Below are 57,671 nucleotides of genomic sequence, written 5' to 3' on the forward strand. Positions count from 1 at the left end.
TACAGTCGTTTCCCATCTTTTTTAATAGCGGAGAAAATAGGCGGTTTTTGCTGTATTTCTCCTGTGAACTGTGCTGTTGTTTCTTTTATCAATTCCTCTGTGAGCTGGTCTAATGAAAAAGTTTGATCTATTTCAGTTTCTAAATCATAACTAGGCGTGGTGCCACCCAAAGTAATTGTGCCTGTGTATTCTTTTTCTTGAGCTTGATAGGTGCTTATATTTTTGGTCTCTTTACCGGTACATATAATTAACAAACCACTTGCAAGTGGGTCTAATGTCCCTGCATGCCCTACTTTAATTTTTTTAATTTTATATTCTTTTCTGATCAGCCAGCGTAACTTATTGACTACTTGAAAAGAAGACCATTCTAAGGGTTTATCTATAAGTAGTACTTGACCTTTTAGGTAGGGGTTTTCTTGATCTTGCATAGTTGTAAAGAAAGAGAATTAATAATTTGTAGAAAAATGAAAAGGGACTATTAACTTATTCCACGTTCTTTGCGCACTGTTTCATAGGCATCTTGAACCTTTTTGAATTTCTCTTCAGCACCTTTTTTATAGGCTTCATCCATATCCATTAATTTATCGGGATGGTATTTCTTTGCCATGGTGCGGTAGGCTTTTTTTACCTCATGATCAGGAACGGACTTATCGATTTCTAGAATCTTGTAGGCGTTATCTTGATCTTTTACAAACATAGCTTTGATCGAGATAAAATCGCGCTCTGTGAGTCTTAGGTAGCCGGCTATTTGATAGATCACGTGAATTTCAGCTTCACTTGTATGACCATCTACCTGAGCAATGCCAAATAGAAAATGAAGGATTTGTAATCTGGATTCATACCTGGTTCTGGCGTTGAGGTAATTGCAAATTTTTACCGCATCGACCTCGCGCTTTTTAACCACTTCATTAAAGACTTTGAATATAGCGTTAGCTCTTTCTTTACCATAAGAACCAACAAAATACTGTCTTACGTAGTCCAGTTCGTTTTGGGTGATTTTACCATCTGCTTTAATAACTAAAGAGGTAAGAGATAGTAAATTCAATTCAAAATCCTGCGGGCTTACCGTAGTACTTCTCTGAAAAGGGCTTCCTGATTGGGTTCTTCTTTGCTGGGAACTCCCATCACTTAGAAAAGCGGTGTAAATCCATCTGAGAACAAAAAATATAGCTATATAGCCGAAAAATGACATATGTTGTTGTGCTGGTTATGAGTACACCTAGTAAATCTTTAAATGGCAATCATTTTAAAATTTATTTGGCAGGCCGAGATAGGTCTCGATTACAAATCTTTGTTTTCAAGTAATGTGCCATAGCGTATTTATAAGGTTGAGGTGACAAAATGGCCACGGCAGCTATTTTTTACGTTTAAAAACCGGTACAGAGGAGCAAGCTTCTCCGTACATAATAGATCGAGCTACCTCTTGTAACTTCTCGGTCATCATGGCGTACGCGGCAACGGGAACAGGTTTGTTAGAGCAGCCTTTTACAATTACTGGAGCGTCTTGAAACTCACTCACATCAATACTTGCGATCACTTCTCTATAAATTTCAGTTTCTAATTGTTCCAGAGAGCCATAAACTACTTTTTTAGCAATTCCATAAAGGTGGCTTTGCACCAGCATCCACGCCCATTGTGGTACAATGGCATCTTCACTGCAATGGATAGCTACGTAATGATTGTTATATACGGAGAAGTCTGTTGTTTTTAAGCTTTCGCGAAAGCGGGATTCCACAAGCACTATTCCCTCTAACAACCATTGAGAAATATCAATAATTGTTCTAGGTCCAGGCGGATAAAAATCTTCTAAGTCAAAGGTTTTTAACTTAGAACTTGTAACGCGATTGATGATTTCTTTTGTCATATCTAGAGCATTCCTAATTCTAACTTTGCCTCTTCACTTATCAAATCTTTATTCCATGGCGGGTCAAAAGTGATTTCCACTTCTGCATCATTTACCTCTTTAAGGGTTTTTACTTTTTCTTCTACTTCTACTGGCAGCGTTTCGGCCACTGGGCAATTAGGCGACGTTAACGTCATGAGTATTTTTACGTCACCATCACTGCTTACCATAACATCGTAGATCAATCCTAGTTCGTAAATATCTACTGGTATTTCTGGATCGTAAATGGTCTTGAGTACTTTTACTACTTTTTCTCCTATTTCTTGTCCGTTAATTTCTTCCATCTTAGTTGACTTGTGTTTGGTATGCGATCGCATACATTTTTAATTGTTTGATCATGGAAACAAGTCCATTTGCTCTTGTAGGGGAAAGGTGTTCTTTGAGCCCTATTTCATCTATAAAATTGGTGTTGGCCGCGATAATATCTGCTGGTTTTTGACCAGACCATGCTCTTATGAGAATGGCAATGATACCTTTGGTAATAATTGCATCACTGTCTGCTGTAAAGGCAATTTTATCAGATTCTAGCGCTGCATTTACCCATACTTTAGACTGGCAACCTTTTATAATACGGTCTTCTGTTTTTAAACTTTCATCAATTAAAGGAAGACTTTTCCCCAAATCGATCATGTATTCATAACGCTGCATCCAGTCGTCAAACATGGAAAACTCTTCAACTATCTCTTCTTGTATTTCTTGAATACTCGCCATTATTTATCTTCTTTTTTTACTGCAACTATAATTATTTTTCCTTTTTCATCAAGAAGGTTGATGCCTGTCTTGGTAACTTCTACAGAGGCTGCTTTTGACAACTGATTCTTATACTCTTTTTCTATTTCATCAAGGTCGCTACAGTACATTTTTGTTCCCGCGAGTAATCCCACTTCAATTTGATTTTTTTCAGGGTTTTTAAAGCTTCCAAAATATTGATTACAAGCAGATTTTCCTGAAATCTTGTTTTCTTCACCCATTTCTATAGACAAAGTGATATCGTACTTAGAGTAGTCGTTGCTTCTTACCGTGGTAACCTTATAATCTCCGTCTGCATCCTTCATGTCTTTGCAGCTTGTGATGATTATAGATATAAAAGCTAATAGTATTGTTGCTAGTTTCATAATACTTGATTTTTTTATATCAGAGTCAAGATAACATATTTACAGCACGCTGCAAAGCTTGTACCATAACATCTATTTCTTCTTTAGTATTGTAAAAAGCAAAACTGGCTCTAATGGTCCCAGGAATTTCAAAACGTTCCATAACAGGCTGTGCACAGTGGTGCCCGGTTCTTACGGCCACTCCTAATTTATCTATAATCGTTCCTATGTCGTAAGGATGCAGGCTAGCCACATTAAAACTAATGACCGCAGCTTTGTCAGTTACATCACCATAAATTTTAGCGCCTGGAATACTTTTGATTTGCTCTGTTCCATAAACTAGCAGCTTGTGCTCATAAGCAGCGATGCTTTCCATACCTATTTCATTTAGGTAATCAATAGCAGCACCTAAAGCAATTCCACCAGCGATATTAGGTGTTCCCGCTTCAAATTTATGAGGCAATCCAGCGTAGGTTGTTTTTTCAAATGTTACTTGATCAATCATCTCGCCACCACCTTGATAAGGAGGTAAGCTGGTTAAGGCTTCTTCTTTTCCATAAAGGATTCCTATTCCTGTAGGACCGCACATTTTATGCCCAGACATGGTATAGAAGTCAGCACCGAGCGCTTGCATATCTAATTTCATATGGCCACATGATTGTGCTCCATCAATAAGGGTCATCGCACCGTATTGATGCGCTGCGTCTATGATTTCTTTAACGGGGTTGGTAACGCCTAGTGCATTAGAAATATGATTTACAACTACAAATGCAGTTTTAGAATTGAGGAGTTTGTGATAAACATCCATATCTAACTGTCCGTCATCTAATACCGGAATCACTTTTAAAGCAGCTCCTACCCGTTCACAAAGCATTTGCCAGGGTACAATATTTGAATGATGCTCTACTGCACTAACAATGATTTCATCTCCTTTTTTTACAAAGACATGAGCGCCACTTGCTACGGCATTAATAGAATGGGTATTTCCAGAAGTAAAGATGACCTGTTTAGTAAGAGGAATATTGAAAAAAGCTCTTACTTTCTCACGAGCACTTTCAAAATGGTCAGTTGCTTCCTGACTCAAGGCATGCACACCACGGTGTATGTTTGCGTTGTATAGGGTATAATACTCTACGATTTTATCAATCACCTGTATAGGTTTTTGAGAAGTCGCGGCATTGTCAAAATAGATCAATGGCTGTCCGTTTACCTTTCGGTTTAAAATAGGAAAATCGGCTCTTATTTTCTTGATATCTAGCATAGGTGCAAAGGTAAGCTCTACGCGTGAAGGCTTTGTTAAATAGAAGTTAGAAAATAGATCAATCCAAGATTCATTTTATCTTTAAGTTTATGATAATCCCTAGGTATTTTAGGGGCATATTGCCTCTCGTTTTTATAGGGGTTTAACATGCTTCTAAATGAATTTGCCCATAGTACTCAGAGTCATCTTTTATACGCGTTGTCCAGTTCCTTTAGATATTCACATAAATTGTCTCTAACGCTCTCCCAGTCATCAGTATTTCTTAACTGTTCCAATGCTGTGTGGTACTTAATAGGCTTTGTGTGATCTACAAATAACTGTTGTAGTTCTAACATGACATCAGTATTCCTCTTTTGAAGAAATGCCGTCTCAAAGTACATGGTGTTTAGATCATTATGCATTCCTAATGTAAAGTCTAAAATACACTCTACTTCTTTAAGGCTTTTTTTATCTGCACTGGAATTATTAACCTCATTAAAAGTAATCACCTGTGCATAGTGATGATTCAGTGTCAAGGTCTTTTCATACAAGATTTTGATAGTTTGGAAACCTTTTGAACAACCTATTTTACTAATATCAGTAGTTTCAGAATATTTATTAAATCGCAACAGCTCTTGTAACTGACCTTTGTGTATAAGTAGGGCCACTTGCTGCGCTGTGATGTTAGTTCATGGATAGGCTGATGCAAACTGTGGTTTTGCTCCTCAAATAAGGCTTGTACTTCCCGCAGTTCTGTACCTAACCCTTTTAGGAGTAGATGGATCTCTTCATTTGGATGAGGAGGCACAGGCCATAGGCTGGTTACCATAAATAACAGAACTGTTACAAGGGTTATAATTTGCCAGCAATAGGATAATTAGAGGAGCCTAAGGGTCACTGTAAAGGAATCTTCTGTGATTATGACAGGATAGGTTCCTGTTGTTATGGTAGTGAAGTTCTGAGGAAAATTTAAGGCTTTTCTTGTCTCTTCGTCGAGCACAAGAGCTTCTTCCATTAGAAAAGCAAAGTTCTCTGTCGGTGTATTTATATTGATTTCTTTACCTAATATTTTAATCTCATCTTCCTTGGTAAGTTGGTCTCTTTCAAAAACTAAAGTCAAGGTGTTATCTTCATTTATTATGGTTTGAGTGTTGGACTTACTGATCTCTAGACTTTCTTTAATAGCACAAAGACCTCGTCGAGTACAATTGCTATAGGATCCTAAAGTAGAGGTGGCAAAGACAGAGCTAATAAAGGTTTCTGCTTGAGAAAATGCAGTTAAGGATAAAAAGAGCAGTGCTATGGTTATAATATTTTTCATAATTTATTGATTTGCTAAGTTCAATGATTTTTAATAATCAATTTAAAGATAGTAGTATTCTTACATACTTCCCTCTTAATCAGAGAGATATTTTTTATATTTACTCATTTATGAATACCTGTAAACTTCTCTTAAAGATTTAAAAGAGGGAGTTTACACTCTTGAAGAATTAAGGATGCATTTACTTTTGGAGGAACAACTAAATAACAATATACCTCAGAACAACTGCAGCGGAACGTCGTAATTAAATTAATTATAGCTTTTATTGATCTTTATTACAATGGAATCAATCCTTTTTAAGGTAGCGCTTAATGCTGTAAAGTTGGACGTACTTTTATGAAGGTTTTCTAATTGAAAAGTCATCAGATTTCGCAATTCTTGGTCCTTCAAGAGCTTGTCAAAGTCTGTTTTTGTCCCACTGGGTTGAATATAATCTTGATTAAGAGCAATTTCTGAATAATTAATGTGTTTCCCGATATAGGGTTTTATTAATTTAATTTGGTACTCTCTAGATAGTTCATTAGAAATTATACATTGACTTCTAAAATAATTTAAATTTTCAAATTGACGATTAAGTGCATCATCATCTATCTTATACAAGTAACCTTGATTTATAAATTCGTCAATTATGGGAAGGTAGAAAGTAAGAGATTCCCCTTCGGTTAACTCCCCAAGAGCTGTTTTAAACTCATTTAAGGAATCTTTTTGATGGGTTGACATGACATTTAACCCACGCCTTATTTGAGGAATCATAGACTCGTTCGTGTATTTTGAACTGTAGTCAATAACCTGAGTGGTAGAGTTAATTTCTTCATGCATTTTACTGAAGTAGGATTTCATAACTTCATCTTCTTTTCTCCTGTCATTCCAATTGTTAATTTGAAGGGCAAAAAACACTCCGATAACTACAATTAAAATCTCTCCTACACCATATTTTATGTAACCCTTTAAAGATATTGATAAAATAGCATTCCTTCTTATTTTATTGAAAACCCCCATTTTATAACTTTTACTTTTCTCAAAAATAGTTTAAACTATTTAAATAGCTCATTTTATGCAATCTATAGAAGCCCCCTTAGAGCAAATAATACGAGGATGACCAATAAATATATAGTTCTTTAATTGTTGCTGGAAGAATAGGACGCCAAAATCTTCTTAGAGGTACTCCTTTTTGTTGAGTTTTCTGTAGTGCTATTAGCTCGTTTTATCTTCTATATAGTATTGGAATATGTTACAGTGTAAGCCTTTATACAGGGATTAGTCTGGGCATGCTTTCCTTCATAAATTGGGACATAAAAAAACGCCAGACCTTTGGGGTCTAGCGTTAGTAATTAATTTTAAAAAATACTTTTACAGATCAAATCCTATTTCCACACCTAACTTCATCGCGATAAGTTTCGTAATACGAGATTTAATCTCTGGGATTTTTACGGTTTCTAATACGCTGTTAGCAAAAGCAAACATCAATAAAGCACGAGCTTCTTTTTTAGGAATCCCTCGGGCTTGCATGTAAAACAATGCTTCTTCATCGAGCTGGCCTATAGTACATCCGTGGGAACATTTCACATCGTCAGCAAAAATCTCCAATTGAGGTTTTGCATTGATGGTAGAAGTATCACTTACTAAAATGTTGTTGTTTTGTTGGTAGGCATTGATCTTTTGAGCAATTTTATCTACCAGAACTTTACCGTGAAAGACTCCTACGGCACGCTCGTCAAAAATCTGTTTATATTCTTGGAAGCTTTCACAATTAGGAGCTGTATGATGAACAAGCGTGGAATGATCTACGTGTTGTTTTCCTTCTATAATGGTTACGCCATTAAGAACAGAATTACAATGCTCTCCTCGCTGGTAAAAACTCAAGTTATTACGAGTCAATTTCCCTCCAAAAGAGAAGGTGTGAATACGCACTTCGGAATTGTCCTTTTGCTCAGCAAAGGTGTGATCTATTAACGAGGCACTCAAACGATTATTTTGGATTTTATACCAATCTATTAAGGAACGCTTTGCAGCATAAATTTCTGTAACGCTATTGGTCAGCACCTCGTTATCATTCAGACTTTGGTGTCTTTCAATAACTTGTACTTGAGAATTCTCTCCTACCACAACAAGGTTGCGGGGTTGTGTCATCAACTGAGCTTCATTTCCTGTAGAGAAATAAACGATCTCAATAGGTTTCTCTACTGCGATGTTGTTACCTATATGTATGTAAGCTCCTTCCTTAGCAAATGCCGTGTTTAAGGATGTAAGCCCATCTTTAGTAGCAAGCTTGTTGTAATGTTTTTCTATTACTGTCGCGTACTTAGGATTATTCAATGCACTAGACATCAAACAAACGTCAAATTTTTCATGGGTCGTTTGAGAAAGTTGCGAACTATAAATACCATCAATAAATATCACTCGATATGCATCAATTTGGTGCATGAGGTATTTTTTGATATCTCCATAAGAAATACTTGTTTCTTTTTTAGGGAAAAGCACGTATTCTTTGTTGAATAGAGACTTTAAGGAAGTGTATTTGTAGGCTTCTTCTCGACGTTGTGGTATTCCTAGTTGTTCAAAATCGTTCAATGCTTCGTTGCGTAAATGATGCACGTAGCTATTGGTATCTACCTCATTTTCTAGGGCAATAAAAGAAGAAAGGATATGGTCTTTAAAACTCATAGTTAATATTTTTTTCGCTTTCTCGAAAGCGAACTTAAAAGTTCATTATTGAAAAGTAAAAGCAATTTAGATAGCTTCAACACTTAAGTTGCTGTTTCTAAGCCTCTACCTCTTCTTTGATCCAGTCGTAACCGCGTTTTTCTAATTCTTGCGCCAATTCTTTGCCGCCAGTTTTAACGATGCGACCGTCATATAAAACATGTACAAAATCAGGTACGATATAATCTAAAAGGCGCTGATAGTGGGTAATAACAATCGTGGCGTTGTCTTTATTTTTTAATTTATTCACTCCATTTGCAACAATGCGTAATGCATCGATGTCTAGTCCAGAGTCGGTTTCATCAAGAATTGCCAGTTTAGGCTCTAACATGGCCATCTGGAATATTTCGTTACGTTTTTTCTCTCCTCCAGAAAATCCTTCATTCAAAGAACGGGAAAGGAATTTGCGATCAATCGCTAACATTTCAGATTTCTCACGGATCATTTTTAACATGTCCTTAGCGGTCATATCATCTTTTCCTTGGGCTTTGCGGGTTTCATTGATAGCGGTTTTCATAAAATTAGTAACCGATACTCCTGGAATTTCCACTGGATATTGAAAAGAAAGGAAAACACCTCTGTGCGCTCTTTCTGCTGGATCCAACTCTGTAATGTCTTCTCCTTCTAGAGAAATATCGCCTCCAGTTATTTCATATTCATCACGTCCTGCAATAATATTTGCAAGGGTGGATTTACCAGCACCATTAGGTCCCATTATCGCGTGTACTTCTCCTGCATTTACTTCAAGATTGATTCCACTCAGGATTTCTTTTCCTTCGATTGTTGCTTTAAGGTCTTTAATCTTTAACATAGCTGTTATTTAACTTCTTTAATATCTAATGTTTTTCCAGTCTTAATTACATCGGCACTAGTTGCTGGAGTTACTTCTATAATTTTTGTAATCGTAACCATTTTATCCCATCCTTCACCGATCTCTGCTTTTATAGGGTTGGGCTTTACAGTACCGTGAATCACCACGTTTACCATATCGAATTTGGTTTTTTTCAAGGCTTTTGCTACTTGATCTAGCTCCCTCATTTTATCGTCGATTGCTATGGCATAAATTTCGTTTCTTGTAGTGAGTACAGCAGCATCTTTGATAAAGATAAATTCACCTCTGTATACTAGCTGTCCTTCGGGAAGAACTTCTGCAGTGATTTTTTTGACTACAGTTGTTTCTTCTGTAGAATCCTTATCATTTTTGCAAGAGACTACACTTAAAAGCAAGAAACTTAAAATAATCAATCGATTCATAATCAATGTATTAGTTATTTTTTAGCCTACAGATCCTTCTAGACTTATTTCTAAAAGTTTCTGTGCTTCCACGGCAAATTCCATAGGTAATTTGTTCAACACTTGTTTTGAAAAACCATTGACGATAAGCGCAATGGCTTTTTCTGTATCGATACCACGCTGGTTGCAATAGAAAATTTGGTCTTCACCTATTTTACTAGTGGTAGCTTCATGCTCTACTTTGGAAGTACTGTTACTGGTCTCAATGTATGGAAACGTGTGCGCTCCACATTCATTACCCATTAACAAACTATCACATTGTGAAAAGTTACGAGCATTTGTTGCTCTAGCACCTATCTTCACTAGACCTCGATAGGAATTTTGAGACTTTCCAGCACTGATACCTTTAGAGATAATGGTAGACTTGGTGTTTTTTCCCAAGTGAATCATTTTAGTTCCAGTATCTGCTTGTTGGTAATTATTTGTTACTGCTATGGAATAAAATTCACCAATTGAGTTATCTCCTTTAAGGATACAACTAGGGTACTTCCAGGTTACGGCACTACCAGTTTCAACTTGAGTCCAAGATATTTTTGCGTTTTTCTCACAAATACCTCGTTTGGTTACAAAATTAAATACACCACCTTTTCCTTCAGCATTACCTGGATACCAGTTTTGAACAGTGGAGTATTTGATCTCTGCATCATCTAGTGCAATTAACTCTACACAAGCTGCGTGCAGCTGGTTCTCATCACGTGATGGGGCTGTACAACCTTCTAAATAAGAAACGTAACTGCCTTCGTCTGCTATAACAAGTGTTCTCTCAAACTGTCCTGTTCCACCTTCATTGATTCGGAAGTAAGTTGAAAGTTCCATAGGGCATTTCACTCCTTTGGGAATATAACAAAACGATCCATCAGAAAATACGGCGCTATTTAAAGCGGCGTAATAATTGTCATTTTGTGGAATTACTGTTCCTAAATACTTTCTTACTAATTCTGGATGTTCTTGAATAGCTTCAGAAATAGGGCAGAAAATAATTCCTTTCTCGCCTAGTGATTTCTTAAAACTTGTAGCTACAGATACAGAGTCTATCACCACGTCCATGGCAACTCCACTAAGTTTCTTTTGTTCGTCTATGGAGATTCCTAGCTTTTTAAAAGTCTCTAACAATTCTGGATCTACCTCATCTAGGCTGTCGTATTTAGGCTTAGAATTAGGGGCTGAGTAATAAGATATGGATTGAAGATCTGGTTTTTTATAGTTTACATTAGCCCATTCCGGCTCTTCCATTTCTATAAAAACTCGGTAGGCTTCAAGTCTCCATTCTAACATCCATTCTGGTTCATTTTTCTTTGAAGAAATAATACGTATCACCTCTTCACTGAGACCTACAGGAATAGTGTCGGACTTCATATCTGTATAGAAGCCGTACTCGTACTCTTTAACCTTTAGTTCTTCCTCTAATTGTTCTTCTGTATATTTTGACATTTTTTTTTCTTATAACCGCTTTCGCGAAAGCGTCATTTAAATCATCTTACTACAGAGAGAAAGACTCTCCACAGCCACAAGTTCTTTGTGCATTAGGATTGTTGAAAACAAATCCCTTACCGTTTAAACCACCGCTAAACTCTAACACAGTTCCCATTAGATACAAAAAGCTTTTTTTATCCACAGCGATTTTTACATCGTTTGCTTCAAATACTTTATCTGTTTCTATAGCTTGCTTATCAAAGTTTAGATCATAAGATAGACCGCTGCAGCCACCACTTTTCACTCCAACTCTTACAAAGTCTTTATCGATTGCAAATCCTTCTTCACTCATTAACTGAGCGAGTTTAGCTTTTGCGGTTTCTGATACACTTATCATATTAAATAGCTTATTTATAACGATTACAAATATACAACACACTAAGCTGTAAAATCGGTCGAGCTATGATATTCTCATATAGCGTTATTTAATCTATTGATGAGTAGAGTTTTCTTAAATATTAAGTTATTTTTATGTGGCCATTCTTGCCTAAATCGTAGTTTTGCAGGATGATAGAAGACAAGTCCCCACAACGTACACCAGTAGAAAACTTAGGCGAGTTCGGCCTGATTGATTTTATAACAAAGAATTTTGAGATAGAACAAGACTCTACCATTACTGGAATAGGTGATGATGCAGCGGTTTTAAATCACACAAAGTCTACTGTAGTAACGACAGATATGCTCGTGGAAGGTGTTCACTTTGATTTGAGCTATGTACCATTAAAACATTTAGGTTATAAAGCGATTATGGTAAATTTATCTGATGTGTATGCTATGAACGCTAAAGCCACACAGGTAACAGTATCTATTGCTATTTCAAACAGATTTCCTGTAGAAGCAGTTAACGAGTTGTATGAAGGTATTCACATGGCTTGTAAAACCTATGGAGTTGACCTTATAGGTGGTGATACCACAGCATCGCGTAGCGGTTTAGTTATTTCTGTAACGGCAATTGGCGAGCAAGATGCAGATAAAATTGTGCGTAGAAAAGGAGCAAATGAAGGAGATTTATTAGTTGTTTCTGGTGATATAGGAGCTGCTTATATGGGGTTGCAAATTCTAGAAAGAGAGAAAGCTGTTTTTAAAGCTAATCCGCAAAATCAGCCAGATATTGAGGCATATAGTTATTTATTAGAAAGACAATTAAAGCCAGAGGCTAGAAAAGATATTTGTAAATTATTAGAAGAACTGGAGGTACACCCTACCAGTATGATCGATCTATCTGACGGATTGAGTTCTGAAATTATTCATTTATGTAAGCACAGTGAAGTAGGAATGACCTTATATGAAGATAAGATACCATTAGACCCTACAGTGATTACGGCCTGTGAAGAGTTTAATTTGGACAGTACTACAATAGCATTAAGTGGTGGAGAAGACTATGAATTGTTGTTTACTGTAAAACAGGAAGATTTTCCTAAAATAAAAGCAAATCCTAGTTTATCGGTAATAGGACATGTAGTAGATGCTTCTTACGGGATTAATTTAGTGACTCGTGGGGGAGAACAAATACCAATTAAAGCAATGGGATGGAATAGTTTTCAGGAATAAATTTGCGTTCTTGCCTGTTTTCTTCTGCGATCCACATCATTTAAGGTGCGATTAATTTGTGATTGGCGCTCGTTAAGAGGCACAATATTTCCATAAATAGTTCTTGTCATTTGTTTATGACACTTGGAACAACATATTTCTTGAATATGATCATTCACTTTGTAGGACACTCGGTAGTGGTGACCTATAATGTAACAGCCTAAGGCTTTTAAAGGAGAATATATTTTGTCCATATATTAGGTTTTTATGAGATAAAAATCCTTTATCAGTGGTTAACTGACTGTAATATAGGAACTTTGTTAATAAAATTTGTTGAAAGGCATAATTAATCGATGAAATACATGTTTTTTAGGATATCTAAAGGGTTTATCAACAAAGACATGTGTCCGTTGTCGATTATTCTAGTATTTGCTCTTAGGTGAACCCGCTCTCTTTCAACTAGTTCCACCGGCACAATTTCATCTTGTTGACCACATAAATAAGTAATGGGGAAATCAACTTCTTTTAAAAGAGGTAAATAATCACTTCTATCTCGCATGCATTTAAGAGCTTGAATAATGCTTCTAATAGAAATTTTATCTGCTTGTTGCTTCATTAATGATATGCGAGTTTCATATAATTTTCTTTCTTCAACAGTAAATAGGTTTCCTATTGCCATACTTACATAAGCAGCTTGATGTTTTTCAATCAACTGTATCGATCGATCGCGTATTTGTTTCCGCTGCTCGGTATCGTTAGAGGCGATGCTGTTGATTAAAGTAAGAGAACGCGTTTTTTCGGGTCTCGCTTTTGCAAAAGCGCAACCTAAATAACCGCCCATACTATGACCGACCACATGAATTTTTTCTATCTTCTCAATCATTAAAATTTGATCGATCTTTAAACTGAGCTTTTCTAAGGTGTAGTCTTCCTTAAATTCTAAAGTCTTGCCATGACCAGGAAGGTCTATTTTTAACAAGGAATGAGTAGTCAGTAAATCTTGCTCTATATATTTCCATTGTTCCATGCTTCCTAAAAAGCCGTGTATCAATAGCACTACGGGTTGATTATTGTTTATAAAGCTATAGTGTAAATCGTTCATGAAGCAAAGGTAATAGCTAGTTCACGGATAGGTGATCATAAATGGGTCAGGGTTGTGAAATATTTGTTAATTTAGCCATTCACAATGGGAAAGAACTATCTATACTTATTGAGCATCTTATTTATATTTTTGGTTTCTTGTACAGACACCGAAGATTATGAATTGGCGAGAACAGCTTTAGATATTCGTCTGGAAGAATTGCTAGAGCAAAATGCGAATGGGCAGGGCAAAAGTTTTTTCTTATTGCCAGATAGTGATGATTTTAATGCGATACCTCAAGATCCGTTAAATCCATTAAACACTTATAAAGTTGCTTTAGGACAATTGTTGCTGCATGAAACGGCTGCCGCTGGCGCGCCTAAAATGAGTCAAATGGAAGGCACTTATTCTTGCGCTTCCTGCCATCCTGTAGCTTCCAGCTTTTATTCTGGTCTAAGGCAAGGAATCGGGGAAGGAGGGACTGGTTTTGGTTTTGCTGGAGAAGGCAGACAAATTGATTTGAACATGCCATTGGACTCGGTAGACTTACAGCCGGTACGGGTACCTACTTTATTAAACGTTGCTTATCAAGAAACAGCTTTGTGGAACGGTATGTTGGGAGGAACGGGTCCTAATGTAGGAACTGAATCCAGATGGGCAGCAACAGGAGTTCCTGAAAATAATTTGGGTTTTCAAGGCATAGAAACACAAGCTTTAGTAGGACAGTCCACGCACAGACTTCAAATCGATGAAAATTTTATAGATAATAATGGTTACCGATGGCTTTTTGACCAAGCCTTCCCACATGTAGCCCTCAGTTCTAGGTATACCTCACAAACTGCTGCCCTAGCACTTGCTGCCTTTAATAGGACACTTTTGGCAAACCGTTCTCCATGGCAAGATTATTTAAAAGGAGATTACAATGCTATTTCTGATCGAGAGAAAAGAGGCGCTATTGTTTTTGCAGACAAAGGAGAGTGTATAACTTGTCATACCGGTCCAGCACTGAAAGATCAGGAATTTCACGCTTTTGGCTTTGGACACTTTGACGACTCTAATGCTGCAATAGTTTTAGATGATGCAGGCTTTGATAATGTAAAAAAAGGACGCGGAGGCTTTACAGGAGACCCATCTGATAATTATAAGTTTAAGACACCAACTCTATACAATTTACGCGATGCAGCTTTCTACGGTCATGGTGCTACCTTTAGTAGTATAGAAGAAGTGGTGCGGTATAAAAATAATACTTCCCTACAGGATCAAAACGCTTCTTCAAATCTGGCTTCAGAAATGGGTGCTATTCACCTTACTGAAGAAGAAATATCAGATCTTGTTTATTTTTTAGAAAACACTTTGTACGATGCAGAATTAACTCGCTATGTGCCAGATGCCGTGCAGTCTGGGAACTGTTTTCCTAATGCAGACCCCCAAAGTAGAATTGATTTAGGCTGTAATTAAAACAGTCAATTATCTATATATCAATGGAACTTGTGCCATTACCTAGAGTCGGTTTCCAATCTATTGGACACTAATATCAACACCTTAATACTTCTAATTTTAAAGAGCTCAAATTTTTATTTGCCTTTAATATTACTTGTATATATTTATTTAATAAGGCTGAGTTATACCTTACATTTGAGGGCTAAAATATTCTTGCCTTGTCCATTCCTTCACAATCTTTTGAGCAGTACACTGTTGCTTTTTATAATGTTGAAAATCTTTTTGACGCTATTAATGACCCACAGGTAGTAGATGAAGATTTTACTGATTTTGGCCGTAAGAATTGGACAGAAAATAGGTATCAAAAGAAACTCACTAAAATAAGCGATGCGATAAGTAAGATAGGTTTTGAACTTACCGGTAAATTACCAGCATTAGTAGGTCTTGCAGAAGTCGAGAACAAAAAAGTGCTTCACGATCTCATTACCCAACCTAAACTCGCTCAGAGCACTTATGATTTTATTCATTACAACAGTCCAGATGAGAGAGGAATAGACGTAGCTTTATTGTACGATACTCGGGTTTTTATACCTAGTCATTCAGAGCCTCTTGTTATACATTTAGAAAACGAAGAAGGGGTGCGTGATGCTACTAGGGATATACTTTATGTTGAAGGAGTTCTAGCGGGTACTCCAGTTCATATTTACGTAAATCACTGGCCGTCACGTCGCGATGGCACAGAGACTACCGATGCCAAGAGGGTTGAGGTAGCTAGTCAATTAGTACAACACCTAGAAAAAAAGGACCCAAACAGTAAACGCACCGATCAACATTTAGAATTAAAAGAGGCACACCATGTGATTATCATGGGGGATTTTAACGACGATCCAGAGAATAAGAGTATCAAAGAAGGAATTTTACCTATGGGTTTTGATAATATAACAGCTCCTTTAAAGAAGTTTCATCGAGGTTCATTGAATCATCAATTTAAATGGAATCTTTTTGATCAGATCATGATTAGTGAGAGTTTACATAATGATGTTCCTAATTCTTTATATTTTCATAAAGCAGATATTTTTGACGACATTATGTTGAGACAATGGAAGGGAAAATATCGCGGTCAACCAGCTCGAACATTTGCAGGAAACAATTATAAAGGTGGTTATAGTGATCATTTTCCGGTTTTTGCGCTGTTCAGGAGAAACTAAGACGTTATTGAACCCCAAAACGAACCTCTTAATCTATTATAGATTTGTTAAACAGAAGTAGGGATAGTTTTTTTATATATTCACCAAACTAGATATAAGCATACTATTTATAGATTTCTAATTTTTATCATTTCGCTTTCGCGAAAGCGGAATTAGAAGCAAGAAATCCAAGATCATAAGTAGAATCGTTCTATATTTAGCCATCTGAAACTGAAACCGCAACCTTAAAACTAACTTTGTGAGAATGAAAAAATTACTTGCAATGGGGCTCTTTATCTCTGTCGCTGCTACTAGTATAGTAAACGCACAACAAGACCCTCAGTACACACAGTACATGTACAATCAAAACATTATCAATCCAGCCTATGCAGGAACTCAAGATGGTGTAAATATCACAGCTCTTTACAGGCAGCAGTGGTCAGGTATCACTGGAGCTCCAGAAACCATCACCCTTTCTGGTAGTACACCACTAGGGGAAAGACTAGGTTTAGGTCTCTCCATTATCTCTGACAACATAGGTCCGGTAAGTGAAACCAATGCCTATGGAGATTTCTCTTATAAACTACAAGTTGGGGAGAAAACTACACTAGCCTTAGGTCTAAAAGCAGGACTTACCTTTTTTGATGTGAATCTGAATACCGTTCAGACCACACAACCAGGCGACCCACTTTTTTCTGAAGAACTGAACGAGACCTATTTAAATCTAGGTGCCGGCGCCTTCCTTTACGGAGATAACTGGTATGCTGGTTTTTCTGTTCCTAATATGTTGAGAAGTACACACCTTGACGAGAACGGCCTAACCTTCGGTAGTGAGACACAACATTACTTCCTAACAGGTGGATACGTTTTTGACGTTGCCGAAAATATTAAATTGAAGCCACACGTGCTAGTAAAAGGAGCTTTTGACTCTCCGGTAAGTTTTGACTTAAATACTAACGTTTTGTTCAACAACAAATTTGAATTAGGAGTTTCTTACCGCTATGAAGATTCTTTCAGTGGATTGATAGCAATGAATATCACAGATACTATTAAAGTAGGTTATGCTTATGACCGAATAGTCTCTGATATTTCTGTAGTTTCTGATAGCTCTCACGAGGTATTTTTAACATTTGGCCTAGCCTTCCCACGTAAAGTGATGCAATCACCGCGTTTCTTCTAATTCTAATCATGCAAAGAGTACAACCATGAAAAAACTATACATACTTTTAATTTTATTCGTTGGTGTTGCGATGAGCGCGCAAGCACAAACCGATAAAACTGCAAAAGCAGATAAATTATACGAGCAACTGCGTTATGTAGATGCAGCAGAGGCTTATGAAAAGCTGATCAAAAACGGAGTAAGAACCCAACACGTTTATACACAACTAGGAGATTCTTATTTTTATAACAGCGATTTTAAAAATGCCGAAAAGAATTATGCGAGAGCAATAAAAAATGATCCTCAAGTTGAGACTCTTTATAGATATGCTCAATCTTTAAAGGCTTCTCAAAAATATGATCTTTCTAATACGATCATGAATCAATTTGCATCTCTAAAGCCCGGAGACGATCGTGCTAAGGAATACAAATCAAACCCAAATTATATCAATGACATTCTTGGTATGAAAGTAGGTTTTACTACTAAATCTCATAAATTCAACACAGAGGCAAGCGACTTTTCTGCATTACAAGTAGGAAGTAAACTGTACTTCTCAAGTGCTCGTAATGAGAATAGAGGTAAGTATGGATGGAATAAAGAGCCTTACTTGGATATTTATGAAGCAATTATTGATGATGCTGGAGTAGTAGGAAAGCCAGAACTCGTGAATGGAGAAGTAAATACAAAATATCATGAAGGTACGTTAGACATTACACCAGATGGGAAATACATGTTTTTTACGCGTGTGGATTACTATAAAGGAGATTATGAAAAAGCTGTTGATGGAGAAAGTAAACTTAACATTTACAGAGCATTAAATGCTGGTGGAGAATGGAGAGATGTTGCCACGACTTCTTTAGAATCTAAAGAATATGGAGTAGGTCACCCATCAATAACTAAAGATGGAAAATCTATCTATTTTGCTAGTCAAGCGCCAGATGGACTAGGTGGAACTGATATTTATAAAGCTGACCTTAAAGACGGCGTTATTTCTAACCCTGTTAATTTAGGACCTTCAGTGAATACTGCTGGGGATGACTCTTTTCCTTACATCGCAGACGATAATACACTTTATTTTTCAAGTAATGGTCATTTAGGATTAGGAGGTCTTGATGTATTTAAGTATACAGATGGTCAAGTAACTAATATGGGTAGTCCCGTTAATAGTTCCTTAGATGACTTTGGTTTTTCTTATTCAGAAGCTACAGGTAAAGGTTATGTTTCTTCTAACCGTGATGGAGGTCAAGGTGGCGATGACGTTTATGGAATAGAAAGAATTGAAATCTGTGAAGTAGCCGTTAGTGTAACAGCAGTGGATGCAAAAACAGGAATGCCTATTCCAGGTGCCATTGTTTCTTTACAAGACGGGAATAATAATACTATGCCAGGGCAGACTACAGACGCAAATGGTAAAGCTGTATTTACTACTGATTGCAACTTAGAACTTACTGCTCGTGGAGCAAAAGATAAATACGAAAGTGGAGAAGCTACTTTATCAGTTGCTGAAGAAGAAACTGCTATGGTAGAAGTACTGATGGTTCCAGAGCCTGAAATTGTTGAAAATAAAATCATCCTTAACAAGATTTACTTCGACTTAGACAATTCTGATATCAGACCAGATGCTGCGCTTGAGCTGGATAGATTAGTAGGATTAATGAAAAAATACCCTACGCTTGAAATTCTCGCAGAAACCTATGCGGACATAAGAGGATCTGATGATTACAACCTAGCTCTTACAGAAAGACGCTCAGAAAGTATCATTAAATATGTAGCCTCTCAAGGAGTGGATGCTTCTAGATTAACCGCTGCCGGTCGTGGAGAAGCAAACCCAATTGTAGACTGTGCCTCTAAAAAATGTACGTCTGCAGAGTATGAGTTGTCTCGTAGATCAGAATTTACGATTACAAAAAGATAATACGCATTACTAATCAACCCAATGCTTATAAGTCCATTTGCTCTGCAAATGGACTTTTTTATTTCTAAAACTGAGCTAAAATATGCTCCTAAAATGGGCATATTAATTATCTTAACCAGATGAATTCATTTTTAGAAAAAGTCCTTGTAGATCTTGAGAAGAATCAAATAGAGACCACTACTGCCATCTATGTTGTGCCGTCTAGACGTGTTGGTGTTTTTCTAAGCAGGTACATCGCACAACGTCTGGAGCAACCTATATTTTTACCTAAAATTTATAGCGTAGAAGAGTATATAGAAGAACTAGCTGAGGTAGAAATAGTCAATGATTTGGACCTGTTACCGCTGTTTTATAAAGCCTACAAAAGTATTGAGAAGGAAGATAATTTGGATAGCTTTGACGAGTTTATAGGCTGGGCAACCACTATTCTCAAGGACTTTAATGAAATGGATCGTTACCTTGTGGATCCAGAGCAATTCTTTAATTATTGGGGTAGTGTCAAAGAAATGGACCATTGGGCTTTGAATAAAAACCCCACTTTGATGGTTTCTAAATATTTGAGATTTTGGAAAAAATTACATTTGTATTACGACGCCTTCCAAAAACTATGTATTGAAAATGAAACTGCTTATCAAGGTATGGCCTATCGACTAGCATTTGCGCGCTGTACAAAGCACTACGATACAACCAATACCAAACTTGTCGAAGGCAATGAAGAGCAAGCATCTTTTATCTCAATGCATAAAGGGCAAACTATCTTTTTAGGACTCAATGCACTCAATACTGCCGAATCTAAGATCATACAAAAACTCCTCGAAGAAGAAAAGGGTTTTATCTATTGGGATATCGATTCCTACCTGATGGATTTACCTTATCATGAATCTGGTAAGTTTATACGTAAGTTTAAGAAGGAGTGGAAGTATTATGATTCAAAAGAACTAAAGCTTTATGGTAACGATTACAACACCAATAAACAAATAGATATTCATGGTGCTGCAGGTAATTTAAGCATGATCCAAGTGGCTGCTCAGTTAATGGAGCAAATTCCACAGGAAGAACTAGAAGAAACTGCTATTATCCTTGCAGATGAGCGTTTGTTACTTCCCTTGCTAGACGCCATACCTAAGAATATTGAGCACTTTAATGTGACTATGGGACTTGCACTAGATCAGTTGCCGTTATCTGCTTTTATCTATGATATTATCAAGATGCATACGGAGGCTATTGAGGACGGATTCTATTATAAGGGCATGCTAAATATCTTAGAATCTTCCTTTGCTCATATTTTAATTAAAAATGACTCTCGGAAACTAGTCCAATATATAAGAGAGAAAAATTTGATCTATGTTACTCCATCGAGCTTTGATGAAGTCTCCACAAACCTTATTCTCCAGAAAACACTTCAACCTGTGCAGAATGTAGGTGCGCTTATTGAGTTGATTCAGTTTTTGCTGCACGAGCTTAAAATAAAATTACTAAAAGAAGAGAACCGAAGGCTAGAAATAGAACAATTATTAGGTATTACAGAAGTGGTTCAAAACCTGGCGACCATCATTGACAATAATCAAGAAATAAAAGACCTTAAAACAGTTGCTTATCTATACAAGCAATTGGTCCCCCTTAAAAACCTCGATTTTATTGGAGAACCAGTGCGCGGACTTCAAGTTATGGGGCTTTTAGAAACCAGAGCGCTGGATTTTAAAAACACCATTATGCTTTCTGTAAATGAAGGGGTTTTACCAGCAGGAAAATCAACCGCTTCCTATATTTCAAATGATATGAAGTATCAGTTTGTGTTGCCTACCTATTCAGAGAAAGACAGCGTATACGCCTACCACTTTTACAGATTGCTTCATCGAGTGGAAAAGGCTGCTTTTATTTACAATACAGAAGGAGATACCTTAGGTGGTGGCGAGAAAAGCAGATTTCTAACTCAGTTAGAAACAGATCAAAACTCCAATCATATCATCTCCCACCAACAGTATATTTTTAAAAATACTGCGGTAAAAGAAGAGTTGATGGTGATTAAAAAAGAAGCCTCTTACTTTGAACGATTACAGCAAATTGCAACTAGTGGTTTCAGTCCATCTGCACTGACCAGTTATGTACGCAATCCAATTGATTTTTATGCCAGCAAGATTTTGCGGATTTCAGATTTGGAAGATGTGGAAGAGAATATTGCTGCAAACACCATGGGTTCTATTATTCACGAAGCTCTTGACAAACTATACCAGCCTTATGTCGGTAAACTATTGATCAAAGAAGATTTTGATCAAATCAAAAAGCAAATCCTGCCCGAATTAGAAAGAGCTTATCAAGAGTGTTACACGTCAGAATCGACACCCTTAGGCAAGAATAAGATCATTTATGAAGTTTCCCTTCATTACATCAAGAAAATGGTACAAAGCGACCTAGATCTTGTTAAAGGTGGCCAAGAACTCGTTATTAAAAGCGTAGAGCGCAAACTAGAGGCTCAGATAGAAGTTCCACAAATTGGTAAAGTGAAAATTCATGGAATGGTGGATCGCATTGATCAGCTGGATGGGAAACTGCGCATTATTGATTATAAGTCTGGAGCCACCCTAAAAGGAAACGTAGGTATTGACCCAGAAGATTTTAATGTACTAAGTGATGATTATAAAAAGGCAAAAGCCTTTCAGGTCCTAATGTACACCTATCTATACAGCCTTAACGAAGCCTTTACAGAAGCTAGTGCGGGGATTATTAGCTTTAAGAACTTCGATGAGGGTTATATTCCTTTTGCTTTTAAAGAAAGAGGATCGTATAAAGAAAAAATGATCGATGCAGAAGTGCTGAAAGATTTTGAAAAAGTACTTTGGAATTTGATTCAAGAATTGTTCAATAAAGAAATTCACCTTACTGAAAAGCCTGTATGATAATTAGGAATAATATTATTTTAAAAGGAGAAAATGATCGTGCTATACTACTGGATTATGAGTATCAAGAAACCCGTACGCCCTTACCAGCAGTTGTTTTTTGTCATGGTTATAAAGGATTTAAAGATTGGGGTGCATGGAGTTTGATGGGTGCCGCTTTCGCGAAATCGGGATTCCTATTTATAAAATTCAACTATTCACACAATGGTGGTACGGTGGAACAGCCTATTGATTTTCCAGATCTCGATGCTTTTGGAAACAATAATTACAGTATAGAGGTAAGAGATACCATCAGGGTTTTGGATTGGATAGAAAACTCAGAGTTGCCCGTAGATCGTCATCAAATCAACCTATTAGGGCATTCCCGAGCCGGAGGTATTACCACCATAGTAACAGCAAAAGAGCCTAGAGTTTCAAAACTCATTACACTTGCTGGGGTAGCTCATTATGCCGAGCGTTTCCCAGATGCTAAAGGCATAGAAGAATGGAAAGAAAAAGGAGTGACTTACGTGAAAAATGCCCGTACGAAGCAAGAAATGCCGCTTTTATACCAATTTTATGAAGATTTCCTCCAAAATGAGGAAGAATTAACCATTCTCAAGCAAGCTGAAAAAATCAAACAACCCCACTTGATCCTTCACGGGGAACAAGATGAAGCAGTTTTGGTAAGTGATGCTCATGATCTTCATAAAGCAAGTCCTCATTCCCAATTAAAACTCATCAGAGAAGCAAATCATACCTTAGGCGCAACGCATCCATGGAATTCCAATCTATTACCAGAAGATTTAAGACAGGCGGTGCAGTGTATGGTTAATTTTTTGAAGGGATCTTAAAAGCTTGGGTTGAAATAGTTGCTTATTAATTGATCAGAAAACAAAAAAGCCGAGGATGGAGCTCCTCAGCTTTTTCTAGTAGTCCAATATAACAATATGTAGGACTCTTTTTTATAAGGTTCTTCTTTATTTAGAATAAAGAAATGCAACAAGTAAAAGGTCTGTTCAACTCATTTATTGTTGCGGGCTGCAAATATAGTTTGTTAGAATAGGAGTTAAAGCTTATTTGAATAGATATTTACAACTATTTTGTATGTGCTACTTTTTAAAACAAAAAAGTCATTGCTCATCGCAATGACTTTTAAGGATTTATTCTTGTGGAGAATACCGGGATCGAACCGGTCACCTCTACACTGCCAGCGTAGCGCTCTAGCCAGATGAGCTAATTCCCCATAAAGGGTTTTCAAAGATACACGGAAGTTATCATATTTTAGAGATTATCTTTGCGCGCTTTATGGCAGTACAAATCAATACATCACAAATTCTCAAACTCGCGATACCAGCTATAATTGCTGGTATTGCAGAGCCATTGATCAGTATAACTGATCTTGCTATCATAGGAAAAATGGAAGGTGAAACGACCAATGCCCTTGCTGCAATAGGCTTAGTTGGTACGTTTTTAAGTGCGATTATTTGGACGCTAGCACAAACTAAAACCTCCATTTCCTCTATAGTTTCCAATACTTTAGGAGCAAATCAGCTGGAAAAAATCAATGATTTGATACCACAAGTGGTGTGGTTGAATATTGTTTTAGGAATTCTTATTTATCTGGTTACGGCCCCTATTGCTACTTTTATATTTAGCTCGTATAAAGCTCAAGGAGAGGTCCTTTCTATCGCCTCTAGCTACTATCAAGTGCGTGCTTTGGGATTCCCTATGACGCTGTGTGCGTTTGCTATTTTCGGCATTTTTAGAGGTTTGCAAAACACTTCTTGGGCGATGATTGCGAGTCTTTCTGGCGCGGTTGTAAATATTCTATTAACACTCACTTTAGTTTATGGTATTGACGGTGTGATTCCGTCTTACGGTGTTATGGGGGCAGCCTATGGCAGCTTGGTAGCACAGTTGGTCATGTTGTTGATTGCTGTTTATTTTCTGTATAAAAACACGATATTTAGTATAAAGTTGACCCTGTGGCAACCTCATGAAAAACTCCGAAAGCACATTGGGTTAACAGCAAATTTCTTTTTGCGTACCGTAGCTATTAATGTGGCGATTTACTTTTCCTATAGATTTGCAAACGATTACGGAGTTGCTGAGGTCGCTGCCCATGCGGTACTTATGAATATATGGTTGTTGTTTTCATTTTTAGTAGATGGTTTTGCTAATGCAGGAAATGCCATAGGCGGTAAGTTGTTGGGCTCCAAGGATGCAGAATCACTTAAGTACCTAGCTAATAAAACCTCGCTTTACGGTGTTGTGATTGCGGTGCTTTTAGCGATCATTTGTGCGCTTCTATATACAGCACTAGGAAATAGATTCACAGATGACCCTGAGGTATTAGAAATCATTGCTAACACCTTATGGATCGTATTGCTTATGCAGCCCATTAATGCGGTGGCCTTTGTTTATGATGGGATTTTTAAAGGCTGGGGAGAGGCTTCTTATTTGCGCAATTTGCTGTGGTTGTTAACCGTGCTGGTGTTTTTGCCAGTTTTGTTTTTACTCGATTATTTGGGATGGGACTTCTACGCTGTTTGGTTTGCCTTTTTTGCCTGGATGATAGGTCGTGCAGCTATTTTATTCTTTAAGTTTAAAAGAAAGCTTGCTGCGATGGAATCTTAATTTCTAGTGGAGATAGGAAATGAATTAGATGATAACTCCATTTTAATAAGGAACCGACTCCAGTAGGAACTTTTACGCTTTACAGAAGATAGAAAGCCTAACAACCACAAACATCTTCTTAAATAGTATCTTTGCAGCACAAAATAGTAATCAATGAATGCATTACTCATAGAGGACACTACGTTCTTAGATATCATGGGGTTTTTAGGTGGCTCAGGACTGTTTTTAGTGCTGGGGATACTGCTCATTATTGTAGTGGTTTATAATAAATACAAACACAAAGGATGAGAAAAGTACGTATTACTAAAGAATTTACATTTGAAACTGGTCACGCTCTTTATGGTTATGACGGGAAATGCCGTAATGTGCATGGACATAGTTATAAGCTTGCCGTAACGGTTATAGGGACTCCTATTGATGAGTTGGGACATGTGAAGCACGGAATGGTGATTGACTTTGGTGATTTAAAAAAGATCATCAAAGAAGAAATTGTAGATCCTTTTGATCATGCAACGGTGTTTAATAAAAATACACCCCACGTAGAACTGGCCAAAGAACTTTCAGATCGTGGGCACGACGTTATTTTAGTAGATTACCAGCCTACCAGCGAGATGATGATCATCGATTTTGCCGATAAAATTCAAAAACGATTGCCTGCTACTATCGCACTGCATCACTTGCGATTGCGCGAGACAGAAACCAGTTATGCCGAGTGGCATGCCGGAGATCAGTAGGACTTGATGATCCATTTATTTTAGGATAAAAAATTAATTATTTAAAACGTAAAAAAGGTTTTAGCAATTAATGTGATAATACCAGTAACCAATTGATAAGTTGCCTGGATAAGATTAGGCTTTTTTTCTTCAAGATAATTTGCTTCCATGTCTAGAGTATTTTGGGCGACTCCTAATATGTACTATTTTATTTAAAAAACAAGTTAAAAGGCATAAGTATTCGATGAAATACTGTTTTTTTAATTTATTTTCCATGAACGTTCATAGCAGGACATAAAAAAGCTCCTTAAATCAACTTATGAATTTAAGGAGCTTTTCCTATAATAGGGATTTGATACTACTGTTTCATCTTAGGTAATTGCATTTCAATAGCCTTATTCTCTCCTACTGTCACTTGGCTGCTTCCTAAAATAGTGACTTGTCCTACGGTAAAATCACTTTCCTTAGCCTCAAATATATTGTCCACGTACTTTTGCGGATTGCGATCTATGTATGGGAACCATGTGCTGTGAATTTGGATCATAATTCTATGTCCTTTTTTAAAGGTGTGCAACACATCTTGTAAAGGGAAATTTACTTGAGTCTTTTTTCCTTCTTTAAAAGGTTCTGGTTTAGAAAAATCATTTCTAAACCTACCTCTAAAAGTTTCTGCTCGCACCAGTTGTTGGTAACCTGCAAGAGTTATATTTTCAGGGGTGTACTCGCCATTTGGTTCGTCATCTGGATAGACATCTATAACTTTTACAATAAAATCTGCATCGGTAATGTCTTTTAAGATGACCTCTAGGTTAGCTTGAATTTCTCCAGCAAGTCGCATGTCGTTGTCTAGAATTTCCGTCTGGAAAGTCAGTACGTCAGGTCTTCTTGAAGCATGTCTCTGGTCGTCGGTCATGTAAGCTCTAGGCGTAAAAGTCACTGGTGTTACTTCACTTCTAAAAGGAACCGGTTTCATAGGATCGCTTATGTAGGAGTGCTTTACATTCTTGTCGCCGGCTTCATTGATCAACAACTCCCCATTTTTCCCAAATCCAAAAGTAATTTGAGCGTCTTTAGGGGGCCATTGCGTAAACTGATTCCATTCTTTTAAACCCGTATCAAACATATAAGCTTCAGGCAACTGTGGGTTCTTCTCTCCTTTTAAATGATGCTCAAAAAATGGCGTTTCAATATTTTTTTGATAAAAGGTAGAGATACTATCACCAAAGTAGATGTGGTTCACCATTTGCTTACCGGTTTCTCTAGACCAGTTTCCATGACTCCATGGACCCATTACGATGGTGTTGTTTTTATTAGTAGGATTATTACGTTCTACACTCTTATAGATATTGAGAGGTCCATAAAGATCCTCAGCATCAAACCAGCCACCTACAGTCATTACCGCATGATCTACATCTGTTAGATGATTGATAATAGCGCGTTTTTGCCAGAATTCGTCGTAATTAGGGTGTGTTGCTACATCTTTCCAAAAGAAATTATCTGGAAATATATTTTCAGTGACATTTTTCAGTGATCCTAACTTCATGTTGAAATCATAACTGTCTTTTAAGTTTCCTGCAGCTCTCATTTTATCCCACTTGTCATTGTACCAACTTTCGGTAGTAGGTTCTGTCTGATGTCCAAAAACAGGATAAGCCATTAAATAACTCTGTAAAGTGGCTCCCATATGATGAAAGTCATCAAAGAAAAAATCTCCTATAGGTGCTTGCGGAGAAGAAGCTACTAGAGAGGGGTGAGCTTCTGGAAGTGCCGCTGCGGTATAGAATCCCGGATAAGAAATACCCCATTGGCCTACTTTTTTATTATTGTTAGGGACATTATTGATAAGCCATTCTATGGTGTCGTAAGTATCGCTGCTCTCGTCAATGTCTTTCTTATTGTTGACATCGTTACCTGCAATATGTGGTCTCATATTATCAAAGTCGCCTTCACTCATCCATCGACCACGCACATCTTGATAGACAAAGATGTAGCCTTCTTCCATCATGAATTTATTAGGTCCTAAGGCGCTTTTGTACTCGTTTTCTCCATAAGGTCGCACGCTGTAACAAGTACGCTGTAACATCATAGGATATTCTTTTGAAGTGTCTTTTGGTGCGTAGATGACCGTGTATAAGTTCACGCCGTCTCGCATGGAGATATTTTCTACCGTTTTGGTATAGTTTTCTTTGACGTAGTCGGAGTTAGGTTGCGCTTTCGCGAAAGCGAAACTAACAACAGCAATAATAGATAGAATATAGTTTTTCATGATTTCTATTTAAGAGATGCTAAATATAGCAGATGGATACAAAAAAAGGCCTTCTGTTAAGAAAGCCTTAATATAAGTTCTATAAATTCTTTACCAAATCAATACACGATCTTCAGGAGCGATGTACATACCATCTTTTTCGTCAATATCAAAAGCGTCATAAAATGCTTGAATATTTTGAAGTGGCACATAACCGCGATACATTCCTGGAGAGTGCGTATCGCCTTTGATACGTTGCTTCAGGGCCTCGTCTCTCATTTTAGTACGCCAGGCACTTGCCCAGCTTAAGAAGAAACGTTGTTGTTGTGTGTACCCATCAATAGGTTCTACCTCCCCTTTATCCTCCAGCCACATATTAAGGGCGTCATAAGCAGCATTTACCCCACCTAAATCACCAATGTTTTCACCTAGTGTATAAGAGCCGTTAATGTAAATACCGGGCAATACCTCAATCGCATCGTATTGTACTGCAAGATCTTTCCCTAATGCTTCAAATTGTTCTTTATCAGCATCGGTCCACCAATTGGTCATATTACCATTTGCAGCAAATTTTGCACCCTGATCATCAAAACCGTGGGAGATTTCATGTCCTATAACAGCACCCATACCACCGAAGTTGATGGCAGCATCTGCTTCATAATTGTAAAAAGGGGGTTGTAAAATAGCTGCAGGGAAAACGATTTCATTATAATAAGGATTGTAATAAGCGTTCACTGTTTGTGGAGACATGAACCACTCTGTCTTGTCTACTTGTTCTCCCAGCTTACTCATATTATCATTATAGTTATTCTCTTGAACAGCTAGCATGTTGTCAAATAGAGTGCCACCATCTTTAGGACTTATAATCTGCATTTCAGAATAGTCTTTCCATTTATCTGGATACCCTATTTTAATGTTCATTCCGTTGAGTTTTTCTATTGCCTTGGTCTTGGTGTCAGCACTCATCCATTCCAAGTCATTGATGCGCTTTTTATAAGCTTTCTTTACGTATTCTATCATTTCCTTAGCTTTGGCTTTAGCTTCTGGCGGGAACTTTTTATCAACGTAGAGTTGTCCTAGAGCTTCTCCTAAAGTTCCATTTACGGCTGCAAGGGCGCGCTCATCTTGTGGGCGTTGTTCCTTTGCACCACCCATAGTTTTGCCATAAAAGTCAAAATTTGCTTCTTCTAAATCTGTGGAAAGCATGCTGGCAGCATTGTCAATGAGCGACCACCTCATATACTTTTTCATGATTTCCAGATTTGCTGGCTTCCACATGCTGTTTAAAGCCTTTAAGTAATCTGGCTCACTTACAATCAGATTATCAAAGTCTTTCATTCCAGCTTTATCAAAATAGGATTTCCAGTCTATTAAAGGAGCAATTTTTTGAAGGCCTTCTACGGTCATTGGATTATAAGTTTTGATCGGGTTTCTTCTCGTCACTTTGTCGAGTCTAGGAGCAGCCATAGATTTTTCAAAAGCAACAATTTCTATAGCTGTTGCTTGAGCTTTAGCTTCTTCCATCCCTGTCATTCCTAACATTCTAGCAACGTGCATCTGGTATTTAGCTAGTTTTTCTTTACTGTCTTCATCTTCTCCTACATAGTATTCACGAGCCATTCCTAAAGACCCGTTCCCTAACTGGGCTGCATTCATATTAGTATCCATAGCATCTGGTGCCACTCCTACATAAAAGAAAGCATTCAATCCTTTTTTAGCTAAGGCTGCTTTAACATCTAGTAATTCATCTAGGGATTTGATGTTTTCAATTTGTTCTAGGTAAGGAACTAGTGGCTGGTAACCCGCTTGGTTACGAGCTTTGTTATCCATCATGCTTTGAAAAACATAAACGGCTTTTGCTTGATCTGATTGTGGATCAAGACCTTTATCGTTCATAGCTATTTCAAGGATAGCAAGCACATCTGCATCGGTATCTTTTCTTAATTTGTTGAATCCGCCCCAAACAGTTTGATCGTCAGGAATTTCTGTGGAATCGATCCAGACACCGTTTACAAAGCGGTAAAAATCATCTTTTGGAGAGGTGTTTTTATCCATGTAACTCAGTTCTAGTCCAGGTTGCTCTTTTACCTCGACATCTTTTTTAGTGTCACAGGAAACTAGTACAACCATGGCTGCTCCAGCTATTAATAAGGTTGATTTAATTTTCATTTTGCTCCTTTTTAGTTCAATTATTATTATTTTAGAATTGGCTATCTAAGGTACAAAATAATTTTATTCAATTGTCAACTGCTTTATTATCAATACAACTATCCATTTAGGCAGTATTTATTTTTCATTTAGTGGGGAGTAAAAGAACCAAAAAAAAGGCTTTCCCAAGAGAAAAGCCTTTTATACCAAGTACATTTTAAAACATACTGGATGTAAAAAAAGGATCAGTTGTCGATTATCTTACAATCAATTTTTGAGTTACTGATCCTGTCGCGGTGGAGATATTTATAAAATACATTCCTTGAGACACTCCAGATAAATCGACCTGGTGCGTAGTTCCGGAATTCTTTTTTCTAGCAGCAATTTTTTTCCCACTTACATCGTAAACACTGTAATCAAATTCTTGAGCAGCATTCCATGCGATATTAAAAACTCCTGCCGATGGGTTGGGATAGATGGAAAACATATCTTCAAGAGATGTGGATTGGGTACTTAAGGTTCCATTAATTACAAAGTTATCAATCACCGCTCCTTCATTAGTAACCGATTGATCTGTTCTTAAAACATATCTAAAAACGACTTCTGTAGGGTTATTAAGAGCGCTTAAAGAAAGGTTGTAATTAGTTAATATTGTAGAAGAGCCTGTCCATTGGGCACCTATACAATTATAACAATTTGAATTGTTAGGGAATCTATTAGAATTATACCAGTTAGGATCAGCAGCAGAGCCTAGAATATTCCAGTTACCTCCACCATCTATTGAATATTCCATGTATAATAAATCCCAGTTGTTTTCTATATCAAAAGCCATATCAAAAGATAAAACAGGGTTGGTCGCATTAGATAAATCATAACAACCCGAATATAAATAGCTGGTAGAATTGTTACCATATGGTCCAGAAATATTTGTACCGTAGACATTTGTCGATCCTGTAATTACGCTGCTTAAAACAGCGCCATTTGCTGTACCTCGTTGCCATGCAGAAAATGGATCACCTTCATTGGAGGTAAGAAATGCTCTATTTTCAAATTGGTGTAAATCATTCACTACACCAGAAGAGTTGCTTAAAATCTCTATAAAGCCTTCATTATTATTAATGAAATAATCATTTATTGTGGTCACGATGACATCGATAGTGTGCGTTCCTAAAGTTAGATTAAGTCCTGGAATAGTGATACTAGCTATTCCCTGCGGAGCGATAGACACACTTGTTTGCTGTGAAACACTGGTCCCTCCATCAATACTGTAATTGATGTCAACGCTATTTATAGCAGTCATTCCTGCGTTTTCTAAGATGATGTTGACAGCATTATTCCCACAAGCTATGTCACCACCATTAGTGAGAAGCTCAACTAATTTTACGTCTGTATTGGGAGCAACGCGTTGGACAGCCGTTTGCCAGATACCTCTACCATAGGTTCCAGCTGTCAAGGTGTTGTCATTAGTGTTTATTTCTAGATCCCTAATATTTACATTAGGCAAGTTATTTCCAAATGATTCCCATAGTCCAGCACTTTCATCATATCGATAAGTACCTACAGTAGTCCCCACAAATAAAGGTTCGTCTACGCTTAGTGCTTGATGTACTAAAGTATTTTTACCCAAATTAGGAAGGTTACTAGTGATGTTTGAAAAGCTGGCACCTTGATTCGTACTTTTATACACTTGTCCATCAGAGAATCTAGTTGCAGCATAAACAATAGAACTATTGTTAGCATTGACTTCTAGAGCAGATATATTTTCAGGAAAGTTAAATATGCTAATAAAGTTTGCGCCAGCATCGATACTTCTATATAAAACTTCATTAACTGCAGCATAAATGACATTATCGTTATTAGGATCTATTTCTAAAACATCAATATTAGAATTGAAGGCCGGAGATACCGCAGTAAAAGATCCGCCAACAACTTTATATAACATGGAGTAACCGGCATAAATAGTTCCTCTACTATCGGTTTTCATAGGTGTGATCCAGTTCCCTTGTTCTGGACCATTTATACTGCTTGAGAGACTGTTTCCTCCATTTGTAGAAATATATAAGCCACCACCACGTTGTGTGAAGCCATATCTAATGTTGGAGTCTGTTGGATCAATCCCAGATTCCATTCCATCAGCACCATAATAATTCTTCCAAGAGCTTGCGCTTCTCGTAAAGCCACCATTATCTTGCAATCCACCTGCAATGTCTGCACTGGATTGTTTTCCTACAGCAATTCTATAAAATTGACCTATTTGTGCACTGCTAGTAAGGTCAGTAAAGCTTGCTGCTGCATTAGTGCTTCTATACACTCCACCGTCAGACAGAACAAATAACTCATTGCCAAATTGTCTTATCTGATGAATGTCTGCATGCGTATATGCCGCTTGAGAACTATTACTCCAGCTGTTGATCTTGGTAAATGAAGATCCTCCTGAGGTAGATTTCCAAACATTAAGACATCCTGTATAAATAGTTTCTGCATTAGTTGGGGAAACCTCTAGAGCTAGGTCATACCATCCTTGAGAACTTTCTAAAATATCAGTTCCCGTATCTCTTTTAGAAAAAGAAACACCATCATCGTTAGATCTATAAACACCTACAAGGGCTGCACTACTATCAATTATGAGCAAGTAAACATAACTTGAATTTGCAGGTGAAACTCCTATTACAGATCTTCCTTGATTAGTAGGTAGTCCAGAAGTGATTTGTGTCCAAGTCGCTCCTTGATTGGTAGATTTAAAGAATTGCGACAACGTAGCCATATAAATGACATTAGAATCTCCGGGTTTAAATTTGATATCCTTAACATTACCATTAAATGTTCTTGTAACCGTAGTACCAGCATCCGTAGATTTATAAAACCCACTACTAGAAGAAATGTAAATGTTGTTACTATTATTAGGGTCTATGTAGATTTCACTAATATTTCCACCCCTCGAAAATGTCAATCCAGTAGTGTTAAAGGTGGCGCCAGCATCAGTTGATTTAAGCATTCCTATACTATAGGTATCGCCTGCATCATCATCTCCAGTTCCTATATAAACAACATTAGAGTTGTTAGGGTCTACTGCAATGGCACTTGTTCCTATTTGAGAAAGAAAGTCTGTTATTGGGCTCCAAGTAGTTCCAGCGTCTGTGGATTTCCAAGCACCACCTCCAGGCGTACCCATATAATAGGTGTTGGAATTATTAGGGTCTACCACTAGCGTATTCACTCTACCTTGACCAGGTGACCAAGAACCAGTTGCTGTAAAGCTAAAGGGTCCTACAGGAACCCAGTTGGAATTATCTACTAAATTGTTTTTAAATAAATCTTGTTGGAGTTCGTTTTGTATATCTAAAGCAGACTGTAACGTACCGTCTGCCTTTACATAAGCTTCAGCTCTATCTACCCACCTCATAAAAGGTTTGTAACCACTTCCCTTTGCATCCTTATCATGAACTTGCCAGTAACTTTCTCCAGCAGCTTTTATTTCTTCATAAGTAGGTGTAACACCGTTTTTTTGAAGCATCAATTCTTGCATCCATGGAGCATCTGCCCCTAATTGTGCGATAGCAGAAGCGCTAAGAATAAATACTAAAATGCTAAATAATTTTTTCATTTGGAATTCCATTAAGGATATGCAATATAATGAGCGTTGATTACTAATTCATTAATTTAGTTAAAAACGCTATTATTTTTAACCTAAAGACATTATTTTTAGGTGTTTTGATCAACAAATCAGGTTGTTAATCGAGAATATATATAGGAATTACTCTTTTGCAGTTGTTTTTGTGTCCAGTTCATAACCCATCTGCTTCCCTTTTCTATCTCTGGATAAGCCTTCTGTCATCCATAATGGTGCGGGTGCATCTTTGAGGTAATGATCAAAGAATTGCATCATTCTTACCGATAGATCTCTTCTGTTTTTCATCTTTCTAAGGTTATGAGCCTCTTCATTATAAACCAGTAGCCAGGAGGGTTTATTTAACCTGCGCATACCCATAAACATTTCTATACCTTGATAATAAGGTACGGCACCATCTTCATCATTATGCATCATCAACAAGGGTGTTTCTATTTTAGGAATATGAAACAAAGGAGAATTTTCTATATATAAATCCAGTCCATCCCAAAGGTTTTCTCCTATTCTTGTTTGTGTTTTCTCATATTGAAAAGCCCTGCTTAAACCGCTGCCCCAACGTATGCCACCATAAGCACTCGTCATGTTAGATACTGGCGCTCCAGCCATAGCAGCTGCATATTTGTTAGTCACTGTAACCAGATAAGCGGTTTGATACCCACCCCAACTTTGACCTTGCAAAGCCATTTTACTAGAGTCTATATAGCCTAATTTTTCTACGGCTTCGGTTCCTGAAACAATACAGTTGTAAGCGCTTTGACCTGGATGCCCATCTTTGTAAACAATGTCTGGCACAAAAACCACATAATCATTGCTCGTTAGATAAGAAAAGTTAACGATACTTGCACTAGGTTGTGGAGCGTTGTAACGGTGTAATCCATCTGCAGATTTTTCATAGAAATAAACGATCAAAGGATACTTTTTCTTTGGATCAAAGTTATCTGGTTTATAAATAAGACCTTCTAAAGGTACTCCATCATAAGCCTTCCATTTAAATAGCGCTACAGTTCCCCATTTAAAGTCCTTCTGCTGCGGATTCATATCAGTCAATGGTTTTTTAACCTTTGGAGTGAGGTATTGGATATCTGGATATTCTTGAAAATTTCCAGATGTAATCAATAAAGCATTTGAGTTTTCCGCTTTCGCGAAAGCGGACACATCACGATCACTGACCTCATATAAAGGCTCTATACCATTGGCGGTTAACATCATTAACGAGCTTGCTTTTGTATTGTGATCAAAGGCAGAAAGCAATAACTTACCGTCGACATAAGTAACTAGACTAGGGTTTTCTCTATCTAAATTTTCTGTACGGTAAGTGATTTTATTTTTACGACCTGTTTTAGTTAAGTTTTCTGGAGTTAGAACACCGGTGACGTCTAGTTTCCAAACGTCGTATTTATCATAAATGAGGGCAAAACCATCGGTATCAAAACCTCCAATACCATGAGATCCTGCAAGTGCGGGATGATCGTCATCCTCATCTGCAAAACTTACTTCTACAAACTTGGTTAGATTCTTACCTATTTGTGTTTCTAGATCCATCATGTGCCAGTCTTGCGTGTCAAAATTGAAGTAGACTACATGCGTGTTATTTGGATTTCTTATCGGAGCACTTCCAGAATTATTGATGATAAATTTTTTGCTGCGGGTGTTGAGGTTCTCTACTAAATAATCTGCCCTCCATGGATATTCCCAGGATCTGGATACATCATATTTATTGGTATTTTCATAAATCACATAAGCTCCTTCCATATCCTTATCCCAGTATGTATCGCTCATATCATAATCATTGAGAAATTGAACACTGCCTTTTTCTGTATCCCAAACCACCGTTGCCGATTTGTTTTCCAGACTGGAGAAACGTGTTTTTTGCTCTGGTTGTATCATGCCATCTTTGTAATTCCATACATCTACTTGTGCGATCTCGTCTTTCATTAAAGTAGTGTCAATGGTGTACTCTATCTTAGGTTGTGTGTAGAAGATTAAACGTTTTCCGTTTTCAGAAAACACCGCTTTTCTTTGCTCTGTTAATTTCCAGCCGTCTTTGATATTACCTTCTCCATAGCCCAACTGACGAGTCAGAGAATCCCTGTCTTTTTGATAATACAATTCAAATTTGAGGGAGTCTGTTTCTGTGCTGTCCATCGCCACTTTATAGGCGAATTGCTTGCCGTACTTATCTATAGAAAGGTCTTTATAGCGCCATGCATTATTTAATAGCGTGGTAGAAGTTCGGCTGTTAGCATCGTAGTAATAAATGCCCTGATCTTTTTTCTTTTTACCTTGATTACGAGAGTAGATAAAACCAGTTCCTTCTCGAGGCATTTCATAGTGTTCAAAACTATCAATGCTGTCTTTTGTTTTAGAAACAGGCTGGTAAATTAGGAGGTAATCTTCTTCCGTGTAATCTACTTCTTTCTTTTTACCATCTTCTTTAGTCTTTTTTTTAAGCTCCTTTTTTAAACGGCGTTTTTTTTCTTTTTTGGTTTCTTTTACAGCTGTTGTGTCCTTTTTCTTTTCTTGTTTCAGGTCTTTGTACTTTTCAATGATAATAAAATCATTGCGCTTATCACTGGCTTGATATTTTTTTACTCGTTGTATAGAGTCAATGATAGTTCCAGAGGCTACTTCGTAGACCATAAAAGTATCTTTGGATTGCTTGTCCTTATCTATTTCCTTTTTTTGTTCGTTTCTCAGTTTTTGATATTCGGGTTTTTGAAGGAAATAGACGTAATTCTCATCGGCGCTTATTTGCGGATTATCGCCATTGAAAAAAGTGTGTTTGGTATCTTTTGCTAGGTTGTGAATTTCCAGATAGCCATCTCCAGCTCCGGTGGAAGTAACGACGCTTATGGCAACTAGGTTACCACTAGGAGAAATCTCTCGGCTGGAGGAGCGTTTCCATAAGTCATAATCGGCGTGAGTAAGTGCTTTTTTCTGAGCAAATGCCGTTATACAACAAGCAAAAATCAGTAAGGTCAGTAGATTTTTCATGGGTATGTATTTAAGTAGGTATTTCTAATTTTAGTGGTCTCGCAGTTGTTTTATGTAATTTTTATCCCACTCTTTTTTCATTTCGGTAAGCGAGGAAACATGATCATTAGGGACGGCTATAGAAAGCACATAATGTGCAATTTTCCACTTTCCATCTTGCATTTTCATGACACCACTGCCACGGCATATTCCCATTTGAGTATCTAACAATTCGTCAAAATAAGCCATTCCATTTAGGGCATACACATGACGTTCTAAAGAGGTAAAGGACCATGCTTTTCCTTTGTCAAAATAAGGTTGGGAATAAGCTTTGAATTCGGCAACTTGCCAGTTTTCTGTCGCGTCGGTGCCTATAAAAATAGCGTCGTCTGTCATCAGATCAAAATAGTTCTCAAAATTAGCTTGTGATGCGGCATTGTGCCAGGCATCTATAGACTGCTCCATCTCTGGAATGTTGATGGCTTTTTGAGAGGCACAACTGGAGAAGAAAATAACCGAAATAAATAATAACAACTGTTTCATAGCTCGTAAATATAAAGATTAGTAATTTTAAACCATGAAAAAACAAAAATGTGGCTGGTGCCTAGGAGATGATTTGTATGAATCTTATCACGATCAAGAATGGGGAAAACCTGTTTATGACGACCAGACCTTGTTTGAATTCCTGATTTTAGAGACCATGCAAGCAGGATTGAGCTGGATCACTATTTTACGTAAACGGCAGAATTATTTTGATGCCTTAGATCAATTTGATGTTCAGAAAATAGCTGCTTATGATCAGGAAAAGCAAGAGGAGCTTCTTCAGAACGCCGGTATTATACGCCACAAATTAAAAGTAAAATCAATTATTAATAATGCACAGCTATTTCTAGAAGTCCAGAAAGAATACGGTAGTTTTTCCAAGTTTATCTGGAGGTATGTAGATGGGAAACCCATTAACAACCAACTCCAAAATTATAAAAAAGCCTCTCCAAATACTGCGCTATCAGACCAGATTTCTAAGGATCTTAAAAAACGCGGATTCAAATTTGTTGGACCTACTATTATTTACGCCTTTATGCAAGCGACTGGAATGGTAAACGATCACGAGGTAAGCTGTTTTAGATATGATGAGGTATAGCAATTATGGATTTGTCTTGTTCTTGCTTTCACTGCGCCCTGGGGCAGTGAAGTTTATACAGGGGTAGGTCAGGGCACGATAGTGGAACCGCTACAAACTCCATTCCAACAAAAAAGGAGCGAGAAGAAAAAAATCACTTTAGATCTTTTTCCTAAGAACGCGGCCAAAGTAGTAACCGAAATAGGCCCGCCTTAATAAGCAAGCAAATAAAAAAACAACTTTATAAATATACTTTTCTCATGAATAGAGGGGATGCTCAACTAGAAATAATGCAACTCAATAGTATAGGTAGATCGAGAAGAATTTAATGTAGGTAATAGTTCTACTTCAAATAACTCAAAAACACTTCTCGATCTATCTCTACCGCACCCAGACGAGCTAAATGATCGTTATATACTTGAGCGTCTATAAGCTGGTAATCTAAAGCTTGTAATTTTTCTACTAAATACATTAAAGCGATTTTACTCGCATCAGTAGCTAGTGAGAACATGCTTTCTCCGCAAAAAATCCCTTTATCTTTTAAATCCATTCCGTACAGCCCTCCTACGAGTTCATCATCTTTAAAGACCTCAATACTTTTTGCATGACCAGATTCATGGAGTTGGGCATAAGCTTTCAACATCTCTTCATTGATCCAGGTACCGTCTTGGTCGTTTCTAGGCACGTTACCACAATGTTTCATAACAGTGGTAAAGCAAGTGTTCTCTCGCACCTCATAACCGCGATTGCGCTGGCTTTGTCGCATGGACTTGGTCACCCGCATAGGAGATGTAGATTTTAAATCAAAAATCATTCGAGGATCTGGACTCCACCAGCAAATAGGCTCTCCGTCATTATACCATGGAAAGAATCCAGAATTATAAGCAAGGAGCAATCTTTCTTGGCTTAAATCGCCACCTATAGCAGCAAGCCCATGTTCTGGAGCGTTACTAGGATCGGGAAAAATTAAAGATTTGTTTAATAAATGCAATAGAAATTGTGAATTAAGTTAGGAAATGGCCCTAAAATTACTAATATTTGAATGGTCTTCAGATTTAAATTTATTTTCATCATTGCTTTTTTTTTGATTTTGTTTGAAGACTAACCTATTAAAAATGAAAATCCCAATCTTGAGAAAGTTGGGATTTTTTTATTTTTAATATCCTAATACCATGATTCATAGGTGCGGACTTAAGTCCGCACCTATGAATCAATATTAAATGTAAAAAGCAGCAAGAAATCATCTTGCTGCTTTTGTACCTGTATCAATTAGATAATGTTCTAAAAAGGCAAGTCATCATGATCTTCATTCTTGGTATTGGATACCGGCTCGTACTCATCAAATGGCGGCACTTCTGGTGCTCCACCTGCTGGTGCGGCAGCACCTGCTTTTTCAATTCTCCATCCTGCGATAGAGTTGAAATATTTTGTTTCTCCTTGTGGCGATTGCCATTCACGACCTCTTAAGTTGATACCTATTTTTACTGGTTCACCTACGTTAAATGCGTCTAATAAGCCAGTTTTATCCTGTACAAACTCGATCATCAAGTGTTGTGGGTACTGCTCTTCGGTAGTTACTACCAATTCACGTTTTTGAAAACCGTTAGAACCAAAAGTTTTGGTTTCTCCTATCAATTTAATTTTTCCTAATACTTCCATAGTCTATAATAATAAATAGTTCCACGCAGCCAGGAGTTCCCCTTTTGCGATGAGCTCTTTAGCTCGATTGTGTTTATCTGTTGTAGAGAGGTTGAATAACTGTTCCGCTTTCGCGAAAGCTACCACTTCTTCCTGCTCAGGTACTCGTTCTACATTTCCTAGTTTACCAAGATCGTTTCCGGTAAGGATATCGCTTTGTCTAGCATGTTCTGGTAGCGCATCAACGCCTACACCTAGAGTTGCCAAAGGTTTAGGAACCTCAAACATAGCGTCTTTAGAACGGCAGTACCAGTTACCACCCATTCTTGCAACCGTATCGATTTTAAAAGGGTCGATCTTGTTGTACTCGTCTAACACGTTGTCATTCACATGTACCATGACCACTTCACAAATGATGAGGTTACCAGCGCCACCTTCCTGACCTAATTCTACGATTTCTTTTACTTTACACTCAAATTGTACGGGGCTTTCGGCCACTCGAGGCGGCGCGACTATATCACTTTTTGCCTCTGTAAGACCCGCTTTTTCAAACTCATTAACACCTTCTCCATATTCTGTGCTGGATAATGACATTTGTTGAACAATGTCATAGTTTACAATGTTGATCACCACTTCTCCTGTAGCTTTGGCATTCAATAAGGTGTGTTTTACCGAGTTATCTCGTACCCGGCGCGCAGGAGAAAAAATCATCACTGGCGGATTTGCACTAAAAACATTAAAAAAGGAATAGGGTGATAAGTTCACCTTTCCATTTGCGTCCACAGTACTAGCAAAAGCTATAGGTCGCGGTTGAACGGCTCCTAGCATAATGCTATGGAGTTGAGCTGTTTCTATGTCTTTAGGATTGAGTTTCAAGGCGTTTTTTTGATAAGATACAAAGGTAAGATTTATAGAATAGAATTCAGAATAATGTTTTTTAAAATGATGAAATACTCGAAAGGGGAGGTTTTTAGAAGGGGGTGCTTGAAAACAGAAGCTCATATTCCTCAACCATTTTGGCAATCCTGTACTGAGTTGACCCAAGTGATCCCTACACAGCCTCATGGGTACGGGAACAAAATTTAACCATTTCAAGTTCAAAAGAAACCTACCTTTTAGGCATAGGGAAAATTTTCCTACTTTTTTCTTAACTTTCCAACTCTGCAAAAACCAACCAACCATGAGACCTAAATCTCACCTCACCTCAGCCTTCTCATTTCTAGTAATTATTTTGATGATTTGGTATGCCTTTCAAAGTCAGACACCATCTTCTCAAGTAAAAGAGAATTTACCAACGACCGAATGGTCAACTGCTAGAGCATTGCAACATGTAAAGGCTATCTCGCTAAAACCTCATTATGTAGGAAGTAAAGCTCATAATGAAGTTAGAGATTATATAAAGGGGGAACTTCAAAAAATGGGACTGGAAGTTTCCACACAAAAAGGCTACGATATTAGCAGCAACGGGAACATGTCTCAGCCAGAAAATATAATAGCTCGTATCAAAGGAACCGATGCTAACAATAAAGCATTGGTGTTATTAAGTCACTATGATAGTGATCCACATTCCAGCAAAGGTGCTAGCGATGCGGCAAGTGGTGTGGCAACAATTTTGGAAGGAGTAAGAGCTTTTCTAGCACAAAATAAACAGCCTAAAAACGATATCATTATCTGTATTACAGACGGTGAAGAGCTAGGACTTAATGGGGCCAGTCTCTTTGTAAGAGAACATCCTTGGGCAAATAGTGTAGGTTTTGTACTCAACTTTGAAGCTCGCGGTAGTGGAGGTCCTAGCTATATGCTGGTGGAGACTAATGGTGGTAATCGCAAGATTATAGAAGAATTTATGGCAGCTGGAACAGATTATCCAGTGGCACATTCTCTCGCATACAGCATCTATCAAATGATTCCTAACAGTACAGATCTTACGGCTTTTAGACAAGATGGCGATATCAATGGTCTTAATTTTGCATTTATAGGAGACCATTTTGATTACCACACAGAGTTAGATAATTACGAACGCTTGGATCGAAACACCCTAGCGCACCAAGGTTCTTATTTGATGCCTTTGTTGATTCACTTTAGCGATTTAGACATGACCGATCGCATGATGGCAGAAAAAGGAGATGACCTGGTGTACTTCCCTATGCCCTTGGTTAAAATGCTTAGTTTTCCGTTCAGCTGGCTGGCTGCGATGATAATTATAAGTGGTTTGTTATTGCTGTTTTTAATCATCTTAGGAATCCGCAAAAGGCGCATGAGCATGAAACATCTTTTGGCAGGTTTTATACCGTTCTTGGGAAGCATGATCATCGGTTATTTATGGAGCAACTACGGTTGGGCAGCTGTAAAGTTCAATGATTTTTATATAGATCAACATCATGGTTTTCCATATAATGGGTATTGGTTGATCGCCACAGCTGCATTTGCTGCTGTGAGTATTTGCTTTTTCTTGTATCACAAATTTTATGATCGCGACCGTATTGCTAGCTTGAGTGTGGCTCCTTTATTTTTATTATGGGTGATCTCTTTGGCAGTGGCTTTTCCAGTGGGGAATGCAGGCTTGATTCCAGGGGTATATCTAGGGGGTGCCGGTTACTTTGTAGTACCTCTATTTGCCGGATTGATCATGTTATGGCTTAATATTTATCAAAAACGACCTAGTTATATTTTATTGTTATTACTCGCCGTTCCTGCTGTTTTTGTTTTCGCTCCATTTATAACCGCCTTTCCAGTTGCTTTAGGAATGAGTATTCTTTTTGTCGCTGCTGTTTTGAGTACGTTGTTATTTGGTTTATTGATTCCTATTATAGGACATTACCGCAAGAAAGGATTGTTGGCATTTGGCTCGTTGATCGTTACTTTAGTTTGTTTGTGTTTCGCTTTCGCGAAAGCGGAATACTCACCAACCCAACCCCAACCTACTAGCCTGATCTACTTGCAAGACCAAGACGCCAAAACAGCTCAATGGGCCACTTATGACAGCGCCTTGTCAGATTGGACCAAGGAAAAATTAGGCGAAAAACCTCAATTAGCTCGGGAACTGAACGAAAACTCCATCGATTCCAAATACGGCACCGGGTTCTCTTATGCGGCAAATACCGATTATAAAGAATTGCCAGAAGTGAAGATCGAGGTCATGAGCGATACCGCTGTAAATGGTTTGCGTACGGTAAAATTTAAAGTCAGCAGTGAAAGCATCGTACATCGTTATGAGGTCTTTGCAGATTCTAAATATGTATTCGAAAAAGCCGTGGTCAATGGTTTGGAAATTCAGGCTACAGGGAAGACTAAAAAACCATTTGGCAACCGATGGGGAAATCGCATGTTGAGTTATTACGTGAGCGATAACGCGGCTCTAGAAATGGAAATGACTTTTGACGCTGGTGTAGAACCAGAACTGATCATTTATGCAGCCTCCTTTGATTTATTAGGTCAAAAAGAAATGCAGGTCAGCAAGCGACCGCTGGATCAAATGTCCATGCCGTTTGTTTTAAATGATGCGGTGCTTAGAAAAAGAACCCTTTCATTACTTCAACAGCAAACAGAAGTAATACAGGAAAATGGCGAATAAAATTATAGGGATATTAGGATGTGGTTGGTTGGGTTTTGATCTTGCTTTACAACTAAAAAAGCAAGCTTACCAAGTAAGAGGTACGTCTAGAACGGATGAAAAGTTACTACAGCTTTCAGAAAAGGGGATTCACGCTTTTAAGATCGACCTTCAAGAAGATAAAATCTATGGCGATGTTCAAGGTTTTTTAGAGGGATTGGATGTTTTGGTGATTGACATACCGCCAGGCTTGCGTCAAAATCCAGAAAGCGATTTTGCCTTTAGGATCCAGCTGTTCATGAGATTTGTTCAAGCATATGAAATCAACAAGGTTCTTTTTATTTCATCCACATCCGTTTTTGAAGACTTGGAAGAATTGCCTACTTACGATGAACATGCGCTGCCCAATGCCACAAGTAATAATGGTAAAAAAATCATCGCTGCAGAGCAAGTGGTTCAAGAAATGGCACATCAATCTACCATTATCAGACCTTGTGGCCTGATAGGTGGTGATCGGCATCCTGTTAAAATGCTGGCAGGAAGAAAAGGAATTAAAAATCCTGAGGCACCCATAAATCTAGTGACACGAGATCATGTGAATGCCATTATTATAAAAGTGATCGCAGGCACACTTGATGCTCCAGTAATTCACGCCGTTAGTGAACCACATATAAGTCGGGAAGCATATTATCAAAACGCTGCTCAAGAATTTGGATTAGAAGCTCCGATTTTTGAGAAGGATGCAAATAGTGTTGGGAAGAAGATCACAACTGTATTTCCCTTAGGGGAATAAGTGGATTTCAATGTATAAAGCTTTCCCCTTTTTGAAAGGGGAACATTTAATTCGTGTACGAATTAAATAAGGGGTTTGCAGAGCTGGAATCGATCTAGAAATCCCTTTTTAAAGAAAGATTCAAACATCGTGTCAAACCCTTTTGGTTAGCAACAAAGTTGCTTAACCTTTTTTCCCTTCTTCTGAAGGGAAATGCTTTTACATTATTTTGAAAAAGAAGACTTTTGCACCTTGTTTTAAACAAACAACTATTCTTATAACTTAGAGTTTTAAATAAACAAAGAATCCGTAGTTTCAACTGGTGAAAAAATTCTTCTACAAACATAAAATCAAACTCAGCATACTGACCCTGTTGCTGGTTTGGTACGCCTTGTGTTTACCAGATCGATTGTTTGATGTTCCTTATTCTACCGTTATAGAAAGTAGGGACGGCAGACTGCTTGATGCACATATTGCCAAAGATGAGCAATGGCGTTTTCCTGCGGTCGATAGTGTGCCTTACCGTTACAAACAATGTGTGTTGCAATTTGAAGATGCTTATTTCTATGATCACCCAGGATTCAATCCAGTTGCTATAGGAAAAGCATTAGCTGATAATATCTCGGCTGGAAAAGTAGTGCGTGGAGGCAGTACCATTACACAGCAAGTGATCCGACTATCGCGTAAAAAGGACCGTAACTACTACGAGAAGTTGATTGAATTGATCTGGGCTACGAGATTAGAACTCCGACTTTCAAAGGAAGAAATTCTAGAACTCTACGCTTCTCACGCGCCTTATGGAGGTAACGTAGTTGGTCTGGATATGGCGGCTTGGCGTTATTTTGGGAGAAAATCCCACGAACTCAGTTGGGCCGAAAGTGCTACACTGGCGGTTTTGCCCAATGCACCTGGACTGGTTTATCCGGGAAAAAGGGAGCGCTTACTCAAAGAAAAGCGCGATCAAGTATTGCTAAAGCTCCAAGAGGAAAACATCATTAGTCCTATGGATTACGAGCTCGCCATATCTGAACAGGTACCGATTCAAGATTTTAGACTGCCCCAACTCGCACCGCATTTATTGCAACGAGCCAATAAAGAATACGGGACTCAAAAATTACGCACAAGCATTGATTATGAGATGCAGGAAACGGTCAACCGCATCGTGAAGAACCATCACAACCTACTTCAGCAAAATGGGGTGAATAACCTCGCTATGCTGGTTCTGGATGTGGAAACCCAAACCGTTGCTGCCTATGTAGGGAATGCTCCTACGAGCAGAGAACACAGTAAGGATGTGGATATCATTACTGCTCCACGATCTACGGGTAGTGTGCTAAAACCTTTTTTATATGCAGCCATGCTGGACGAGGGCGAACTCTTGCCAGAGAGTTTGGTAAAAGACACGCCTACGGTTATCGATGGCTTTTCTACGGAGAATTACGATAAAAGATATACGGGTGCGATTCCCGCGTCTCAAGCTTTATCGAGGTCCTTAAATGTTCCTGCGGTGCGATTGTTGCGAGAGCATACGGTTCCTAAATTTTATAACAAATTGCAAGATTTAAAACTCACCCATATCAATCGTGGTGCGAGTACTTATGGACTGAGTTTGATCATCGGTGGTGGCGAGAGCAGCCTTTGGGACATGAGTCGCGCTTATCTAGGAATGGCCAAAACCTTAGAACTCTACACAAAAAATAGCAGTCAGTACGATCCAGAGGTCATGAATAGGTTGAGTTATTTGGATGATAATTCCGCTTTCGCGAAAGCGGAAAAAGAAACATCTCAGAAACACGTCAACTGGTCTTTAGAGTCATCCATCTACGGTGCAGGAAGTATTTACCACACTTTTGAAGCTATGAAAAAAGTCAACCGACCAGAAGGAGAAGAGATTTGGCACTTTTTCAATCCAGATCGAGAAATCGCTTGGAAAACAGGAACAAGTTTTGGAAACCGAGATGCCTGGGCGATAGGCGTGACTCCTAAATATATTATAGGCGTCTGGACAGGAAATGCTGATGGGGAAGGACGAGCTGATATGACAGGAATAGACAGCGCCGCGCCAGTACTTTTTGATTTGTTCAATAGATTGCCTACACAAAACTGGTTTGCCCCGCCTTATGATGACTTGATTCAGGTACCAACCTGTAAACAATCAGGCTATCTCGCAACCCCATTATGTGAATCTACAAGCCAAAATATTCCTGCAGTAGGAGAGAAGTTTGCCTCTTGTCCTTTTCATAAATCCATCAACTTAGACCCTACAAAAACCTATCAAGTAAATGCCGATTGTGAGCCTGCCTCGCAAATAGTAACCACCTCCTGGTTCACGTTGCCGCCGGTGATGTCTTATTACTATGCAAGGTCAAACCCTGCTTATAAAGCCTTACCCGACTACCGAGAAGACTGCGTTCCAGCCACAGAAGAGGTGATGCGATTTATACAACCCAAACACAATACCACCATCACGCTTACCAAAAATGTAGAAGGCGCGCAAAATAGCGCCATTTTTGAGATCGCTCATAAGAACAGTGATGCTCAGGTATTTTGGTATATGGATGAAGAGTTTTTAGGGACTACTAAAAACTTTCATGAACTTGCTATTACAGGTAAAAAAGGCAAGCGCCTGATTACCGCGGTGGATGAAGAGGGCAATGATGTGCGTATTTATGTGGTTTTTGATTGACGTTTAAAAATCAGTTGTACCTACCCACAGTGATCTTAAAGCAATTCCTTCTCCTCTAATTTCTTAGGACAAAATCACAGGCTGTGCAAAGCTATTTTTTCTTCTCAAAACGAAGTGCTCTCGAATTCTCGACGGCCTATTGTATTATTTAGCCCCAAAAAGCATCGGTTCCTCATTAATATTCATGAGGGTTTATAGAAAAATAAAAAGTAATTAACCTACCATATAGAATAAGGCTTTTCACTGATATAAGAATTGTAATACTGTTTATCCCCAGTGACTTCTTTGTCGATCCATTCTGGTTTTAAGAAGGGCTCTTCTTCTGATTGTAGTTCAATTTCGGCTAGTGTGAGGCCTTTATTCTCTCCGTGGAAAATGTCTATTTCCCAAAGATGATTTTCTATAATTACTTCATACCTTGTTTTATCGATCACGCCAGGTAAACATAATTGCAGTAATTGTTCCGCCTCCTGTGTGGTTATCTCTTTCTCCCATTCATAACGAGAGAGACCACTATCGTTAGACTTTCCTTTTATGGTTAGAAAACCTTGATCGCTTTTTATACGCACCCGTACCGTACGTTCTGGATCTGTACATATATAACCTTGCGTGATGCGTTTTCCTTCTATACCTTTTAGGAAATCGGTGTTTTTAAGTAGGAATTTGCGTTCTATTTCTGTCATTGGAGAATAAATTGTTATGCAAGATAGGATTTTGAGAAGATGACTTCCAGAAAATTCGGCAATATTAAACTCTAATTAATAGATCAAGCATGATCCAAGTTTATCTGGAATCTGCTGGCTACTATTTCAAACTCTATCTTTGGGTTATAGCATCGCGTCAAACCCTTTGCGTTTTGAAGTCTCGGCAAAGCCGAGAGGCTAAACTTTTATGCATTCCTCTCGTTCCGTAAACTCCAATCGTCGGATGCAAGCGTCTGAAGGGAAAGGCTTTTACTTTTTCCTATACAAGCTCTCTAATAATCAAATCTCTTTTCTAACAGACTTTCCAATGCCTTTTTAAAAAAGCTCGTTAGATTTGACATGCTAAGTATTCTTCTTGGCATTGTCTACATCTGATGGAGAAGTTTTCCCTTTTTGTCTGAATGGAGAAAGGAAAGGCTACATCCAGAAATCAATAAAACTTAAGGAAAGAAAAAGCAGCAGAGAACCTAAATTTGTGAGCCGATTTTTTAATTTTGCCTACTGCCTACTGCCTACTGCCTACTGCCTACTGCCTACTGCCTACTGCCTACTGCCTACTGCCTACTGCCTACTGCCTACTGCCTACTGCCTACTGCCTACTGCCTACTGCCTACTGCCTCATGCCTACTGCCTACTGCCTACTGCCTCATGCCTATCGGCAATTTTCTTCAACTCATCACTTTCTATTCTATTCTTATCACAACCGTTTATCGCTATATAAATTATAGCGCTCGCAATAGTTTCTGGCTCTATAGTTCTGTATTTTTTGAGAGCGCCGGACAATAACGGATCAATAAGTTTTTGAAATTTTTTCCACGCACTTTCAAATGCTCTTTTTTCATTGCGTTGACCTCCTATGAGTGCTGGCTGGACGAAATAGTTTTCTTCAAAACTCAAAGCCTCCAGGTCTCGTTCCATTTCTCCTTTGCCGCGATTATAAGAGATGTTGCTATCTGGGTTTGCACCTAAAGCAGAAATAGCAATTATTTTACGCACTCCGTTTTCTTTTGCTACTGTTGCCACTCCGAGCGGTAAATCATGTTCGATTTTGTAGTATTCTTCTTTGTTTGGAGTTTTGGCCTTCGTGGTTCCCGTGCATATAAAAAGGTGGTCCCCTTTTAAGAACTCCTTATAGGTGGAGGGATCAAATAAATCGGCTAGGTGATTATGATGTTTTGGGTTTTTGTTGTCGATACGCTTTCGCGAAAGCGTAACTACCTTAGCATACCTCTTATCTTCTAACAGTTGCGAGAGTAAGATGTTTCCTGTTAGGCCTGAGGCGCCTATAATGATAGCGGTAAATTCCATTTGTGGAAGTTTGTTAATAGTGAAGGTTATATTTCTTAAAGGTAGTAATTTTACGATATGCACGAACTGGCAGACAGGAAAATAATTCATGTAGATATGGATGCGTTTTATGCATCTGTAGAGCAACATGACAACCCAGACTTAAAGGGAAAACCTATTGCCGTAGGTGGAGGCAGTGATCGAGGTGTGGTCGCCGCAGCTAGTTACGAGGCACGTAAATACGGTGTGCGCAGTGCCATGCCTAGTGTGACGGCAAAAAGATTGTGTCCAGACCTTATTTTTGTAAAAAGCAGGTTTGACAGGTACCGAGAGGTGTCTGTACAGATAAGAGAGATTTTCCATGACTATACGGACCTGGTAGAACCTTTGTCGCTAGATGAAGCTTATCTGGACGTAACAGAAAACAAATATAATTTTCCCAGCGCGACCATTATTGCCTACGAGATCAGGAGGCGTATTTATGAAGTTACAGGAATTACAGCCAGCGCAGGAATATCAGTAAATAAATTCATCGCCAAAATAGCGAGCGATTACAACAAGCCTAATGGTCAGAAAACCGTTGTGCCAGAAGAAATCATTGAATTTCTGGAACAACTGGACATCCGTAAGTTTCATGGAATAGGTAAAGTCACTGCTGAGAAGATGTATCAATTTGGCATTTTTACTGGTTTTGATTTAAAACAGAAATCACTGGAGTTTCTGTCTGAAAATTTTGGAAAGAGCGGCACTCATTATTATAAAATCGTAAGAGGCATCCATAAAAGTCCTGTAAAAGCTGACCGAATTAGAAAATCTCTAGGTGCAGAACGCACCTTCTCTGAAAATATTTCCAGTGAAATATTTATGAAAGAACGTCTTATTCAGATTGCTGAAGAAATTGAGAAACGTATCTCAAAATCAGATGTGGCGGGAAAAACAGTAACACTTAAGATTAAATTTCGTGATTTTAAAACTCAAACTCGCAGCAAGACGTTGCCCTATTTTATACGAGACAAGCAAACGATTCTAAATACTGCCGTAGAACTTATGGAACAAGAGAGTTTTCGCGAAAGCGTGCGCCTATTAGGGATTACACTGAGTAATTTGAACACGGCAAAAGAGGAAGAAGAAGACTTTGTCGAAGTGCAACTGGGATTTGCGTTCTAAGATGGTGCTTTGTTTTAGCGATGCTTTTTATAGCACAAAAAAACCTTATCGATTTGATAAGGTTTTTATTATATACGGGTGGTCTGAGCGTTACTCTACTTCAGAAACTCTTAACGTATTTACCATTCCTTTATCAGTTACCGGCATCGCTGCTAGGTTGATTAGGAAGTCCCCTTTTTCTACAAATCCGTGGTCCTTAGCAAACTTATTGACATCTTCAATAGTCTCGTCTGTACTTACAAAACGGTCGTAAAGGAATGCTTTTACACCCCAAAGCAAACTCAGTTGTGTCAGTATACGGTGGTTGCTAGTAAAAGTAAGAATATGCGCAGCTGGTCTCCATGCACTAATTTGGAAGGCAGTGTATCCAGAATTGGTCATGGTGGTTATGGCTTTTGCATTAATCTCATCTGCCATTTTTGCGGCGTGGTGACATACTGATTTTGTAATGTATCTTTTTGTTTTTATGTGTGGTGCAGAGTGTGGGACTTTGATCAAGTCACTATTTTCTACAGCCAAACAAATACTAGTCATTTTTTCAATTACCTGAACTGGGTATTGACCTACAGAGGTCTCTCCAGAAAGCATTACAGCATCTGCTCCGTCCATTACAGAGTTTGCTACATCATTTACCTCAGCTCTTGTAGGAGTAAGGCTAGTGATCATAGTTTCCATCATTTGGGTAGCAATGATGACAGGAATACGCGCTTTCTTGGCTTTTAGAACAAGTGTTTTTTGTATCAATGGAACTTCATGAGCTGGAATTTCTACACCTAGATCTCCACGAGCAACCATTAAACCATCACAATAAGCAACGATTTTATCGATGTTTTCCACAGCTTCTGGTTTCTCAATTTTAGCAATAATTGGAATTTTATTTTCCGAGTGCTTTGCGATGAGTTCTTGTAATTCCATCAAGTCACGACTGTGACGTACAAAAGATAGAGCCATCCAGTCTACTTGTAATTCACAAGCAAATATGGCGTCCACGATGTCTTTTTCTGTAAGTGCAGGAAGGGAAATATTAGTTTGAGGAAGATTTACTCCTTTCTTAGATCTTAATGGTCCACCTTGAATAACTTTAGTAACTACATCTTTTATTCCATCAGTTGAAATGACTTCAAACATGAGTTTTCCATCATCAAGAAGGATGCGTTCTCCAGCTTTTACATCTCTTGGGAAGTGCTCGTAATTCATATAAACACGCTCTGCAGTTCCTTTAAAAGGAGTTCCTGTAGAGATGGTAATGATGTCACCCGGGTGCACGACTACTTCTTCTTTCATGACACCTACACGTAACTTAGGACCTTGTAAGTCTCCTAAAATACCAGTGGCAAAACCGTGTTCTTTATTGATGTCGCGTATCATTTGCACGCGTTCTCTTACATCCTCATGGTCTGCATGAGAAAAGTTGATTCTAAATACGTTGACGCCTGCTTTCATCATGGCCAGTAATACTTCTTTAGTAGAAGTTGCTGGTCCTAGAGTTGCGACAATTTTAGTTTTTTTAGTGTTTGGCATTATTCAAATATTAAATAATCTTGTTGTTTAATTTTAAAAGTATCTACTGGATAGACACTTATTACCTGAGGTATTTCCCCAAGGGCATTTATTAATTTTTTAACTGGAAAAAAGTCGGGATCTTTCTCTATTTTGAGTAGAAAATCAACTGTTCCATATTCTTTAATCAGAATGATTTTAACTTGCGCCTCCTCTTCATTATCAAACAATCCTAGGGACACCTTTTCTTGATTTGAAACACCCCAGTATTTATTCGGTATCAAATAAAAAGGTGCGTTTTGCTCCTCGTCAAAATGTTTATATACGGGATAATTTGCAGTATATGCTTGCTGCAAAATATCTTGATCGACCGCTGTCCTACTAAAGCCTATTTCTAAGTACTTATTAATGAAGTAAGCCATTCTGTAAGGCTCTGATGTAGAGTGTATAGCGATAAGCACATAGGGCTCTTCTTCTAATTCCCAATCTGTTAATTTGTGAACAGCCATCTGTTATCCTATTTAACCTTGCTAATTTAAGAAGACTAGAGACAAAATTACTGCGTAATAACCTTAAATGAACATAAAACATTACGAAAACGATAGTAGCTAGTAATATATTTTGATAATTTGCTATTATCTATTTGTATTGAATTTTGAGTTTTGATCAGATATGAAAGAGGAACTAAAAGCCAGATCAGGTCATTTATTTAAAGCTTAGTTTGCATTGTCTAGGTTTTCTAAAACTTGTCTTGAAGAGCAAAAAAAGCTCTTTTACTAGCCTTTTCTTCTGCCTTTTTTTTAGAAGTCGCTCTCGCTTTTGCAATGATGCGATTGTCAATTGTTAGTTTTACTGCAAAATGTCTGACTTCATCAGCACCGGTATCTTCATAGGTGTTGTATTCAAATTTTTTCTTATGCTTTTGACACCATTCAATTAGAAGACTTTTATAAGAGATCACCTTACCTTCCAGCTTTTCAATATCTACGTAAGGCTCAATAATCTTTTTACAAATAAACTTTTTACAGACGGCGTACCCTCGATCGAGATATACAGCTCCCACTAAAGCTTCAAATAAATTACCGTGAATATTTGCACCAAAATTGCGCGTCGGGACTTGCGTTTGTGCATATTTAATCAAGCCAAAATCTTGACCTAATTCATTGAGGTGTTCACGACTTACTATTTTAGAACGCATTTTAGTCAAATAGCCTTCATCACCATTCGGCACCTTATTATAAATGTATTCTGCTATAACCGCCCCTAAAATAGCATCACCTAGAAATTCTAAACGCTCATAACTTTGAGCAAATCCTTTAACTGTTTTTAGGCCCATTGATTTATGAGTAAAGGCAGTTTCGAAGATAGAAATATCCTTAGCTTTTAAGCCAGTCATCTTTTTTATTGCATCAGATAAACCTTCGTTAGTATGTGTATTACTTCGAGATTTAAATATTTTGCGAATTCTATTCATACAAATGAAAAGACCTGGTTAGATCTTTCTGAAGGCAAGGCAACAGTTATGGCCACCAAAGCCGAAAGTGTTACTCAAGGCAACGTTTACCTCTCTTATTTCAGGTTTGTTCAATACAAGTCTTAAGGAAGGATCAATATTTTCATCTCTAGTGGTGTGGTTGATTGTAGGAGGAATAATACCTTCAATTATAGCCATTACACTAGCAATAGACTCTATCGCACCTGCAGCACCTAGAAGGTGACCTGTCATAGATTTGGTAGAATTGATGCTTATGTTAGAGGTATGATCACCAAAAACGGCTTTAATCGCTTTCAACTCAGCAACGTCACCTAGCGGTGTAGAAGTTCCATGAGTATTGATGTGATCTACATCTTCAGGATTAATTCCTGCATTATGTAGTGTGTTTTTCATTACTGCAATAACTCCACGACCTTCAGGATCTGGAGCAGTAATGTGATACGCATCACTAGAAAAACCACCACCTATAACTTCTGCATAGATTTTGGCTCCACGAGCTTTTGCATATTCATAATCTTCTAGTACCAAAGCTCCAGCGCCTTCCCCTAGTACAAAACCATCTCTGGTAGCATCAAAAGGACGACTTGCTGTCTCTGGACTTTCATTGCGAGTAGACAGGGCATGCATGGCATTAAAACCACCCATTCCTGCTTGAGCAACAGCAGCTTCAGAGCCACCGGTTACAATAACATCACAATGTCCTAGTTTGATATAGTTAACGGCATCCAGCATCGCATTTGCACTTGAGGCGCAAGCAGATACTGTTGTGTAGTTAGGCCCCATAAATCCATATTTAATAGAAATATGAGCCGGAGCTATATCAGCAATCATTTTTGGTATAAAGAAAGGATTGAAACGAGGCACACCGTTACCAGCTGCAAACGCTTTAACTTCTTCCTGAAAAGTTTCTAGACCACCTATTCCAGCACCCCAGATAACACCGACTCTATATTTATCTATAGAGTCGATATCTAGTCCAGAGTCAGCTATAGCCTCGTCGCCTGCAACCAGTGCATACTGGGCAAATCGATCCATGCGTCTAGCTTCCTTGCGGTCCATAAAATCAGTAACATTAAAGTTCTTGATTTCACAAGCGAATTTTGTCTTGAAATGTTCTGTATCAAAATAAGTGATAGGAGCAGAACCGCTCTTACCTGCTTTTAATGCCTCCCAATATTCCTGTAGGTTATTCCCTATAGGAGTAAGGGCACCCATTCCTGTAATGACAACTCGCTTTAATTCCATGTAATATAAATTACGCTTTTGCTTCTTCGATGTATGAAACAGCTTGACCTACAGTAGCGATGTTTTCAGCTTGGTCGTCTGGGATCTGGATATCAAATTCTTTTTCAAATTCCATGATCAACTCAACTGTATCGAGTGAATCTGCGCCTAAGTCGTTTGTGAAGCTTGCTTCTGTTACAACTTCGTTTTCGTCAACACCTAATTTGTCTACGATAATCGCTTTTACTCTTGATGCAATGTCTGACATAATAATCTAATTTTAATTTTATATGAATTGCAAAAATAACAAACTTTGCGTTAAAACCATCTTTTAGCTAATTGAGTTAACTTGCAATTTCATTTATTTTATTTTAACCCCCTCATTCAGCCATGGTTTTACAACAAGTTTATCAAAGAGATATATGAAGAAAATAGTCATTTTAGCGAGCGGTAATGGCACTAATGCTCAGTCAATTATAGATCATTTTAAAGATTCTGAAACTGTTGAAGTTTCACTGGTTTTATCTAATAAACCACAAGCTTTTGTGTTAGAACGAGCGAGTAAAGCTGGTGTTCCTGCCCTAAGTTTTAATAGATTCGCTTTCGCGAAAGCGGAACAAATACAACTGCTTTTAAATGCAGAACAGCCTGATTTAATCGTGTTAGCTGGGTTTTTGTGGAAAATCCCATCATTTTTAATTCAAGACCATCCTAATAAGATTATTAACATTCATCCAGCTTTATTACCTAATTATGGTGGAAAAGGTATGTACGGCATGAATGTGCACCGAGCAATTATTGAAAATAAAGAGAAAGAAAGCGGTATTACTATTCATTATGTAAATGAAAATTATGATGAAGGCGCTATTATTAAACAAGCTACTTGTGCTATAAGTCCTACCGATACTGCTGAAGATCTCGCTGCAAAAATTCACCTATTGGAACAAGAGTACTTCTCAAAAACCATTGAAGAATTACTTCAATAATGGAGGAAGTACACATTTATACAGACGGTTCTTCTCGAGGTAACCCAGGTCCTGGCGGCTATGGTATCGTGATGATCGCAGTAGGAAAAGGCTTTAAAAAGGAATTTTCTCAAGGCTATCGCAAGACCACTAATAACCGCATGGAACTCCTCGCTGTTATTGAAGCACTTGAAAAAATTAAAAAGGATAATGTGAAAATCACCGTTTTTACAGACAGTCGCTATGTGAGCGATGCGATCAATAAAAACTGGATGGCCGGTTGGATAAAACGCAAGTGGAAAAACGTTAAGAATCCAGATCTATGGAAACGTTTTTTAAAAGCTTATAATAGAACACAGCCTAAAATGAAGTGGGTGAAAGGTCATAACGATCACCCTATTAATGAAAGATGTGATGCGCTTGCTGTAAATGCGGCTATGAATAAATCCAATCATTTAGTGGATGAAGGTTTTGAGGCTGGAGACAAGGGGTTGTTTTAATTGTGGTATCACAGGTGATTAAACCAGCTTTTTTCATTATAATTTTTCTTTAACAACTTTAATTTTAGCAAACCACCATCATGCCTTACTTTTGCTTATTCAAATTAATTCTAAATAAGCATTGAGTACTACTATAGCAGACTTAAAGAGAGGAGAAACGGCTATTATCAAGCAATTTGATGAGATCGATGTGCCGTTAAAGTTACTGGAAATGGGTTGCTTACCAGGTAATCGGGTCACCATGATGCAGTCTGCACCATTCAAAGATCCTATTTATCTCGATATTAATGGAACTCACCTTGCTATTAGAAGGGAAACAGCTATTAAAATTAGAGTAGAACTCGATGGGTAAATCAATCAATGTATCGCTAATAGGGAATCCTAATACAGGAAAAACATCTCTATTCAATAGACTTACCGGTCTCAACCAGCAGGTAGGGAACTATCCTGGAATTACCGTAGAGAAAAAAGAAGGTTTATGTAAACTAGACCGAGGTCTTAAAGCGCATATCCTAGACCTACCTGGAACTTATAGTTTGAACACCACATCATTAGATGAAAGTATCGTAGTAGAGACTTTACTCAATAGGAACTCCAAGGATTTTCCAGATGTTGCTGTTGTTGTTTCTGATATCGAAAACTTAAAAAGGAATCTGCTGGTATTTACCCAGATTAAAGATTTAGAAATCCCTACCATACTGGTCATTAACATGGCCGATCGTATGAAGCGCAAAGCGATCTCTCTAGACATCGACTTGATGCAGCAAGAGCTCAATACTACTGTAGTTTTAGTGAGTGCGCGCAAAAACCAAGGGATTCAAGAGCTTAAAGATGCTATAGCCAACTATAAAAAGCTGACCTCTGAGCCTTGTGTTAACGCATCGATCATTGATACCGAATATTTTGAAAATCTCAAGAAAACCTATCCCAATCAGCTGGTTTATAAGTTATGGTTGGTGATTACTCAAGATGTCAATTTTGGAAAGCTAGATCGTAATCGTGATATAGAAGATTTAAAGCAGCATAAGTTTGACATCAAATCGGAGTCAGATCTTAACAGAATGCAACACAAAGAAACAGTGGTGCGTTATCAATTTATCAATGGCTTGCTTAAAAAAGTACTTACGGTTGATACCGCAAATGCAAAAGATATAAGAACACGACTTGACCGTGTGTTGTTGCATAAGGTTTGGGGTTATTTGATCTTTTTTGTCATTTTGTTAGTCATTTTTCAGGCTATCTATGATTGGAGTACGTATCCTATGGATTGGATCGATGGTGCATTTGCTAGTATGAGTTCTTGGGCAAATAACTTTTTCCCAGCAGGACCCTTAACAGATTTATTAGCCGAAGGTATTATACCTGGCTTAGGAGGTATCGTCATATTTATACCACAAATTGCATTTCTATTTCTCTTCATCGCCATTCTAGAAGAAAGTGGCTACATGAGTCGTGTGGTCTTTCTTATGGATCATATCATGAAGAGATTTGGTTTAAGTGGTAAGAGTGTGGTTCCCTTAGTTTCTGGGACAGCCTGTGCTATTCCAGCAGTTATGGCCACTAGAAATATAGAAGATTGGAAAGAGCGATTGATTACCATACTGGTAGTACCGTTCACCACTTGTTCGGCTAGATTGCCGGTTTATTTGATCATTATTTCTTTAGTAATTCCTGATGAGCGTATTTTAGGCGGTGCTTTTAATATGCAAGGACTTACATTGATGTTATTGTATTTGTTAGGTTTTGTAGCTGCTATATTTTCTGCCTGGGTTTTGAATATGATACTGCCTATAAATCGCAAATCATTTTTTGTCATGGAAATGCCTTCTTATAAATTGCCGATGTTTAAAAACGTGGCGATAACGGTTATTGAAAAAACCAAAAGCTTTGTAGTAGGAGCCGGTAAGATCATTATGGCTATTTCTGTAGTTTTATGGATACTGGCCAGTTATGGAGTAGGAGAAGAGTTTAACAATGCCGAGGCCATTGTCAAAGAACAATATGGAAATCAGAATTTGACAGTGGAAGAAATGGATCAAAAGATTGCTTCTCACGAGTTGGAATACAGTTTTATAGGGCACATAGGTAAAGGGATTGAGCCTGCAGTAAGACCTTTGGGTTACGACTGGAAAATTGGAATTGCGATAGTAAGCTCTTTTGCAGCGAGAGAAGTTTTTGTAGGAACTCTGGCAACTATTTACAGTGTAGAAAGCGATGGAGAGGAAGAACAAACCATTAAGAAGCGTATGGCAGCAGAGACGAACCCTATTCTAGGAGGTCCATTATTTAATTTTGCCAGTGGTATTTCCTTGTTGTTATTCTATGCATTTGCTATGCAATGTATGAGTACACTAGCCATTGTAAAACGAGAAACCAATAGCTGGAAATGGCCAGCGATTCAATTTTTCTTCATGACTGCTGCGGCATATTTTGCTGCACTGGGCGCATTCCAAATATTGAAGTAATGTATATAACACAAACCATAATCGTTATTCTTA

General features: G+C 38.0%; 53 protein-coding genes and 1 tRNA gene (2 of these 54 only partly in view). 21 read left to right on the forward strand and 33 right to left on the reverse strand.

Annotated elements, in window-relative coordinates; all coding sequences use genetic code 11:
• The 15 genes from truB to CW736_RS04755 all read right to left on the reverse strand — a co-directional run.
• Nucleotides 1-428, reverse strand: the 5' portion of a protein-coding gene (gene truB / locus CW736_RS04685) for a tRNA pseudouridine(55) synthase TruB (RefSeq protein WP_101012802.1). It extends 280 nt beyond the left edge of the window; the window shows 428 of its 708 coding nt (coding positions 1-428); the start codon lies at nt 426-428; the stop codon falls past the left edge of the window.
• Between the two features lie 50 nt (nt 429-478).
• On the reverse strand, nt 479-1,192 hold the full coding sequence (locus CW736_RS04690; RefSeq protein WP_101012803.1) for a molecular chaperone DjiA: 714 nt from the start codon (nt 1,190-1,192) through the stop codon (nt 479-481).
• Between the two features lie 162 nt (nt 1,193-1,354).
• A complete protein-coding gene (locus CW736_RS04695) occupies nt 1,355-1,864 on the reverse strand; it encodes a DUF2480 family protein (RefSeq protein WP_101012804.1) in 510 nt (169 codons plus the stop codon).
• Nucleotides 1,865-1,866: 2 nt separating this feature from the next.
• Nucleotides 1,867-2,187, reverse strand: a complete 321-nt coding sequence (locus tag CW736_RS04700; RefSeq protein ID WP_101012805.1) for an iron-sulfur cluster assembly protein — start codon at nt 2,185-2,187, stop codon at nt 1,867-1,869.
• A gap of 1 nt (nt 2,188) precedes the next feature.
• The gene (locus tag CW736_RS04705) at nt 2,189-2,614 is read right to left on the reverse strand and encodes a SufE family protein (protein WP_101012806.1); all 426 of its coding nucleotides are present in this window, start codon (nt 2,612-2,614) and stop codon (nt 2,189-2,191) included.
• Entirely contained in the window at nt 2,614-3,018 is a 405-nt protein-coding gene (locus CW736_RS04710; RefSeq protein WP_101012807.1) for an META domain-containing protein, read from the reverse strand. The genes CW736_RS04705 and CW736_RS04710 overlap by 1 nt, the downstream gene beginning before the upstream one ends.
• Before the next feature lie 25 nt (nt 3,019-3,043).
• Entirely contained in the window at nt 3,044-4,258 is a 1,215-nt protein-coding gene (locus tag CW736_RS04715) for an aminotransferase class V-fold PLP-dependent enzyme (RefSeq protein WP_101012808.1), read from the reverse strand.
• A 182-nt stretch (nt 4,259-4,440) separates the two neighbouring features.
• The gene (locus tag CW736_RS04720) at nt 4,441-4,905 is read right to left on the reverse strand and encodes a hypothetical protein (protein WP_101012809.1); all 465 of its coding nucleotides are present in this window, start codon (nt 4,903-4,905) and stop codon (nt 4,441-4,443) included.
• Between the two features lie 209 nt (nt 4,906-5,114).
• Nucleotides 5,115-5,558: a hypothetical protein gene (locus CW736_RS04725; protein WP_101012810.1), complete on the reverse strand. Its 444-nt coding sequence runs from the start codon at nt 5,556-5,558 to the stop codon at nt 5,115-5,117.
• A 249-nt stretch (nt 5,559-5,807) separates the two neighbouring features.
• A complete protein-coding gene (locus tag CW736_RS04730; RefSeq protein WP_101012811.1) occupies nt 5,808-6,557 on the reverse strand; it encodes a hypothetical protein in 750 nt (249 codons plus the stop codon).
• Nucleotides 6,558-6,908: 351 nt separating this feature from the next.
• Nucleotides 6,909-8,222: a Fe-S cluster assembly protein SufD gene (sufD, locus tag CW736_RS04735; RefSeq protein ID WP_101012812.1), complete on the reverse strand. Its 1,314-nt coding sequence runs from the start codon at nt 8,220-8,222 to the stop codon at nt 6,909-6,911.
• Between the two features lie 97 nt (nt 8,223-8,319).
• Nucleotides 8,320-9,072, reverse strand: coding sequence for a Fe-S cluster assembly ATPase SufC (gene sufC, locus CW736_RS04740; RefSeq protein ID WP_101012813.1), 753 nt, complete (start codon nt 9,070-9,072; stop codon nt 8,320-8,322).
• Between the two features lie 5 nt (nt 9,073-9,077).
• On the reverse strand, nt 9,078-9,515 hold the full coding sequence (locus CW736_RS04745; protein WP_101012814.1) for a component of SufBCD complex: 438 nt from the start codon (nt 9,513-9,515) through the stop codon (nt 9,078-9,080).
• Between the two features lie 21 nt (nt 9,516-9,536).
• Nucleotides 9,537-10,985, reverse strand: a complete 1,449-nt coding sequence (gene sufB, locus CW736_RS04750; protein ID WP_101012815.1) for a Fe-S cluster assembly protein SufB — start codon at nt 10,983-10,985, stop codon at nt 9,537-9,539.
• A gap of 49 nt (nt 10,986-11,034) precedes the next feature.
• The gene (locus CW736_RS04755) at nt 11,035-11,364 is read right to left on the reverse strand and encodes a HesB/IscA family protein (RefSeq protein WP_101012816.1); all 330 of its coding nucleotides are present in this window, start codon (nt 11,362-11,364) and stop codon (nt 11,035-11,037) included.
• A gap of 170 nt (nt 11,365-11,534) precedes the next feature.
• On the opposite strand from CW736_RS04755, the gene thiL reads away from it, so the two are divergent.
• Entirely contained in the window at nt 11,535-12,578 is a 1,044-nt protein-coding gene (thiL, locus tag CW736_RS04760; protein WP_101012817.1) for a thiamine-phosphate kinase, read from the forward strand.
• Here thiL and CW736_RS04765 read toward each other — a convergent pair.
• Together CW736_RS04765 and CW736_RS04770 are read right to left on the reverse strand one after the other, a co-directional pair.
• Complete coding sequence (locus CW736_RS04765) at nt 12,569-12,811, reverse strand: hypothetical protein (RefSeq protein WP_101012818.1); 243 nt, start codon at nt 12,809-12,811, stop codon at nt 12,569-12,571. The two genes, thiL and CW736_RS04765, sit on opposite strands and share 10 nt — an antisense overlap.
• A gap of 92 nt (nt 12,812-12,903) precedes the next feature.
• Nucleotides 12,904-13,659: an alpha/beta fold hydrolase gene (locus CW736_RS04770; RefSeq protein WP_101012819.1), complete on the reverse strand. Its 756-nt coding sequence runs from the start codon at nt 13,657-13,659 to the stop codon at nt 12,904-12,906.
• Nucleotides 13,660-13,743: 84 nt separating this feature from the next.
• Between CW736_RS04770 and CW736_RS04775 the strand changes: the two genes are divergently transcribed.
• The 6 genes from CW736_RS04775 (at nt 13,744) to CW736_RS04800 (ending at nt 23,069) form a co-directional block, all read left to right on the forward strand.
• Nucleotides 13,744-15,096, forward strand: coding sequence for a cytochrome-c peroxidase (locus CW736_RS04775; protein WP_101012820.1), 1,353 nt, complete (start codon nt 13,744-13,746; stop codon nt 15,094-15,096).
• A gap of 200 nt (nt 15,097-15,296) precedes the next feature.
• Complete coding sequence (locus CW736_RS04780; RefSeq protein ID WP_101012821.1) at nt 15,297-16,286, forward strand: endonuclease/exonuclease/phosphatase; 990 nt, start codon at nt 15,297-15,299, stop codon at nt 16,284-16,286.
• A 244-nt stretch (nt 16,287-16,530) separates the two neighbouring features.
• Nucleotides 16,531-17,445, forward strand: coding sequence for a type IX secretion system membrane protein PorP/SprF (locus CW736_RS04785; protein WP_198519343.1), 915 nt, complete (start codon nt 16,531-16,533; stop codon nt 17,443-17,445).
• 25 nt (nt 17,446-17,470) lie between these two features.
• Nucleotides 17,471-19,339 carry an OmpA family protein gene (locus CW736_RS04790; protein WP_232735423.1) on the forward strand — a complete coding sequence of 623 codons (1,869 nt, stop codon included), beginning with the start codon at nt 17,471-17,473 and terminating at the stop codon, nt 19,337-19,339.
• Nucleotides 19,340-19,458: 119 nt separating this feature from the next.
• Nucleotides 19,459-22,236 carry a PD-(D/E)XK nuclease family protein gene (locus tag CW736_RS04795; protein ID WP_101012824.1) on the forward strand — a complete coding sequence of 926 codons (2,778 nt, stop codon included), beginning with the start codon at nt 19,459-19,461 and terminating at the stop codon, nt 22,234-22,236.
• On the forward strand, nt 22,233-23,069 hold the full coding sequence (locus CW736_RS04800) for an alpha/beta hydrolase family protein (protein WP_101012825.1): 837 nt from the start codon (nt 22,233-22,235) through the stop codon (nt 23,067-23,069). Before CW736_RS04795 ends, CW736_RS04800 begins: the two co-directional genes overlap by 4 nt.
• Nucleotides 23,070-23,387: 318 nt before the next feature.
• Here the strand turns inward: CW736_RS04800 and CW736_RS04805 are convergent.
• Nucleotides 23,388-23,461: transfer RNA gene (locus CW736_RS04805), tRNA-Ala, on the reverse strand.
• Nucleotides 23,462-23,523: 62 nt separating this feature from the next.
• Here CW736_RS04805 and CW736_RS04810 point away from each other — a divergent pair.
• The 3 genes from CW736_RS04810 (at nt 23,524) to CW736_RS04815 (ending at nt 25,589) form a co-directional block, all read left to right on the forward strand.
• Complete coding sequence (locus CW736_RS04810; RefSeq protein ID WP_101012826.1) at nt 23,524-24,855, forward strand: MATE family efflux transporter; 1,332 nt, start codon at nt 23,524-23,526, stop codon at nt 24,853-24,855.
• 153 nt (nt 24,856-25,008) lie between these two features.
• Entirely contained in the window at nt 25,009-25,143 is a 135-nt protein-coding gene (locus CW736_RS14315) for a hypothetical protein (RefSeq protein ID WP_262493803.1), read from the forward strand.
• Nucleotides 25,140-25,589, forward strand: coding sequence for a 6-pyruvoyl trahydropterin synthase family protein (locus CW736_RS04815; RefSeq protein WP_101012827.1), 450 nt, complete (start codon nt 25,140-25,142; stop codon nt 25,587-25,589). The genes CW736_RS14315 and CW736_RS04815 overlap by 4 nt, the downstream gene beginning before the upstream one ends.
• A gap of 337 nt (nt 25,590-25,926) precedes the next feature.
• Here the strand turns inward: CW736_RS04815 and CW736_RS04820 are convergent, their stop codons facing one another.
• The 5 genes from CW736_RS04820 to CW736_RS04840 all read right to left on the reverse strand — a co-directional run bounded on the left by CW736_RS04820 (nt 25,927) and on the right by CW736_RS04840 (nt 37,105).
• Nucleotides 25,927-27,834: a CocE/NonD family hydrolase gene (locus CW736_RS04820; RefSeq protein WP_101012828.1), complete on the reverse strand. Its 1,908-nt coding sequence runs from the start codon at nt 27,832-27,834 to the stop codon at nt 25,927-25,929.
• Nucleotides 27,835-27,924: 90 nt separating this feature from the next.
• Nucleotides 27,925-29,982 carry a M13 family metallopeptidase gene (locus CW736_RS04825; protein ID WP_101012829.1) on the reverse strand — a complete coding sequence of 686 codons (2,058 nt, stop codon included), beginning with the start codon at nt 29,980-29,982 and terminating at the stop codon, nt 27,925-27,927.
• A gap of 235 nt (nt 29,983-30,217) precedes the next feature.
• The gene (locus CW736_RS04830) at nt 30,218-33,565 is read right to left on the reverse strand and encodes a T9SS type A sorting domain-containing protein (protein ID WP_101012830.1); all 3,348 of its coding nucleotides are present in this window, start codon (nt 33,563-33,565) and stop codon (nt 30,218-30,220) included.
• A 150-nt stretch (nt 33,566-33,715) separates the two neighbouring features.
• Nucleotides 33,716-36,583 carry an alpha/beta hydrolase family protein gene (locus tag CW736_RS04835; RefSeq protein WP_101012831.1) on the reverse strand — a complete coding sequence of 956 codons (2,868 nt, stop codon included), beginning with the start codon at nt 36,581-36,583 and terminating at the stop codon, nt 33,716-33,718.
• 30 nt (nt 36,584-36,613) lie between these two features.
• On the reverse strand, nt 36,614-37,105 hold the full coding sequence (locus tag CW736_RS04840) for a nuclear transport factor 2 family protein (protein ID WP_101012832.1): 492 nt from the start codon (nt 37,103-37,105) through the stop codon (nt 36,614-36,616).
• Nucleotides 37,106-37,139: 34 nt separating this feature from the next.
• On the opposite strand from CW736_RS04840, the gene CW736_RS04845 reads away from it, so the two are divergent.
• On the forward strand, nt 37,140-37,703 hold the full coding sequence (locus CW736_RS04845) for a DNA-3-methyladenine glycosylase I (protein ID WP_101012833.1): 564 nt from the start codon (nt 37,140-37,142) through the stop codon (nt 37,701-37,703).
• A 322-nt stretch (nt 37,704-38,025) separates the two neighbouring features.
• On the opposite strand, the gene aat is transcribed toward CW736_RS04845, so the two are convergent.
• The 3 genes from aat to CW736_RS04860 form a co-directional block, all read right to left on the reverse strand.
• Nucleotides 38,026-38,673 carry a leucyl/phenylalanyl-tRNA--protein transferase gene (gene aat / locus CW736_RS04850; RefSeq protein ID WP_101012834.1) on the reverse strand — a complete coding sequence of 216 codons (648 nt, stop codon included), beginning with the start codon at nt 38,671-38,673 and terminating at the stop codon, nt 38,026-38,028.
• Nucleotides 38,674-38,963: 290 nt separating this feature from the next.
• Nucleotides 38,964-39,341 carry a DUF3127 domain-containing protein gene (locus CW736_RS04855; protein ID WP_101012835.1) on the reverse strand — a complete coding sequence of 126 codons (378 nt, stop codon included), beginning with the start codon at nt 39,339-39,341 and terminating at the stop codon, nt 38,964-38,966.
• A gap of 3 nt (nt 39,342-39,344) precedes the next feature.
• Nucleotides 39,345-40,196, reverse strand: coding sequence for a flavin reductase family protein (locus CW736_RS04860; protein WP_101015032.1), 852 nt, complete (start codon nt 40,194-40,196; stop codon nt 39,345-39,347).
• 304 nt (nt 40,197-40,500) lie between these two features.
• Here CW736_RS04860 and CW736_RS04865 point away from each other — a divergent pair, with 304 nt between their 5' ends.
• From CW736_RS04865 to pbpC, 3 genes are all read left to right on the forward strand, one after another.
• Nucleotides 40,501-42,894 carry a M28 family peptidase gene (locus tag CW736_RS04865; RefSeq protein ID WP_101012836.1) on the forward strand — a complete coding sequence of 798 codons (2,394 nt, stop codon included), beginning with the start codon at nt 40,501-40,503 and terminating at the stop codon, nt 42,892-42,894.
• Nucleotides 42,884-43,666, forward strand: coding sequence for an NAD(P)H-binding protein (locus tag CW736_RS04870; RefSeq protein ID WP_101012837.1), 783 nt, complete (start codon nt 42,884-42,886; stop codon nt 43,664-43,666). The genes CW736_RS04865 and CW736_RS04870 overlap by 11 nt, the downstream gene beginning before the upstream one ends.
• A gap of 301 nt (nt 43,667-43,967) precedes the next feature.
• Nucleotides 43,968-46,331 carry a penicillin-binding protein 1C gene (gene pbpC / locus CW736_RS04875; protein WP_101012838.1) on the forward strand — a complete coding sequence of 788 codons (2,364 nt, stop codon included), beginning with the start codon at nt 43,968-43,970 and terminating at the stop codon, nt 46,329-46,331.
• A gap of 218 nt (nt 46,332-46,549) precedes the next feature.
• On the opposite strand, the gene CW736_RS04880 is transcribed toward pbpC, so the two are convergent.
• Nucleotides 46,550-47,014 carry a CYTH domain-containing protein gene (locus CW736_RS04880; protein WP_101012839.1) on the reverse strand — a complete coding sequence of 155 codons (465 nt, stop codon included), beginning with the start codon at nt 47,012-47,014 and terminating at the stop codon, nt 46,550-46,552.
• 376 nt (nt 47,015-47,390) lie between these two features.
• Here CW736_RS04880 and CW736_RS14025 point away from each other — a divergent pair, with 376 nt between their 5' ends.
• Complete coding sequence (locus tag CW736_RS14025) at nt 47,391-47,756, forward strand: hypothetical protein (RefSeq protein WP_157810883.1); 366 nt, start codon at nt 47,391-47,393, stop codon at nt 47,754-47,756.
• Here CW736_RS14025 and CW736_RS04885 read toward each other — a convergent pair.
• Nucleotides 47,660-48,343 carry an NAD(P)H-binding protein gene (locus tag CW736_RS04885; RefSeq protein ID WP_101012840.1) on the reverse strand — a complete coding sequence of 228 codons (684 nt, stop codon included), beginning with the start codon at nt 48,341-48,343 and terminating at the stop codon, nt 47,660-47,662. The two genes, CW736_RS14025 and CW736_RS04885, sit on opposite strands and share 97 nt — an antisense overlap.
• 57 nt (nt 48,344-48,400) lie before the next feature.
• Here CW736_RS04885 and dinB point away from each other — a divergent pair, with 57 nt between their 5' ends.
• Nucleotides 48,401-49,489 (forward strand): DNA polymerase IV, encoded by a 1,089-nt coding sequence (dinB, locus tag CW736_RS04890; protein ID WP_101012841.1) that lies wholly within the window; start codon nt 48,401-48,403, stop codon nt 49,487-49,489.
• A 90-nt stretch (nt 49,490-49,579) separates the two neighbouring features.
• On the opposite strand, the gene pyk is transcribed toward dinB, so the two are convergent.
• From pyk to CW736_RS04915, 5 genes are all read right to left on the reverse strand, one after another.
• The gene (pyk, locus tag CW736_RS04895; protein ID WP_101012842.1) at nt 49,580-51,010 is read right to left on the reverse strand and encodes a pyruvate kinase; all 1,431 of its coding nucleotides are present in this window, start codon (nt 51,008-51,010) and stop codon (nt 49,580-49,582) included.
• On the reverse strand, nt 51,010-51,498 hold the full coding sequence (locus CW736_RS04900) for an IPExxxVDY family protein (RefSeq protein ID WP_101012843.1): 489 nt from the start codon (nt 51,496-51,498) through the stop codon (nt 51,010-51,012). The genes pyk and CW736_RS04900 overlap by 1 nt, the downstream gene beginning before the upstream one ends.
• A gap of 230 nt (nt 51,499-51,728) precedes the next feature.
• Nucleotides 51,729-52,463: a ribonuclease III gene (gene rnc / locus CW736_RS04905; protein ID WP_101012844.1), complete on the reverse strand. Its 735-nt coding sequence runs from the start codon at nt 52,461-52,463 to the stop codon at nt 51,729-51,731.
• An 18-nt stretch (nt 52,464-52,481) separates the two neighbouring features.
• Nucleotides 52,482-53,729, reverse strand: a complete 1,248-nt coding sequence (fabF, locus tag CW736_RS04910; RefSeq protein WP_101012845.1) for a beta-ketoacyl-ACP synthase II — start codon at nt 53,727-53,729, stop codon at nt 52,482-52,484.
• A gap of 10 nt (nt 53,730-53,739) precedes the next feature.
• Nucleotides 53,740-53,976: an acyl carrier protein gene (locus CW736_RS04915; protein ID WP_015361896.1), complete on the reverse strand. Its 237-nt coding sequence runs from the start codon at nt 53,974-53,976 to the stop codon at nt 53,740-53,742.
• Between the two features lie 154 nt (nt 53,977-54,130).
• Between CW736_RS04915 and purN the strand changes: the two genes are divergently transcribed.
• From purN to CW736_RS04940, 5 genes are all read left to right on the forward strand, one after another.
• On the forward strand, nt 54,131-54,694 hold the full coding sequence (gene purN / locus CW736_RS04920; RefSeq protein WP_101012846.1) for a phosphoribosylglycinamide formyltransferase: 564 nt from the start codon (nt 54,131-54,133) through the stop codon (nt 54,692-54,694).
• Nucleotides 54,694-55,173 carry a ribonuclease HI gene (rnhA, locus tag CW736_RS04925; protein ID WP_101012847.1) on the forward strand — a complete coding sequence of 160 codons (480 nt, stop codon included), beginning with the start codon at nt 54,694-54,696 and terminating at the stop codon, nt 55,171-55,173. Before purN ends, rnhA begins: the two co-directional genes overlap by 1 nt.
• A gap of 121 nt (nt 55,174-55,294) precedes the next feature.
• Complete coding sequence (locus CW736_RS04930; protein ID WP_101012848.1) at nt 55,295-55,525, forward strand: ferrous iron transport protein A; 231 nt, start codon at nt 55,295-55,297, stop codon at nt 55,523-55,525.
• Nucleotides 55,518-57,638: a ferrous iron transport protein B gene (gene feoB / locus CW736_RS04935; RefSeq protein WP_101012849.1), complete on the forward strand. Its 2,121-nt coding sequence runs from the start codon at nt 55,518-55,520 to the stop codon at nt 57,636-57,638. Before CW736_RS04930 ends, feoB begins: the two co-directional genes overlap by 8 nt.
• Nucleotides 57,638-57,671, forward strand: the 5' end (the start) of a protein-coding gene (locus tag CW736_RS04940; protein WP_101012850.1) for a FeoB-associated Cys-rich membrane protein. Its footprint extends 98 nt past the window's final position; 34 of the gene's 132 nt are visible here — the first part of the coding sequence; the start codon lies at nt 57,638-57,640; the stop codon falls past the right edge of the window. Before feoB ends, CW736_RS04940 begins: the two co-directional genes overlap by 1 nt.

It is taken from the genome of Nonlabens sp. MB-3u-79 (assembly GCF_002831625.1).
GTDB lineage: Bacteria > Bacteroidota > Bacteroidia > Flavobacteriales > Flavobacteriaceae > Nonlabens.

Coding starts and splice junctions, on each gene's coding strand:
- CW736_RS04690 (WP_101012803.1), bottom strand. CDS start 1,192: ATGTCATTTTTCGGCTATATAGCTATATTTTTTGTTCTCAGATGGATT.
- CW736_RS04695 (WP_101012804.1), bottom strand. CDS start 1,864: ATGACAAAAGAAATCATCAATCGCGTTACAAGTTCTAAGTTAAAAACC.
- CW736_RS04700 (WP_101012805.1), bottom strand. CDS start 2,187: ATGGAAGAAATTAACGGACAAGAAATAGGAGAAAAAGTAGTAAAAGTA.
- CW736_RS04705 (WP_101012806.1), bottom strand. CDS start 2,614: ATGGCGAGTATTCAAGAAATACAAGAAGAGATAGTTGAAGAGTTTTCC.
- CW736_RS04710 (WP_101012807.1), bottom strand. CDS start 3,018: ATGAAACTAGCAACAATACTATTAGCTTTTATATCTATAATCATCACA.
- CW736_RS04715 (WP_101012808.1), bottom strand. CDS start 4,258: ATGCTAGATATCAAGAAAATAAGAGCCGATTTTCCTATTTTAAACCGA.
- CW736_RS04725 (WP_101012810.1), bottom strand. CDS start 5,558: ATGAAAAATATTATAACCATAGCACTGCTCTTTTTATCCTTAACTGCA.
- CW736_RS04730 (WP_101012811.1), bottom strand. CDS start 6,557: ATGGGGGTTTTCAATAAAATAAGAAGGAATGCTATTTTATCAATATCT.
- sufD (WP_101012812.1), bottom strand. CDS start 8,222: ATGAGTTTTAAAGACCATATCCTTTCTTCTTTTATTGCCCTAGAAAAT.
- sufC (WP_101012813.1), bottom strand. CDS start 9,072: ATGTTAAAGATTAAAGACCTTAAAGCAACAATCGAAGGAAAAGAAATC.
- CW736_RS04745 (WP_101012814.1), bottom strand. CDS start 9,515: ATGAATCGATTGATTATTTTAAGTTTCTTGCTTTTAAGTGTAGTCTCT.
- sufB (WP_101012815.1), bottom strand. CDS start 10,985: ATGTCAAAATATACAGAAGAACAATTAGAGGAAGAACTAAAGGTTAAA.
- CW736_RS04755 (WP_101012816.1), bottom strand. CDS start 11,364: ATGATAAGTGTATCAGAAACCGCAAAAGCTAAACTCGCTCAGTTAATG.
- thiL (WP_101012817.1), top strand. CDS start 11,535: ATGATAGAAGACAAGTCCCCACAACGTACACCAGTAGAAAACTTAGGC.
- CW736_RS04765 (WP_101012818.1), bottom strand. CDS start 12,811: ATGGACAAAATATATTCTCCTTTAAAAGCCTTAGGCTGTTACATTATA.
- CW736_RS04770 (WP_101012819.1), bottom strand. CDS start 13,659: ATGAACGATTTACACTATAGCTTTATAAACAATAATCAACCCGTAGTG.
- CW736_RS04775 (WP_101012820.1), top strand. CDS start 13,744: ATGGGAAAGAACTATCTATACTTATTGAGCATCTTATTTATATTTTTG.
- CW736_RS04785 (WP_198519343.1), top strand. CDS start 16,531: ATGAAAAAATTACTTGCAATGGGGCTCTTTATCTCTGTCGCTGCTACT.
- CW736_RS04790 (WP_232735423.1), top strand. CDS start 17,471: ATGAAAAAACTATACATACTTTTAATTTTATTCGTTGGTGTTGCGATG.
- CW736_RS04795 (WP_101012824.1), top strand. CDS start 19,459: ATGAATTCATTTTTAGAAAAAGTCCTTGTAGATCTTGAGAAGAATCAA.
- CW736_RS04800 (WP_101012825.1), top strand. CDS start 22,233: ATGATAATTAGGAATAATATTATTTTAAAAGGAGAAAATGATCGTGCT.
- CW736_RS04810 (WP_101012826.1), top strand. CDS start 23,524: ATGGCAGTACAAATCAATACATCACAAATTCTCAAACTCGCGATACCA.
- CW736_RS14315 (WP_262493803.1), top strand. CDS start 25,009: ATGAATGCATTACTCATAGAGGACACTACGTTCTTAGATATCATGGGG.
- CW736_RS04815 (WP_101012827.1), top strand. CDS start 25,140: ATGAGAAAAGTACGTATTACTAAAGAATTTACATTTGAAACTGGTCAC.
- CW736_RS04820 (WP_101012828.1), bottom strand. CDS start 27,834: ATGAAAAACTATATTCTATCTATTATTGCTGTTGTTAGTTTCGCTTTC.
- CW736_RS04825 (WP_101012829.1), bottom strand. CDS start 29,982: ATGAAAATTAAATCAACCTTATTAATAGCTGGAGCAGCCATGGTTGTA.
- CW736_RS04830 (WP_101012830.1), bottom strand. CDS start 33,565: ATGAAAAAATTATTTAGCATTTTAGTATTTATTCTTAGCGCTTCTGCT.
- CW736_RS04835 (WP_101012831.1), bottom strand. CDS start 36,583: ATGAAAAATCTACTGACCTTACTGATTTTTGCTTGTTGTATAACGGCA.
- CW736_RS04840 (WP_101012832.1), bottom strand. CDS start 37,105: ATGAAACAGTTGTTATTATTTATTTCGGTTATTTTCTTCTCCAGTTGT.
- CW736_RS04845 (WP_101012833.1), top strand. CDS start 37,140: ATGAAAAAACAAAAATGTGGCTGGTGCCTAGGAGATGATTTGTATGAA.
- CW736_RS04855 (WP_101012835.1), bottom strand. CDS start 39,341: ATGGAAGTATTAGGAAAAATTAAATTGATAGGAGAAACCAAAACTTTT.
- CW736_RS04865 (WP_101012836.1), top strand. CDS start 40,501: ATGAGACCTAAATCTCACCTCACCTCAGCCTTCTCATTTCTAGTAATT.
- CW736_RS04870 (WP_101012837.1), top strand. CDS start 42,884: ATGGCGAATAAAATTATAGGGATATTAGGATGTGGTTGGTTGGGTTTT.
- CW736_RS04880 (WP_101012839.1), bottom strand. CDS start 47,014: ATGACAGAAATAGAACGCAAATTCCTACTTAAAAACACCGATTTCCTA.
- CW736_RS04885 (WP_101012840.1), bottom strand. CDS start 48,343: ATGGAATTTACCGCTATCATTATAGGCGCCTCAGGCCTAACAGGAAAC.
- dinB (WP_101012841.1), top strand. CDS start 48,401: ATGCACGAACTGGCAGACAGGAAAATAATTCATGTAGATATGGATGCG.
- pyk (WP_101012842.1), bottom strand. CDS start 51,010: ATGCCAAACACTAAAAAAACTAAAATTGTCGCAACTCTAGGACCAGCA.
- CW736_RS04900 (WP_101012843.1), bottom strand. CDS start 51,498: ATGGCTGTTCACAAATTAACAGATTGGGAATTAGAAGAAGAGCCCTAT.
- rnc (WP_101012844.1), bottom strand. CDS start 52,463: ATGAATAGAATTCGCAAAATATTTAAATCTCGAAGTAATACACATACT.
- fabF (WP_101012845.1), bottom strand. CDS start 53,729: ATGGAATTAAAGCGAGTTGTCATTACAGGAATGGGTGCCCTTACTCCT.
- CW736_RS04915 (WP_015361896.1), bottom strand. CDS start 53,976: ATGTCAGACATTGCATCAAGAGTAAAAGCGATTATCGTAGACAAATTA.
- purN (WP_101012846.1), top strand. CDS start 54,131: ATGAAGAAAATAGTCATTTTAGCGAGCGGTAATGGCACTAATGCTCAG.
- rnhA (WP_101012847.1), top strand. CDS start 54,694: ATGGAGGAAGTACACATTTATACAGACGGTTCTTCTCGAGGTAACCCA.
- feoB (WP_101012849.1), top strand. CDS start 55,518: ATGGGTAAATCAATCAATGTATCGCTAATAGGGAATCCTAATACAGGA.